Source organism: Streptomyces qinglanensis (genome assembly GCF_900111245.1).
GTDB lineage: Bacteria > Actinomycetota > Actinomycetes > Streptomycetales > Streptomycetaceae > Streptomyces > Streptomyces qinglanensis.
Window position 1 is genome coordinate 55,210 of record NZ_FOGO01000001.1, and the last position, 55,998, is coordinate 111,207.

Below are 55,998 nucleotides of genomic sequence, written 5' to 3' on the forward strand. Positions count from 1 at the left end.
GGAACGCGCCGGGCCCGACCCGGACCGGGCCGGGCCCGGCGGGGTGCGTCAGCGGCCCTCGGTGCGGCGGGCCGAGCGCCACTCCCGCACCGCGCTCTCCACGTCGAAGGGGACGAGGCGGTGCGGCGGGCCCTCCGGGGGGCGGCGGACGGCCTCGTCGATCTTCTCGTTGATCTCGGTGAGGATCCGCCGCACCTCCGCCTCCGAGCGGGCCCGCGCAGCCTGTTCCCGGGCCTCCTGGGCCTCCTTGCGGAGCGCGAGGGAGGGCGGCAGGTAGGAGAGGTTCTCGTCGCGCATCTTGCGCTCGACCCACCACTGTTCGGTGTACGGCTTGTCCAGGCCGGGCAGCGGCTTCCCGGTGCCGGGCAGGTCCGCGAACTCGCCGCGCTCCTCGGCCTCCCTGATCTGCCGGTCGGCCCAGCTCTCGAAGCTGATTCCGGGCGGCTTGCGTTCCGTCATGGCGCATCCTTCGCTTCGGGTTGGCCGTCGGTGGTCGGCTGCCGACGGTCGCCGTGGCGGGCGTCGTCCCCATTGTCCCAGCCGGAGCCGTGCGCGGACAGGCGGCTTTGCGCAACGCGCCGGCAACCGGCCGTCCCGGACGGCCCGGTGGCGGTGTACGGACCCCGCGCGGGCAGCCGCACGGCGGGGACGCGCCCGGTCCGGCGCTACCGGCGGCTGCGGGCGAGGAGGTGCAGGAAGTACGGCGTACCGATCACGGCGGTCACCAGTCCGGCACCCAGCTGGGCCGGTGCGATCACGGTGCGGCCCAGCAGGTCGGCGGAGCCCACCAGGACGGCGCCGAGCAGCACGGCCACCGGGATCACCCGGTGGTGCTGCCTGCCCACCAGGGCGCGGGCCGCGTGCGGTGCGACGAGGCCGACGAAGCCGATGGCACCGGCGGCCGCCACGGCGGAGGCGCTGAGCACCACGCTCAGGACGAGGAAGCCGAGCCGGGCCCGTCCCAGGTTCAGCCCGAGGAGGCGCGGGGTGTCCTCGTCGAGCGACACCAGGTCGAGTTCCCTGCGCCGGGCGACCGCGACGGCGACGCCGACGGCGAGCACGGCCGCGAGCGGCACCGCGTCGGCCAGGGTCCGCCCGTAGGTGGAACCCGACAGCCAGGTGAGGGCCTTGATGGCGTTGAACGGGTCGGTGAGGATGACGAGCAGGCTGATCAGCGCCGCGGTCCCGGTGGCGAAGCCGAACCCGACGAGGACCAGACGGTTCTGCCGGAAGCCGCCCCGGGCGGCGAGTCCGAAGACGAGCACGGCGGTGAGCGCGGCGCCCGCGAACGCCGCACCGGCCACGCTCCACGATCCGGCCAGGGGCACCGTCGTCACGAGGGCCACAGCGCCCAGTGCGGCGCCGCCGGAGACGCCCAGGACGTACGGCTCGGCGAGGGGGTTGCGGGTCACGGCCTGGACGAGCGTCCCGGCCAGGGCGAGCGCCGCACCGGTGAGGAGCGCGCACAGGGCCCGGGGCACCCGGGTGTCCAGTACGAAGGACACGGTGCGGCCCGCCCTGCCCTGGACCCAGTTGAACACGTCGCCCAGCAGCAGCTTGGCGTCCCCCAGCAGGACGGCGGCGACGGCCACCGCGACGAGCACGGCCACCAGGACGGCCACGGTGGTGAGGAAGACGGTTCGGCTCCGGAGGCGCAGCCGGTCCTGCGCTGCCGCTCCGGCGGTGTCCCGCACCCGGGTGGCCATCACGATCAGGAAGACGGCGCCGACGAGGCTGGTGACGACGCCGGTCGGCACCGCGACCGCGACGTCCGCGGGCACGAGGGCGCGCAGCAGCACGTCCGAACCGAGTACCAGCGCCGCTCCGGCCAGCCCCGCCGCGGGGATGCGGGCCCGCGCCCGGGCGAAGGCGCGGTACCGGCGGGCGAGGGGGCGGACGAGAGCGGGGGCGCACAGCCCGACGAAGCCGATCGGCCCCGCGAGGGTGACGGCCGCGGCGGACAGCAGCGTCGCGAGGACCACGCCCGTGACGCGGGTGGCGCGGACGGGGACGCCGAGGCCGCGGGCCGCGTCGTCCCCGAGGGCCAGGGCGTCGACCCGGCGCGCGGCCAGCAGCAGCCCGAGGAGGGCGAACAGGCCGATGGGCGCCAACTGCAGCACGCCGTCGAACCCGTGCTGCGCGATGCTGCCCTGCTTCCACTGGTAGAGGCCGTGGGTCTCCTCGGGGTGGAGCAGCAGCAGCGCCTGGGTGACGGCGGTGAGGCCGAGGGTCAGGGCACTCCCGGCGAGCACGAGCCGCACGGTGCCCGCGCCCAGGCCGGACAGTCCGAGCACGACGGCCGCCGCCGCGAGGCCCCCGGCGAACGCGATCCCGGAGGAGGCGAGCAGCGGCAGCGAGACTCCGGTGACGGCGGCCAGCCCGAGCGCCAGATAGGAGCCCGCGTTCACGGCGAGGGTGTCGGGGGAGCTGAGCACGTTGCGGCTGACCGCCTGCAGGGCGGCACCCGCCGCGCCCAGGACGGTGCCGACGAGCAGCCCCGCAGTCGCCCTCGGCAGCCGGGAGGCGATCACGACGGACGCGTCGGAGGGGTCGGCCCGGCCGGTGAGCGCCTTCCAGACCTCGGGGGCACCGGCCGCGGCGGTGCCCTGCGTGATGTCGACGAGCGCGAGGCCCGCCACGAGCAGCAGCAGAGCGGCCGCCACCGCGGCCGCGCCCTTCCGGGCCGGGTCCTGCCGGATCCCGGCCTCGCGGGGCGCGGCGGGCGGAGGGGGACCGGAGGGGGTCGCGGTGACGGCCATGCCGCTACTCCGCCAGGGCCTCGACGACCGCGTCGATGTACTGGTTCATCGACTCGGGACCGCCGAACATCCAGATGCCGTCGGGCAGCCGGTGGACGTTGCCCTTCTTGACGAACGGCAGCGACTTCCACACGGAGTCGTCGGCGAGGGCGCCGGTGAACGGCGTGCTGCTCTTGTCGCCGTCGTTGCCGATGTAGGCGAAGTGGACGTCGTCGTCGAGCTTGGTGAGGCCCTCGACGTCGGTGCTGCCGAGGCCGTACGCCTTGTCGCCCTTGACCTTCCAGTCGTTCTTCAGGCCGAGCTTCTCGTTCACGGCTCCGGTGAGCGAGCCGCTGGTGAAGGGCCTGACCGAGACCTGGTTGGCGTTGACGTAGCCGTCGGCGAAAGCGTACCGGGCGCCCGCCATACCGGCGTCGGCCAGGGCCTTCCTGCCGTCGGCGAGGTGCGCGTCGAAGTCCTTCTCGAGCTTCTCGGCCCGCTTCATGGTGCCGGTGGCCTCGGCGACCAGGTCGAGGTTCTCCTTCATGTGCCCGATCGGATCGGAGGCGTCGGCCGACTGCACCTCCAGCACCGGGGCGATCCTGCGCAGTTGCTTCACCGCCTTCGGCGGCAGGTCGGTGCTGGCGATGACGAGGTCCGGCTTGAGGGCTGCGACGGTGTCCATGCTGGGCTCGCCGCGGGTGCCGATGTCCCGGGGCTTGTTCTTCAGCGGAACCGCGGTGTCCCAGGTCCGGTAGCCCTCGACGTCGGCGACACCGACCGGGTCGACGCCGAGCGACACCAGGAGTTCGACCTCGTGCCACTCGGTTCCCACGACCTTCTTCGCGGGCGCGTCGAGCTCGACCTTCTTGCCGGAGGCGTCGGTGAGGGTGACGGGGTCGCTCTTCTTCCCGGCGTCGTCGGCCGTTGGCTCGGTGGTGCCGCAGGCGGTCAGGGTGAGGGCCGCGGCGACGGCCGCGGCGCCCAGAAGGAGGTGTCTCATGCGGTGCGGAGCCTCTCGTTTCGCGCGTGGTGCCGGCCGATCGCGCGGGTGCGCAGCCGGCCGGTGCGGGGATCGGTGTCGACCTCGATGCGGATGCCGTAGGTGTCGGTGAGCCGCTGGGGCGTCAGCACGTCCTCGGGGAGGCCGTCGGCGACGATCCGCCCCGCGTCCAGCAGGACGATCCGGTCGGCGACGGCGGCGGCCTGGTCGAGGTCGTGCAGGACGGCGCCGACGGCCACGCCGTGGTCGTCGGCCAGGTCCCGGACGAGGTCGAGGAGTTCGACCTGGTAGCGCAGGTCGAGGTAGGTGGTCGGCTCGTCGAGGAGCAGCAGGCCGGTGTCCTGGGCGAGGCAGCTCGCGAGCCACACCCGCTGGAGCTGGCCTCCGGAGAGGTGCTCGGCGCCCCGTTCGGACAGGTCCGCGAGGCCCGTGAGGGCCAGCGCGCGGTCCACGGCGGCCCGGCCGTCCGGATCTGCCTTGCCCCAGCGGCCGCGGTACGGATAGCGGCCGAACTCGACGACATCCCGCACGGTCAGTCCGCTGGGTGTCGGCCGTCCCTGGGTCAGCAGCGTGACGCGGCGGGAGAACTCCCGCGGGGTCAGGGCCAGTCCGTCGGTCTCGCCGTCGAGGGTGAGCGCCGCGCTCCGGGGCCGCTGCAGCCGGGCGAGGGTGCGCAGCAGCGTCGACTTCCCGCTGCCGTTCGGGCCCACCAGGACCGTCACCACGCCGGGGCGCAGCGTCAACGAGGCGTCATGGACGACGTCGACGCCGTCGTAGGCCACGGTGACGCCCGTGGCGGACAGCTCATGCCCGCGGGGGCGGCGCACCGTCGGGTTCTCTTCACCGGCATTCACCCGGCAAAGGTTAGCCTAACCTTATCCATCCTTCGGGGTGGGGTGCACACCACGCGCAAGACGACCACGCGCCATCCCCTGACCGGCCGGGGACCGGGCCCCGGGACCGGACACGGGGTGCCCCGGCGGGGACCGTCCGGCCGGACCGGACGCCGCAGCGGCCGGCTACTCCCCCGCTCCTCGGTCACCACCGATGCCGCCCCCGGCGCCGCGGGGATCGCCCCGCTCCGCTGCCGCACCGGGCGCCGGGCCCACCACACCGCGGACCACGCCCAGTTCGACGGCGTCCTGCGGGCGCAGCCGCAACTCCTCGGCGGTCCGCTGCACCTGGTCGGGGCCGCGTTTGAGAATGGCGGCGGCCGACTCCGGGGCGATGACCGAGAAGTAGCTGTCGGGCGTGGCCCACAGGCTGCCCGGCGCGGCCAGCACGAGGGCACCGCCCGAGCCGCCCTCGCCGATCAGGAGGGAGGTGAGGGGGACGGTGGCCTCGGCGACGGCGGAGAACACCTCGGCGATGGCGGGGCCCGCACCGGCACGCTCGTCCTCCGGCCCGTTGGCGGCGCCGGGGGTGTCGATCAGCGTCAGGACCGGGAGGCGCAACCGGTCGGCCAGCCTGATGAGCCGCGCCGCGGTGCGGTACCCGGCCGGACGGGTGGGGGTTCCGCACTGCGCCGCGTAGGCGACTGTGCGGCCCGCGTGCCGCCCGAATCCGCACCGCACGCCCGGATCGGTGCCGCCGCAGCGGTCACCGCTGATCTCCTCGCGGCCGGTGAGGCAGGCATCCAGATAGGCGGCGGCGCGGGGGCGGTCCGCCGCACGGGCGCGCGCGACGGCTTCGGCGCCGCCGGCGGGCAGCCGCCCGCCGGACGGTCCGGGCAGGGCGCCGGGCACCGGGACGGGCTCGGGCCGCTCCCGGCCGCCGGAGGCCGGGGTGAGCAGGGTGAGCCAGCGGGCGAGCGCCTCCGGGAGTTCCGCCTCGGGCACGATCCGGTCGAGGTGCCCGGCCGCGTGCTGGGCCTCCGCGGTGTACGCGGCGGGTTCGGCCCCGCCGGGCCGCACCCGTGAGCCCGCGAACGCGGCCTGCGCCCCGGGCAGCGCGAGCACCACGTCGGCGCCCGCGGCCAGGGTGGCCCAGCCGCCGCCGGTGGTCGGATCGCGGACGACCGCGAGCTGCGGCAGCCCCGCCGCGCGGGTCAGCGCGCTCTGCCGGGCCACCCGCTGGAGCTGGACGAGGGCCCGCATCCCCTCCTGCATCCGGCTGCCGCCGGTGGCGACCAGCGTGACGAGGGGCAGCCGCAGCTCCCGCGCCCGGGTGTGGGCGGCCTCGATCCGGTCACCCGTGCGCTCCCCCAGGGAGCCGCCGAGGTAGCCGAACTCGAAGCAGAGCAGTACGGCGTCGCTCCCGCCGATCCGCCCGGTGCCGCACACCACCGACTCGTGCTCCCCGGTGCGCTCGTGCGCCCGCGCGCGCATCGCGTCGTACCCGGGCCAGCCCAGCGGGCCGTCGGCCGGGGACGGGCCGGGCCCGGCGCCCCCGGGGTGGCACTCACGGAAGCCGGTCGCCAGCCGGGCGAGCAGCGTACGCGCACTGGTCCTGGGTCCGGTGGGGCTCATGGGTCCAGGCTGGAGTACGCACGCCTGTCTGTCAGCGGGGCCTGCCGCACCGCCGGTCCGGTCCCGCGGCCCGCACCCGGGGGCCCGCGCCCCGGGCGCGCCCGCATCCCGCACCCCGGCGGCCCGCACGTCCCCCGGATCAGCGCACCACGCGCCCCCGCAGCACCACGTGACTCGGGGCTTGCAGTACGCGGACGTCGGCGCGCGGATCCGCGTCGTAGAGGACGAAGTCGGCGGGCGCGCCCTCGGTGAGACCGGGGCGGCCCAGCCAGTCCCGGGCGGCCCAGGTGCTCGCGGCGAGCGCGTCCAGCACCGGTATACCCGCCGTCACCAGCTCGGCGATCTCCTGGCCGACCAGCCCGTGCGCCAGCGAACCGCCCGCGTCGGTGCCGGTGAAGACGGGGACACCCGCGTCCCAGGCGGCCCGCACGGTGTCGTAGCGGCGGGCGTGCAGGGAGCGCATATGGGCGGCCCAACGGGGGAACTTCGCCTCGCCGCCCGCGGCGAGGGCCGGGAAGGTGGCGATGTTGACCAAGGTGGGCACGATGGCGACGCCGCGCTCGGCGAAGAGCGGGATGGTCTCCTCGGTCAGCCCGGTGGCGTGCTCGATGCAGTCGATCCCGGCCTCCACCAGGTCGCGCAGCGAGTCCTCGGCGAAGCAGTGCGCGGTGACCCGGGCACCCTCCTCGTGCGCGGCCGCGATGGCCTCCTCGACGGCCCAGCGCGGCCAGCAGGAGCTCAGATCGCCCTCGTCCCGGTCGATCCAGTCGCCGACGAGCTTGACCCAGCCGTCGCCGCGCCGCGCCTCGCGGCGGACGTACGCCGCCAGGTCGCCGGGTTCGATCTCGTGCGCGTAGTTGCGGATGTAGCGGCGGGTACGGGCGATGTGGCGGCCGGCGCGGATGATGCGGGGCAGCTCGTCACGGTCGTCGATCCAGCGGGTGTCGGAGGGCGATCCGGCGTCGCGCAGCAGCAGCGCGCCCGCCTCCCGGTCGGTGAGCGCCTGCTTCTCGCTGGTCGAGTCGTCCACCGGGCCGTGCGCGTCCAGCCCGACGTGGCAGTGCGCGTCCACCAGCCCCGGGAGCACCCAGCCGGTCAGCACGTCGGGCCCGGTGCCGCCGGACGCGGCGGGCCGCCGGTAGGTGACGTGCCCGTCCACCACCCACAGCTCGTCCCGTACGTCCTCGGGCCCGACCAGCACCCGCCCCTTGATATGCAGACTCGCGCGCTCGCTCATGCCCGCACTGTACGAGTGCGGGGCGCCGCGGCGTCCAGAGCGCCCGCGGTGGGGCGGTCCGGCGGGAGACGCCGGTGTGAACACCGGCGGATCCGAAAGCGAAGAATGCGGGCGACGGATCCGCCGAAAAGGCAGACACGTCGTAGGCTCCAGCTTTACGATGCAATCCGGGTCACATTTCCGATGCAGGGGCCCTTATTCTTCTGCCCGCTTTCCGCAAGCTCAAACGCTAAGATTTTGTTACCTGTGACTCGCTAATCCGGGGCCGGTACCGACGACGTTATAGCACTGTGACGTACTCCACAGGTCGACTGCTATACACGGACACATCCGCCTAAATTGGGGCCGATCCCGGCGGGTCTGCGCGCCCGCACGCCCGTGCGCGATAACACATGGACCCCCTTCCGCGTAACCCCTCTCCCCCGTGCAGTTTCAGATTCTGCTGGGTAAATTGAATTCACATGACCGCCGCACAAGCAGACCATGCAGGTGCCCACAGAGACTTTCTCGAAATGCCGGAGGGACTGAAGCTCGACACACCCCGTGTGGACGACGGAGCCGCGATCTGGCGCATCGCCCGCGACTCGAAGACCCTCGACCTGAACTCCTCGTACAGCTACCTGCTGTGGTGCCGCGACTTCGCCGCCACCTCGGTGGTCGCCCGCGACGGCGCGGGCGAGCCGGTCGGTTTCATCACCGGCTACGTGCGCCCCCAGCAGCCGCGCACCCTCCTCGTCTGGCAGGTCGCCGTCGACGAGGCCGCCCGCGGTCGCGGACTCGCCGCCGCGATGCTGGACGGGCTGACGCTCCGCGTCGCCGAGGAGCTCGGCATCGACACCGTCGAGACCACGGTCACCCCGGACAACACCCCCTCCAACCGGCTGTTCACCTCCTACGCACAGCGCCACTCGGCCGCGGTCGCCAAGGACGTGCTGTTCGACGCCGCTCTCTTCCCGGAGGACGGCCACCTGCCGGAAGTGCTGTACCGGATCGGTCCGGTCGTGTTTCCCGGCGCATCGAAGCGCTGACGTATACGGCCGCACCCCGGCGGGTAGGCACCGTCGCCGACCGCCCATAACCAGACTTTCTTCGCACACGACTCACTCCCTGGAGCAAGCTGTGACCATCACCCCGCCCGACCTCAGCGTCTTCGAAACCGTGGAGTCGGAGGTGCGCAGCTACTGCCGCGGCTGGCCGACCGTCTTCGACCGCGCGCAGGGCGCACACATGTACGACGAGGACGGCCACACCTACCTGGACTTCTTCGCCGGAGCGGGCACCCTCAACTACGGCCACAACAACCCGGTCCTCAAACGGGCGCTGCTGGACTACCTCGAGCGCGACGGCGTGGTGCACGGACTGGACATGTCCACCAGCGCCAAGCGCGCGTTCCTGGAGACCTTCCAGGAGCTGATCCTCAAGCCGCGCGGCATGGACCACAAGGTGATGTTCCCGGGCCCGACCGGCACCAACGCCGTGGAGGCGGCGCTGAAGCTGGCCCGCAAGGTCAAGGGCCGCGAGTCGATCGTCTCCTTCACCAACGCCTTCCACGGCATGTCGCTGGGCTCGCTCGCGGTCACCGGCAACGCCTTCAAGCGCGCGGGCGCCGGCATCCCGCTGGTGCACGGCACCCCGATGCCGTTCGACGACTACCTCAACGGCACCACCGAGGACTTCGTCTGGTTCGAGCGGCTGCTGGAGGACCAGGGTTCCGGTCTGAACAAGCCCGCCGCCGTGATCGTCGAGTCGGTGCAGGGCGAGGGCGGCATCAACGTCGCCCGCGCGGAGTGGCTGCGGGCCCTGTCCGAGCTGTGCGAGCGGCACGACATGCTGCTGATCCTCGACGACATCCAGATGGGCTGCGGCCGCACCGGTGCCTTCTTCTCCTTCGAGGAGGCGGGCATCAAGCCGGACATCATCACCCTGTCGAAGTCCATCGGCGGCTACGGGATGCCGCTGGCGCTCACCCTGTTCAAGCCGGAGCTGGACATCTGGGAGCCGGGCGAGCACAACGGCACCTTCCGCGGCAACAACCCGGCCTTCGTGACCGCGACCGCCGCCCTGCAGACCTACTGGGCGGACGGCCAGATGGAGAAGCAGACGCTCTCCCGCGGCGAGCAGGTCGAGGCGCAGTTGAAGGCCATCGCCGAGGAGCACCCCGAGGAGGTGGCCGACTACCGCGGCCGCGGCCTGGTGTGGGGCCTGGAGTTCCACAACAAGAGCCGCGCCAACGCGGTGGCCAAGCGGGCCTTCGACCTGGGGCTGCTCATCGAGACCTCGGGGCCGCAGAGCGAGGTCGTCAAACTCCTGCCGTCGCTGACCATCAGCCCTGACGAACTGGACGAAGGGCTGCGTATCCTGGCCCGGGCTGTCCGCGAGACCGCCTGACCGAGATGACTCGGCCCGTCCCGGCTGCCACAGCCGGGACGGGCCTCTTCCGTAATGCACACAGAGAAAGGCACCAGCGCACCGTGATCGTTCGCTCCTTCAAGGACATCGAGAACACCGACCGGCACGTCAAGGCGGCGTCGGGCACCTGGGAGAGCAAGCGCATCGTGCTCGCCAAGGAGAGGGTGGGCTTCTCCCTGCACGAGACCGTCCTCTACGCGGGAACCGAGACCTCCATGTGGTACGCCAACCACATCGAGGCCGTGCTCTGCGTCGAGGGTGAGGCGGAACTGACCAACGACGAGACCGGCGAGAAGCACCTGATCACTCCCGGCACGATGTACCTGCTCGACGGGCACGAGAAGCACACGATGCGTCCGAAGACCGACTTCCGCTGCGTGTGCGTCTTCAACCCGCCGGTCACCGGTCGGGAGGACCACGACGAGAACGGCGTCTACCCGCTGCTCACCGAGCCCGACGAGGGCTGACCCCGGGGCAGAGCGGCGACGCGCCGCAGTACGGGAGTGCCGAGACTCCCCCGTGCTGACACGCTGAGGCACAGCCCCGCCGTGATGGGGGACCGTTCGCCGGTCCACTTCGGCCGTCCCGGCCGTTTCGCCATGTGAACAGGGCCGTACGAGAGGAGAGGAAGGCACATCCATGACCACCGCACCCGAGCGCACCGCCGACCTGTACCCGACTCGCGGAACCACCGAGGTGGCCATCCCGCGGATGGACCCCGTCGTGTGGTCCGAACCGGGTACTCCGGGGCCGATCGAGGCCACGGAACTGGCGGGCTTCGAGCGGGACGGGTTCCTCGCCGTCGATCAACTCGTCGGGCCTGACGAGGTCGACGTGCTGCGCGGGGAACTGGAACGGCTCACCTCGGATCCGGACATGCGCGCCGACGAACGCTCCATCGTGGAGCCGAGGTCGAACGAGGTCCGGACCGTGTTCGAGGTGCACAAGATCAGCGAGGTTTTCGCCCGACTGGTGCGGGACCCGCGAGTCGTGGGCAGGGCACGGCAGATCCTGGGCTCGGACGTCTACGTCCACCAGTCCCGGATCAACGTCAAGCCGGGCTTCGGCGCCACGGGATTCTACTGGCACTCCGACTTCGAGACCTGGCACGCGGAGGACGGCATGCCGCACATGCGGGCCGTCTCGGTCTCGATCGCGCTGACGGAGAACTACGAAACCAACGGCGGCCTGATGATCATGCCGGGGTCGCACAAGACCTTCCTCGGCTGCTCGGGCGAGACGCCGAAGGACAACTACAAGAAGTCGCTGCAGATGCAGGACGCGGGAACGCCGTCCGACGAGTCCCTGACCAAGTTCGCCGAGGCGCACAGCATCAAGCTGTTCACGGGCAAGCCCGGCTCGGCGACCTGGTTCGACTGCAACTGCATGCACGGCAGCGGTGACAACATCACTCCGCACCCGCGGAGCAATGTGTTCATCGTCTTCAACAGCGTCGAGAACGAGGCAGTGGAGCCGTTCGCCGCACCCGTCCGCCGCCCCGAGTTCATCGGGGCGCGGGACTTCACTCCGGTGAAGTGACGCGGCCGGTGCGGCCGGTGCCCTGATGGTGCGGGGGCGGGACCTGCGGGTCCCGCCCCCGCACCATGCGGGTACGGGTGCCCGGCCGCGGCGCCGGGCCGTAGGACCGGCCGGGACGTTCGGGCACCGGCCCCCGGGTCAGCCGGCCAGCAGGCCGAGCAGCCGGTCCACATCCGTCTCGGTGTTGTGCAAGTGGAAACTGGCGCGCAGATTGCCGTCCCGGGCCGCGACCGCCACCCCGGCAGCGGCCAGCTTCTCGACGGCGTGCCCGAGGCCGGGTACCGCCACGATCGCCGAGTCCCCCGGCACCGGTTCGTACCCGCCGGGCAGTTCGGCGACCCCCGCGCGGAACCGGGCGGCGAGCGCCCGGTCGTGCGCGCCGATCGCCTCCGGGCCGCCCAGCTCCTCGACGAGGGCGAGCGAGGGCACCGCGCCGAGATACGGCAGGAAGGCGATCGACTCCGTGTACGCCCGGGCGTCCGGAGCCAGCCGCGCGATCGGGCCGTAGCAGTCGTCCCACGGCGAGGCACCCGCCACCCAGCCCGCGTGCAGCGGCAGCAGCGCCCCTTCCTCCTGCGCCCGCGATGAGACGACCAGGAACGACGCACCCCGCGGGCACAGCAGCCACTTGTAGGCGTTGCACACCACGTAGTCGTAGGCGTCGGCCTCGACGGGCAGCCAGCCCGCGGCCTGCGTGGCGTCCAGCAGCACCCGTGCGCCGTGCGCGCGGGCGGCGGCCCGGACGGCGGGCAGGTCGGCGATCCGGCCGTCCGCCGACTGCACCGCGCTGAGGGCCACCAGCGCGGTGGAGGCGTCCACCGCCTCGGGCAGGTCCGCCAGGGGCACGGTGCGCAGCGTCACATCGTCCCGCACCGTGAAGGGATTGACGACGGAGCTGAAGTCGCCCGCCGGCGCGAGCACTTCCGCACCGGCGGGGAGCGAGGCGGCGACCAGTCCGGTGTGGGTGGAGACCGCGCTGCCGGCCGCGACACGGTCCGGCGTCGTCCCGGCGATCCGCGCGAAGGCGGCCCGCGCCGCGTCGGCTGCGGCGTAGTAGGCGGCATGGTCGATCCGCCCGGCCGCCATGTCGGCAGTGGCCGCCGTGAGCGCGGCTGCGGTACGCGTGGGGAGCAGGCCCTGGGACGCGGTGTTGCAGTAGGTGACCTCGGGCTGGAACTCGGCGGCGAGCACACGTTGGTCCATCCGCCCAGTGTCCCGGGCCCGGTGGCCGGGGTCCACCGGTTACCCGGCGGCGGGCCCGCGCACGGCCCCGTCCGCCGCCCGCTGCTCCCGTACGCCGTCGATCCGGCGGGGCAGTCCCAGCGGATTGGCGTCGCGCAGCTCGGGCGGGAGCAGCGCCTCGGGCGTGTCCTGGAAGACGACCGGCCGCAGCCAGCGCTCCAGCGCGGTGGCCCCCACCGAGGTCGAGGTCGAGGTGGTGGCGGGGTACGGCCCTCCGTGGTGCTGCGCGGGGGCGACGGCGACACCGGTGGGCCACCCGTTCACCAGCACGCGCCCGGCCAGCGCGGTGAGCCGCGCGACCAGCCGGCCGGCACCGCCGCCGCCGGCGGCCTCGTCGGCGCCGAGGTGCACGGTCGCGGTGAGGCTCCCCTCGATCCGCCCGAGCACGGCCTCGGCCTCGGCCTCGGCCGTGTACCGGACGGCGACGGTCACCGGGCCGAAGCACTCCTCGAACAGCAGCTCGTGCTCCGCGCCCAGGTCGGCGGCGGCGACGGTGAACAGTCCGGGCCGCACCGTCCGCTCGTCCTCGCCGGTCCCGGCGGCGACCGGGGTGCCGACGGAGGCGAGGCGGGCCCGTCCGGCGGCGCCCGCCAGGAACGCGTCCCGCATCCGGTCGTCGAGCAGATGGCCCGGCGCGGTGGCGCGCAGCGTACCGGAGAGCGCCGCCAGCAGCCGGTCGCCGTCGGCGCCTTCGGGAACCAGCACCAGGCCGGGCTTGACGCAGAACTGGCCGGTGCCCAGGGTCATGGAGCCGCCGAGTCCCTCGCCGATCTGCTCGGCGCGCTCGGCGGCCGCTGCGGGGGTGACCACGACGGGGTTGAGCGAGCCGAGTTCGCCGTGGAACGGGATCGGGCGGGGCCGGGCGGCAGCCGCGTCGAAGAGGGCACGGCCGCCCTTGACCGAGCCGGTGAACCCGGCGGCCGACACCCGCGGGTGCCGCACCAGTTCGACGCCTGCCTCGAACCCGTGCACGACGGAGACGACGTCCTCGGGGAGTTGCGTGTCGGCTGCGGCGGCGCGCAGTGCCGCCGCGCACAGCTCGGAGGTGGCCGGGTGGTCGGGATGCGCCTTGACCACGACGGGGCAGCCGGCGGCGAGGGCGCTGGCGGTGTCACCGCCGGGGACGGAGAAGGCCAGCGGAAAGTTGGAGGCGGCGTAGACCGCGACGACGCCGATCGGCAGCTTGTAGCGGCGCAGGTCGGGGCGGGGCGGGGTGCGTGCGGGGTCGGCGTGGTCGATGATGACGTCGAGGTGTCCGCCGTCCTCGACCTCGTCGGCGAAGGCGCGCAACTGCCCGGTGGTCCGGCCCAGTTCACCGGTCAGCCGGGGCGGGCCCAAGGCGCTCTCGGCGTCCGCGGCGGCGACGATCCGCTCACCGTCGGCCTCCAGGCGCTGCGCCGCGGCCCGCAGGAAGGCCGCCCGGGCGACCCGGTCGGCCAGCGCCGGGAGCGCCCGGTGCGCGGCTGCCACGGCCGCGTCCACGTCGGCCGCCGTGGCCTCGTCGGCGACCCGTTCGCGCTGCTTTCCGGTACGGGGGTCGACGCTCCACACTGGTGCTGCTGCCACCGGGGTCCTCCTGGTCGGACGGATCGGCTCCCCCACAGGCTCCCGGCAGGTGTCCGGGCCCCGCAGAGCGCGTTCGGTATGCTGAACGACATCCCTGTGGATGAATTCCTTCCGGACTGTAGAGCTGCGCGAACAGAGGGGTCAAGGTCGATGCCGGGTACCGAGGCGGGGGGATCGCAGGTCAAGTCGGCCGTACGGACGGTGGAACTGCTGGAGTTCTTCGCGGAGCGGCCGGGGATGCACACCCTCGCCGCCGTCCAGACCGCGGTCGGCTATCCCAAGTCGAGCCTCTACATGCTGCTGCGCACCCTGGCCGACCTCGGCTGGGTCGAGACGGACGCCACCGGCACCCGGTACGGCATCGGAGTGCGGGCGCTGCTGGTGGGCACGTCGTACATCGACGGAGACGAGGCGGTGGCCGCGGCCAAGCCCGCGCTCGACCACCTCCTGGCCGACACCACCGAGACCGTCCACCTGGCCCGGCTGGACGGCACCGACGTCGTCCACCTCGCCGTCCGGCAGTCCCCGCACCACCTGCGCCCGGTCGCCCGCGTCGGCCGCCGGCTGCCCGCGCACTCGACCGCGCTGGGCAAGGCACTGCTGGCCACGCACTCGGACGAGCAGGTACGCGCCATCCTCCCGGAGACGCTGGAGCAGCTCACCGAGCACACCCGCACCGACCGCGCACAGCTCCTGGAGGAGCTGCGGCTGGTGCGCGAACAGGGGTACGCGCTGGACCGCGAGGAGAACACGCTGGGACTGCGCTGCTACGGCCTCGCCGTCCCCTGCCGCACCCCGGCCCGGGACGCCATCAGTTGCTCGGTCCCGGTGGCCCGGCTGACGCCCGAGCACGAACAGACCGTCAAGCACGCGCTGTTCGACGCCCGCGACCGGCTGATGTACGCCACCCGCACCCTCTGACGGGCCGACGGCCCGCCGGGCGGCTCACCGGTCCCGCGGTCTCCCCCTGTGCGGCGAGCCGGCTCCGCCGCGCGGGGGAGCCGGTTCGCCGCCCGGACGGATGCCCGGCCGCCGCCGTACCCGGAATCGTGACGGCCATGACGCACGCCAGACCTGTCCTCGCCACCGTCGCGGTGGCCGCCTGCCTGCCGTATCTGACGCTGAAGCTGAACTGGCTGTCGGGCGGCCTCACCGGCATCCCGGAAGGCAGCCCGCTGCACGACAGCGGCACCGCCATGTGGCTCCTCAACGCGCTGACCGCCGCCATGGACGGCACCGTCGTCCTGCTGGTGCTCGCGCTCACCCGGCCCTGGGGACGGCGGCTCCCCGCCCCCGTGCTGACCCTGCCCCTGTGGACCGCCTGCGGGCTGCTGGGCCCGATCGTGGTGGCCTTCCCGGTCAAGGCGCTGTCCGGACTGCTGGGCGGCGGCACCGGCGGCGGTGACACCGACGGGGCCGACGCACTGCTGGAGAGCTGGGTGTGGACGGTCGTCTACTCCGGCTTCGTGGTCCAGGCGCTCGCCCTGGGCGGGCTGTTCGCCGTCTACGTGCGCGACCGCTGGGGAACGCTGCTGCGCTCCCCGCTGCACCGGCACGTGCGCGAGGGACGGTCCGGCGGTGCACGGGCCGCATCCGGGTTCGCGGCGGCGGTGGCGGTGTCACTGCCCGTCCTGGTGGCACACGCGGCGCGGCTGGCCGACGAGCACGCCGACAACCGCGTCACCGACGCGACGTTCCTGCTCTATACGGTGACGGCACTCGCAGCGGTGGCAAGACTGCTGCGGGCGGGCGGCGCGGAGCGCCCCGGCGGGGCCCGGCTGTGGCCGACCCTGGCCGCGGCCTGGCTCGGCTCCGGGGTACTGGCCTGCTGGGGCGGCTGGTTGCTGCTGGGCGACCTCTCGGGCGCCGGCCGGGCACTGGGGCAGCAGACGAGCGGCGCTGCCCTGCTCACCTATGCTTGCCAGGCACTCGCCGGGCTGCTCCTCGCGGCCCTGGCGGCCCGGCAGGTACACCACCGCGCGCACCCGCCGGCAGCCGGTGCCGCGGCCGGTGCGGCGGTGCGGGGCTGAAGCCGGTACGGACGGCGGGGGGAGCGGGGATGGCCGGACCGCCGGAGGGCCGGGTGCGGGTCCTGGCACTGCGCTGGGTGCATCTGCTGCAGGGCGGCGCGCTGCTGATGCCGTTCTTCCTGCTGGTGAACGTGGGCATCGGCGTCGTACGGCCCGGCTCGGCCCGCCTCCTGAACGGCGCGCTCGGCCCGCAGTTCCTGGCCTTCGGGCTCTGCCTGCCGCTGGTGGCGGCGGCCGGGCTGCTCCCCGTCGTACGGGCGCTGGAGTCCGCGGCGGCGCGCACCCTGTGCGGGCTGCCGGGCGGCGCGCTCGCCCAGGGCCCGGCCGACTCGTGGGCGGCGCGGCGCCGCTGTGCGGGCTGGTTCACGCTGCACGTCGGCCTCGGCGGCCTGCTGAGCGGGGCTTCGCTGGCCGTCCCGCCGATGGCCCTGGTGCTGCTCGCCCATCCCCTCGTCCCGGCCCTGCACAGCGACCGGTGGGCCTGGCCGTGGGCGCACGCGGGCAGCGCGCTGTGGACGGCTCCGGTCGCCGGTCTCGCACTGCTCGCCGCTCTGGCGGCGACCGTGCACGGCGCCGGGGCGCTGCTGGCGCGCTGTGCTCCGCCGCTGCTGGGGCCGACGCCCGCCGACCGGCTGGCCGCCGCCGAACGGCGCGCGGCCGATCTGGCCGCCCGCAACCGGCTGGCCCGCGATCTGCACGACTCGGTCGGGCACGCGCTGAGCGCGGTCGCGCTCCAGGCGGCCGCGGCGCGCCGGGTGCTGGACAGCGACCCGCAGTTCGTCCGGACCGCGCTGGCCGCGATCGAGGAGACCGGCCGGAGCACGGTGGCGGAACTGGACGGCATGCTCGGCGTACTGCGGGACGGGGAGAGCCGCCCGGCGCCGGGGCCCGGACTGGCCACGGGCCTGGAGTCCGTGATCGCCCGCTCCCGCGCCACCGGCACCCGGATCGACCTGCGGGTGGACGCGTCGCTCGGCCCGCTGGCCGGGCTGGACGCCCAGGTGTCCGCCGAGTCCTTCCGGGTGGTGCAGGAGGGGCTGAGCAACGCGCTGCGGCACGCGCCGGGCGCCGCGGTGTCCGTCCGGCTGGAGCGGCAGCGCGCCCCGGAGGGCGAGATGCTGGCGGTGACGGTCGAGAACGCGGCGCGCACGGTGCCGGGACCGCGCCCCGCGGGCGGGCGGGGCCTGGCCGGGATCTCCGAACGCGCCGCGCTGCTGGGCGGCACCGCGTGGGCGGAGGACGCGGGCGGCGTGTGGCGGCTGGCGGCCCGCCTGCCCCTGGCCGCCGAGGCAGGGGCAGGGGCAGGGGCAGGGGCAGGGCACCAGCGGAAGGACGGCCCGGGGAACGGTACGGAACGGGAGAGTGCCCCATGACATCGGCGGCATCGGCACCGCTGCGGGTCCTGCTCGCGGACGACGAGCACATGGTGCGGACGGCGCTGCGGGCGATTCTGGCCGCCGAGCCGGGGATCGAGCCGGTGGGCGAGGCCACGGACGGCGACGAGGCCGTCTCCGCGGTGCGCGCGCTGCGCCCCGACGTGGTGCTGATGGATGTGCGGATGCCGCGGGTCGACGGGATCCGCGCCACCGAGCAGCTTGTGCGGTCCCTGGGCGTGGAGGCGCCGCGGATCCTGGTCCTGACCACCTTCGAGAACGACAGCTACGTGTACGACGCGCTGCGCGCCGGGGCGCACGGCTTCCTCCTCAAGCGGACGACCGCCGAGGACCTGGTGGCCGGGATCCGGCTGGTGGCGCGCGGCGAGTCGCTGCTCTTCCCGGCCGCCGTCCGCGCACTGGCCGCCCGCCACGCCGACCGGGGCCGCACGGCGGCGCTCACCGCGCGACTGACGGCGCGCGAGGCCGCGGTGCTCGGGCTGATGGCCCGGGGGCTGACCAACGCGGAGATCGCCGTGCGGCTCGCGGTCGGCACCGCCACCGTCAAGACGCACGTGGCCGGGGTGCTGGCCAAGCTCGGGGCACGGGACCGCACCCACGCGGTCGTCCTGGCCTACGAACACGGTGTGGTCACTCCGGGGCGGGGAGAGGCCCCGGACGGAGAGGCGGGAATGTCCTGAGAAGTCTCCGGGCCTACGAGGACCCGGAATCGCACCGGGGTGATGAGCGAACGCACCGCCGGGCGGCTCAAGTCGGCGATGGGGCACGGTGATGGAGAAGGGCACCGGCACCCACGCCAGGACCGACGGGGTCACGGTGGGCGGCAAGACCGCACGGCCCAGCACGCGGGTCGACAACAGCGGGACGCCGTACGCCTGGTTCACGTCCTTCGGCGAGACGGGCTCCGGCAGGAAGGTCGCGGTGGCCGTGCGGGTGGAGGACTCGGACGCGGCCCGCGCCGAGGCCGGCGGCAGCGGGCCGGCGGCCCCCGTCGCCCGGAAGATGAGGGAGGCGGCGCTGCGGTGACCCGATCCGCGCGGCGGGCCCGGCGGCGGGGCGGGCCGGCGGCGAGGCGGCGCCTTGACGGGCGGTGCGGCCCTTCATAGCGTCGCCTTCCCCCTGGCGGCCCGCCCGGTGCGCCGCCTCGGCGCACCGGGGCCGAAGTTCCGCCGGACGACGACCGGATGGAGACCGCACATGCCCGAGAGTCCCGCGGCAGGGTCCGCGCCCCGCACCGTACTGCTGACCGGCGCCGCCGGGGGCGTCGGCACCCGGATGCGCGAGCTGCTGCCGGGCTACGGCTGGACCCTGCGGCTGCTGGACATGCACCCGGTCCCGGACGCACCGGACGCCCACGTACTGGACCTGGGCACCGCGGACACCGACGCGCTGCGCACCGCGGTCCGGGGCGTGGCGGCGATCGTGCACCTGGCGGGGATCTCCCTGGAGTCCACGTTCGAGAAGATCCTCGCCGCCAACATCCGGGGCACGTACGCGCTCTACGAGGCCGCCCGTGCCGAGGGCGTGCGCCGCGTCGTCTTCGCCTCCTCCAACCACGCGGTCGGCTTCACCCCCGTCCCCGCGGACGGCGCGGGGCTGATCCCGCCGGACACCCCGCACCGCCCCGACACCTTCTACGGCCTCTCCAAGTCCTTCGGCGAGGACCTGGCGCAGCTCTACCGGGACCGGCACGGCATCGAGACCGTCTCGGTGCGCATCGGCTCCTGCCAACCGGCACCGACCTCCGTGCGGGGGCTGTCGACCTGGCTCAGCTTCGGCGACTGCGCCCGGCTCTTCCACGCCGCTCTGACCGCGCCGGACGTCGGCCACACGGTCGTCTACGGCTCCTCCGCCAACACCCGGCTGTGGTGGGACCTCGCCCCGGCCCGCGCCCTGGGCTACGCGCCGCGCGACGACTCGGAGCCCTACGCGGCGGAACTCATCGCCCAGCACGGCGAGTTGGACACCGGAAACCCCGAGCAGGCACATCTGGGGGGCGAGTTCTGCACGCATCCGCCGAGGTGGCCGCACTGAGCGGGTCCGCGCGAACGGCCGCACGGGGCGCACGCGGCGTCCGGCGGGGCAGGCATGATGGATCCGCAACCGACCAGCCACGGGGAGGCCCCTGAGATGCTCGCCACACCGCTCACCCAGCTCGCCGACGCACAGGACGCGGGTTCGGACCTGCTCTCCGACCTCACGCACTCGGGCGTGCTGAGCTGGATCGTCCTGGGCCTGGTCGCGGGCACGGTCGCCAAGATCCTGCTGCCCGGCCGCGATCCGGGCGGTCTCGTGGGCACCGTGCTCATCGGTGTCGCCGGGGCGTTCATCGGGGGCTGGCTCTCCGCCACCTTCCTGGACCGTCCGATAGCCAACAACGTGGTGGATCCCAGCCTCTGGATCGCCGCCGTCGCCGGGGCGCTCGTCCTGCTGATCGTCTACCGGCTGCTGTTCGGACACTCCCGCGACCGCCACTGACCGCCACTGACGGCGCAGACGCCGCGGACGCCGCAGCCGCCGAGGGCCCGGGCGCGGGTCGGCACCGGGGCCCGCACGGGGGCACGGACCCGGGCACGGACCGTCCCGGAGCAGATGCCCTTCGGGCTCCGCCGGTCCGGGTGGTTCGGAAGCGGAAGCGGGTGGGTGGTAGAAACGCGGAGGTATACATCCCTCGCGTGAAAGGAGACGCCATGTCGTCCAAGCGTCGGCGCAAGAAGAAGGCCCGCCGCGGCAACGCGGCCAACCACGGCCGCCGTCCGCAGTCCTGAGGTCGGCTCCCCGCGTGCCGCACGGGCACGCGGGGAGCCCGCCCGGTGGTCCGCCCTCTGCCGAGGGCCGCGCGCGGCCCCGTATCCTCCCGGCGGCCGGTCTCGTTAGGAGGCCGTGAGCACTCGAACCTCCGCCCGGTATCTCGTCCGTACCGCTGTGGCCGCGGCCGCACTGGCGGTACCCCTGCTGACCTCACAGGCGGCACCCGCCGCCGACACCACGAGCACCCCCGCCGGCTCCGCGCCCGGCAGCCCGCACACCGGGCCCGGCTCCGACGGCGGCACCCAGGGCGTCTTCCTGTCCGTCTCCGGCTCCGGCGACACCTGGATCCGGGGCGTCATGCTGCGCTGCGAGCCGACGCCGCACGGACACCACCCGAGGGCCGCGGAGACCTGTGCGGCGCTCGACGCGGCGCACGGCGATCTCGACGCGCTGCCCGCCGGCAGCGGCCGTTGCACCATGCAGTACGACCCGGTGACCGTCACCGCCCGCGGCAGCCACCGGGGGCAGGCCGTGAACTGGAAGAAGACGTTCTCGAACGCCTGCGTGATGCATCAGGCGACGGGTCCCGTCTTCGACTTCTGACCCGGCCCCGGCCCCGCAGCGGACTGCCGGAGGATCGCACTCCGCCGCGCCGCCGCGCTCCCGGCCCCGTGCTCCCGGCCGGGTGGCGCGGCGGTGCGACGGGACCTACAGGGCGGCGGCGCCGGGCTTCACCATGCCGCGTACCGTGCGCGAGTCGACGTACTCGCCCAGCGCCGTCATCTCCCATTCGCCGGAGAACTGGCGGATGAACTTCGCCATCAGGACACCCGTCCGCGGCTCGGACTGGGTCAGGTCGAACCGGACCAGCTCCCCGCCACCGCCGTCGAGCAGGCGGCAGTACGCCTTGGCGACGTCCGTGAACTTCTGGCCCGAGAAGGAGTTGACGGTGAAGACCAGGCCCGTCACCTGGGGTGGGATGTCGCCGAGGTGGACAGTGATCACCTCGTCGTCCCCCTCGCCCTCGCCCGTGAGGTTGTCGCCGGAGTGCTGGATGACGCCGCCCAGAATGGCCAGCTTGCCGAAGTAACAGGCGTCGACCTTCTTGCGGTTGGCGTCGTAGGCGATGACCGAGGCGTCGAGATCGATCTCCTTCGCTCGCCTCCCGGCACGGAAGACGGGCTCCCAGCCGAGCCCCATCCGGACCGAGGTGAGCAGCGGGCGGCCCCCCTTGACCAGCGACACCGTCTGGTTCTTCTGCAGGCTCACCCGCCCCTTGTCCAGGTTGACCTTCCCCGTCCCGGCAGGAGCGGCCGGGGCGGCGGGGGCCGGGGGTGCCGCGGGCGCGGCGGGAGCGGCGACCGGCGGGGCGGGGGGTGCCGCCGGGGCGGCCGCGGGCGGGGCGGCGGGCTCCTCCACCTGGACGCCGAAGTCCGAGGCGATTCCGCCCAGGCCGTCGGCGTACCCCTGGCCGACGGCACGCACCTTCCAGGCGCCGTTCCTCCGGTAGACCTCCACCACCAGCAGCGCCGTCTCGGCACCGAGCTTGGGCGGGGTGAAGGTGGCCAGTACCGCGCCGGTACCGGCGTCCCGGACCGTGGCGGTGGGTTCGGTGCCCGCGAAGGTGGCCCCGGGGGCGTCCAGGCTCGCGAGGACGGTGACCTTGTCGATCCCGGCGGGCACCGCGCCGGTCTCGACGGTGATGGTGTCGGTGGCGCCCCCGGTGTGGGTCACGCCGGGAGCGGCCGGCTGGTTGTAGAAGACGAAGTCGTCGTCCGAGCGGACCTTGCCCTCCGGGCTCAGCAGCAGTGCCGAGACGTCGAGCTTGCTGGGTGCGGTTACCTCCACCGCGACGCGCTGCGCGGCCAGCGGAAGGTTGGAGCCGGGAGTCATTGCCGTCATGCCGGGGTAACGACCGGCCGGGCTTTGCGGTTCCTTTGCCGTGGCGGAGGTGCCCCCGGCCCGGGAGCCGCTCCGCACGCGCCGCGCGCGGGGGCCGCCCCGGCCCCGGTCGGCGGCGGTGGTGGTGCAAAACAGCAGGAAGCAGCGGGACGCAGCAGAAAGCCGCAGGACACAGCAGGAAACAGCGCCCGGCGTCGACGAGCGGCCCCTCACCCCGTCCGGCCGGAGAGTACAGTGGTGTAAACAGACCTGTTTACCGCAGTGCGGGCAAGGCCCGGCACGACGGGCTGTCGACGAAGGGAGCTGCGAGCGGTGGGAAAGGGGACAGCGGAATCGACGACGGCGCAGTCGGCGGCCCCGGAGGAGCTGACGCCCGGCGCCCGGCGGATTCTGGACGCGGCGAGCGCCCTCTTCTACGCACGCGGCATCACGGCCGTCGGTGTCGACCTGATCGCCAAGGAGGCCGGCACCACCAAGAAGACGCTCTACGACCGGTTCGGCGGCAAGGACGCGCTGATCGCCGCGTATCTGCGCGAGCGGGACCGGCGCTGGCGCTCCTGGCTGACCTCGTGGGTGGCGGGGCACGCCGCGGACACCGGGGCCCCCGCGCAGTTGCTGGCCACCTTCGACGCGCTCGCGGAGTGGACGCAGCAGCACAATCCGCGCGGCTGCGGATTCGTCAACGCCGCGGCGGAGCTGCCCGACCCCGCGCATCCGGGGCGCCGTGTGATCACCGAGCAGAAGCACTGGATGCACGGCTATCTCCGCGAGCTCGCGGTCGCGGCCGGTGCGCGGGAGCCGGAGCGGCTGGCCGACCGGCTGCTCGTACTGCACGAGGGTGCCATGGTCATGCGCGGCCTGGCACTCGTGGACGACCCCGTCGGCACCGCACGCGCCCTGGCCGAACTGGCCCTCCGGGACGCACTCCCGGGGCCCGGCACCGACGCGGCGGCCGACGGGCCGGCCCAGCGCTGAGGCCGTGCGGGAGCCCCGCACGGGGCCCGCACGGCCCCGCGGGCCGTCCCGGCGGACGGGTCTCCCACCGGGACGGCGCGCAGTCGCCGCGCGACCGGCCTGTGCAGTGCCGCCGCGCTCCGAGGTGCATCGCGGCGGCTGCAGGCGCAGCCTGGGAGCATGAGTGCGTTCGTCGTCGTCCATCCGCCCGCATCCGGCGGGGGTCGCCGTGTCAGTGTGCACGGCGAGACGCTGGGCACCGCCTACGGCCTCACCGACCTGATCGAGTACCTTGCCCGCGCCGGGCTGGACATCGCCACCGTCGATCTGTACGACGAGTCGGTCATCGAGTGGCAGGGCGGCAACCACCTCGTCTGGGGGCGGGCGGCGGAATGAGGTCGCGCCCCGCAGGGCGGGCGGGGGCGAACGGGGAGGGGAATCGGGATGCGAGGAGCACGGGGAACGCAGAGGCAGGGCGACCGGAACGGGGACGCGCCCGGCGGTGCCCGGTTCCCGTGGTGGTGGCTGGCGCCCGGAGTGCTGGTGCTGGCGGGACTCCTGGTGTGGGGGATCGCGGTCTACCCCCGGCTTCCCCCACAGGTGCCGCAGCACTTCGGCAGCGACGGAGTGGACCGGTACGCGGAAAAATCCGTGGGCACCGTCTTCCTGCCCGTCCTCGTGCACGCAGGCGTGCTGGCGCTGCTGGCCGGGACGGCGTCCGCCACCCTGCGGATCACCCCGGTCCGCGACCTGCCGCCGGGACGGCAGACGTCGAGCCTGGTCAACCGGCCGCAGACGGCACGGGGTGCACTGCGCCTGGCCCGGGCCCAGCTCTTCCTCGGCTGCTGCCTCGGGATGACCATCGCCGTGGCCTGCAGCCTGATGTGGGCCGTCGAGCCCCCTGCCGAGGGCGAGCCGCGGACCGGGGCGCTGCTCCTCGCCCTGCTGCCGTCGGCGCTCGGCACCGCCGCCGTTCTGGCCGCGGCCTTCCGGGACCGGCGGCAGGGGTCCGGCCGGGCCGCGGAGCCCGGCACGGAGTGACGCCTATCCGGGACCGGCAGCCCCCTCCGCCGTCCGCACCTGCAGGGCCCGGAGGTCGCGGCTGGTGGAGATCAGCTCCTTGGCCTCCTGCTCCGTGCTGACCATCGGCTGCGAGCCGTGCAGCGGCACGCCCGCGGTCTCCGGCATGAAGCGCACTGCGAGCAGGCCGACGAGCCCGCTGACCATCAGACAGCAGCCGGGCACCAGGTTGTTGCCCGTCGCGCTGACCAGTCCCTCGGTGACCAGCGGGGTGGTTCCGCCGAAGGCCGCCACCGAGAAGTTGAAGCCGATCCCCATGGCGGCGTAGCGCACACTCGTGGGGAAGAGCGCGGGCAGCGTGGCGGCCGACGGCGCGGCGAACCCGGCCAGCAGCGTGGCCAGGACGAGCACGCCGAGCGCGGGCAGCAGCCAGCCGTCCGCGCGCAGCAGCAGGAAGGCGGGGACGGCCAGCACGATCTGGCCGACGGCGGCCCAGCGGTAGACCGGGCGCCGCCCGATCCGGTCGCTCAGCCGGCCGACGAAGGTGATGAGCACCACCACCCACACCATGCCGACCAGCACCAGCACATCGGAGGTGGTCCGGTCCCGGCCCAGCGTCTCGGTCTGGTAGGTCGGCAGATAGCCGGTCACCATGTAGTTGGTGACGTTGTAGAGCAGCACCAGTCCGATGCAGACCAGCAGCGGCTCCCAGTACCGGCGCAGGATGGTGCGGAACTCGTGCTTCTGCTCGCGCTCGGCGACCGCCTGGTCGTGCTCGTCCAACTGCTGCTGGAAGGCGGGGGACTCCTCCAGTTTCAGCCGCATGTACAGGCCGATCAGCCCCAGCGGTCCGGCGATCAGGAACGGGATGCGCCAGCCCCAGGCGAGCATCTGGCTGTCGGTCAGCGCGACGTTGAGCACGGTGACCAGGACCGAGCCGAGGGCGTAGCCGATGAAGGTGCCGAAGTCGAGCCAACTGCCGAGGAATCCGCGCCTGCGGTCGGGCGAGAACTCCGCGATGAAGGTGGTGGCGCCGCCGTACTCGCCGCCGGTGGAGAAGCCCTGCAGCATCCGCGCGAGGAGCAGCAGGATCGGGGCCGCGATACCGATCGTGGCGTAGCTGGGGATGAAGCCGATCAGGAAGGTGCCGAAGGCCATCAGGATCATGGTCGCGGCGAGCACCTTCTGCCGGCCCAGCTTGTCGCCGAGCGGCCCGAAGAAGAGGCCGCCCAGCGGACGGACGACGAAGGCCGCGGCGAACGTCGCGAACGACGCCAGGAGTTGCGCCGCGTCGGAGGCTCCCGGATAGAAGACCTTGCCGATGGTGGCGGCCAGATAGCTGTAGACGCCGAAGTCGAACCACTCCATGCAGTTGCCGAGCGCGGAGGCGCTGACCGCCCGTTTGAGCATGGGCTCCTGGACGACCTGCACGTCGTCCTTGGTGAACGGGCGGCCCGCGCGGCGCAGCCTGGAGGCCAGTTCGTCACGCACCTGTCGGGGCAGCGCGGCCACCGCCTGCGGTACCTGCCTGGTCGCCGCCGTGCCCCCGGAGCGCCGATTGGGGCTCTCTGTCACGTCGTTGCTCACACCCTTTGTTCCGGATAGCCGAAAAGGCCCGATCTGCTCGATCGTACGGAACTGCGGGAGCGGATCCCGGGAGCGGGTTGCCGGACTCGCCGCACCTCACACGCCGTCCGCGGTGCGGACCGCCCGCTGCACCGCCCGGCGTCGCCCACGGCCGGCAGACCCGGCGGCGGCGTGGAGCGCCCAGCGCGGTGCAGGACAGGACAAGGCAGGGCGGGGCACAGCAGGACAGGACAGGTGGTGTGGACGGGGACGGGGGCGGACGGACCGCCGTCCCGCGGGTGCGGGAGCGGACCCCGCCCGGGCGGGGTCCGCGGGCGGTCAGCGGGAGCGGGCCTTGAACGCGGCCTTGCGGGCGTCCTTGGCGATCCGCTTGTCCGGGTGCACCCGCCCCATCGTCTCCAGCACGTCCCCGGTCGCGGGGTGCTCGACCCGCCACGCCTTGTCGAAGAAGCCGGTGTGCTGGTCGACCAGGTCCCGTACCAGGTCACGCAGTTCGTCCGGTTCACCGGCGGTCGCGACCTGGGCGGCGATGGTGTCGATGGTCAGCCAGAAGACCATCTCCTCGTCGGGCTGCGGCACGTCCCGGGCACCGCGCTCGGCGAGCCAGACCCGGGCGAGCCCGCCCAACTGCCGGTCCTCCAGCACCTCGCGCAGCGCGGGCTCGGCCTCGGGTCCGGCGAGCGAGAGCGCCTGCTGGCAGGCGAGCCGCCGGACGGGCGCTGCCTCGTCGCCACCGCGTGCCGCGGCGAGCAGCTCCCGCGCGGCCGCCGGTGTGGCGTCGCCGCCGGTCGGCCCGGCGGCGTTCCGGGCCGCGAACCAGCCCTGGATCTCGCTGTGCGCGTTCTCCTCCGTGTAGACCGGCAGCGCGGCCAGCAGCGCGTCCGCTCCGGCGTGCGCGAGGTCGCCGACCGCGGGGACGTCCAGCCCGGCCTCGCGCATCCTCTCGCGCACCCCGTACAGGCCGAGCGGGGTGAGCCGCACCATGCCGTAGCGGGAGACGTCCTCCTCGTCCGGATCGGCGCCCGACTCCGCCGCGTCGTAGGGCTCTTCGCCCTCGTCCTCGCGGGTGAGGGCCTCGTCCACCGGCTGGTGGACGACCAGCCCGGTCGGCTCCAGCATCCGGAACTGCTCGTCCAGCCGCATCATCGTGCTGGAGACCTCTTCGAGCACGTCGTCGGTGGGTTCGTCCATGCCCTCGGGCACGGTCATCGAGGCGGCCAGCACGGGGAGCGGCACCATCGACCCGGCCGCGACGGCGGGGTCGGTGGCCGTGAGCAGGTAGAGGTTGCCCAGGGCGCTGTCGAGGGCCTCGGACTCCTCCTCCGGGTTCCAGTCCAGCGCGTCGAGGTCGATGGCGTTCGGGTCGATCTCACCGTCCTCGCCGACGGCGCCCTCGATACCGTCCAGCAGTTCCTCGAAGCTGGGCGTCGCGGCGTCCGCGAGCACCGTCTCCAGGCCGCTGCGCCACAGCCCGAGGATCTCCTCGGGAGCGGGCGCGGGAGCGCCCTGGGCGCCGGTCAGGCCGCCCAGCTCCGGCTCCGGCGCGGCCACGCCCACCGGGTCGTCGCTGCCGACCCCGTCGGGGGCCTCGGCGCCCGCTCCGGGGCCTCCGGGCTTCGCGCTCTCCTCCGAGTCTTCCGAGTCCTCGGAGTCCTCGGAGTCCTCGAATTCCTCGACCGCGAGCAGCCCGGTGTCCACGGCGAAGTTCCACGCGTCGGCGGCGAGTGCCGGGGCCTCCTCGTCCCCCGACAGGCCCAGATGTGCGGCGGCCTGCTTGAGCTGCTCGGCCAGCAGTTCACCCCCGGCACCCACCGGAATGCCCGCGCCCGCGGGTCCGCCGGCGCGCGCCCAGCGGGTGAGTTCCACTGCGCGCGCCAGGAGCGGTGCGGCCAGTGCGTCCCGCGCCAGTTCGGCATCGGAGGGCAGCCGTACGGGCGGCAGGGTGGGACGGTCGTCACCGGTCATGTGCGGGTTCATCTCCTACAGGTCCTACGGGTTGCCGGACGGTGCGGGGACCCAGCGTAGACGGGTTCTGTCCCCGGGTGCCCGAATCGTGCAGCGAGCACGTAACAAGGGCGGACCCGGTCCTGGCCGGGCTCGCCCCGTCCGGCTGTCGCCGGTCCCGGCTGAGCCCGGTCCGTTGCCGACCGTGTGCGGTCGCCGGTGGCACATCGGCTCCCGGTGCCTGGGGCCTCGCTCGTGAACGGGCGAGGGTTCCTGACCGGCGGTCCGGTGCGGGATCCTGCTCGTGCTGCACACCGGGAGCCGAGGGGAGCACCTGCCCCCAGGAGCCCCGCTCCGGCTCGGGGACGGCCTGCCGGCGGCGGCCGGACCCGCTGCTCGGCCGCGGCTGCGGCAGGTACCGGTGCCGGGTCCGGGTCCGGGCACGGGCACGGGGCATCGGGCCGGTGATCACCGGCCGAGGCTCCCCCGGCCCGCGGAGGAGGCGGCCTCGGAAGACCGGCCTCGGAGGAAGCAGCCCCGGAGGGGTCCTGCGGCATCAGCTCCGCGACTCGTCGCGCCTCCTCGACCAGCCTCCTCGACGAGCCTCTCGACGATCTTCGACTCGGGTACGGTCCCGGCGGCCTCGCACCGGACGAAGATCTGCCCCCTGCCGCTGCCGGCGGCGATGGCGTTCGTGCACGGTCTCCTCGCGCCCCTGCACCGGCGCCCCGTGCGTGTCCAGCGCCCGCTCGGCGACGCCGACGGCGCGCCGTGCCCCCGCGCAGAAGCCGCGCGGCCGGCCAGCGACGCTCCCTTCGCTCACGTCGCGTCACCCCCGGCCGGTGCGGGGACGGCGGAGACCGCCCGGCGCGGGGTGCGCGCATCCAGCCTCAGGCGCAGTCGGCGCGGGTGGTAGACGGTGGCCAGCGGGACCGGGCGGATGTCCATGCCGGGCTCACAGGTGACCCGCCAGCGGCCCAGGATGGTGGCCAGTCCCAGAGCGGCCTCGGTGCGTGCGTAGAGGTCGCCGATGCACTTGCGGGCGCCGGTGCCGAACGGCACGTAGGCGTGCCGGGAGGCGGGCGCGACACGGTCCGGGAGCCAGCGGTCGGGGTCGAATGTCGTGGGGTTCTCGAAGGCGTCCTCGTACTGGGAGACCGCGGCGGGACTGAAGACGACGGTGGAGCCGGTGGGCAGCCGGCGGCCGGCGAGTTCGGTCGGGGAGGCGGTGAGCCGGGTGAACAGCCAGGCGGGCGGATGCAGTCGCAGCGTCTCGGAGATGATCCGGTCGGTCAGCGAGAGCTTCGGCAGGTCGTCCCACTGCGGGGCGCGCCCGTCGAGGACGGTGTCCATCTCCTCGTACAGCGCGGCCTCGATCTCCGGGTGCTGGGAGAGCAGGTAGAAGACCCAGGTCAGGGTACCGGCGACGGTCTCGGTTCCGGCTGCCATCACGGTGATGACCTGGTCGTGGATCTCCCGGTCCGCGAGCCGGCCGCCGTCGTCGTCGCGGGAGGCGATCAGGGCGGCGAGCAGGTCGTCCCGCTCGGTGTCGGAGCTGCGGTAGTCGTCGATGAGCCGCTGGGTGGTCGCGTGCAGGAAGTCCAGGTTGCTCTTGTAGCGCCGGTTGGACGGCAGGGGCATGCTGCGGACCGAGGCGGGCAGGAACATCTGCCGGAACAGGCCGTTGAGCACGACGTCGAAGGAACGTTCCACCTTCGCCGCCAGCTCGGGGCTGACGGGCGTGGAGTACAGCGTGCGGCCGACCGTGCGCAGGGCCATGCCGTACATCTCCTGGAAGGCGTCGACGACCATGCCGTCCTGCCAACGCGACGCCGTGGCCTCGATCTCTGCGTGCATGGCCTCGGAATACCGCTTGAGCTGGCCGCGCGTGAAGGCGGACTGCATCAGCCGGCGCTGCCGTCGGTGATCGGCGAACGGGCACGTGACCAGGCCGTTTCCGGCGATGTCGCGGGCGCGGTCGTAGAAGACGCCGCCCTTGTCGAAGATGCGGTCGTTGGTCAGGACGTGCCGCAGCAGGTCGGGGTGGGTGGGCACGTAGGCCGTCGTGGGGCCGATCCTGATCTGGACCAGGTCGCCGTGGGCCGAGAGCGACGTCATGAAGTGCACAGGGTGGCGCATCATCTGGAGGGCGTGTCCCACCACGGGGAGGGCCCCGGGCGCCGTTCCCGCTGAAAAGGTGCTCTCCTCGGTCATCCGATTCTCAACTTCCCGTGTGTGCCGGTTGATGCCGGTTGATGCCGGTTGGTCGTCCGCCCGTCCGGGGCGGTGAGCGGCCGTCCGCCGCGGGGGCCGGGCGAGGGCGCGCGCTGCAGGGGCGCTACCGGGCGGTGCTGCCGAGTTCCTCCAGATAGCCCCGGGAGCCGGCGGCGTGTGCGAACTCGGCGTCATAGCGGCCCGAGGAGCGGTGCCAGTCGTAGGATCCGCGGATCACCGGGCGTATCGCGTCCGTGCGGTAGCGCTCCAGCGCCTCGCGCTCGCCCGGGTCGAGCTGGTAGATCTCCCCCAGCCGCGGCAGGCAGGATTCGAGCAGCAGGAACTGCTCCAGCCGGGCGTGCACCTCGTCCTGGAGGTGGGCGATGCTGCGGCTCCTGGACCAGCCGTGCTCCCGGTGCAGTATCAGGACGAGGTTGTTCTGCTCGCCGCGGGCCTCCTCCTTCTCCAGCGAGGCGATGTCGTTGAGCATCAGGTTGACGTCGACGGCGACCTGGAGCATCGCGGACAGCAGCGTGCTGTCGAAGACCCGGTGCGGCACCTCGAAGCGGCCGGCGCGTTCGGCCAGGTCCACCGTCGGCTGCACACCTATGGTGTGCCGCCGCATGCCCAGGTACTGGGCGGCCGAGTCGCACGGCCGGTTCCAGAACCGGCTCGCCGCCTCGTCGATGTACCCGTCCAGGTAGTTGCGCCAGTGCCGGGCGCTGCGTGCGCACCAGGCCGGGGTCATGCCCTCGCAGGTGCGCCGCCAGACGTCGGCGAACCCGTGGGCGATCGGCGGCGCAGCCTCCGGCAGCGGTCCGTCCAGCGCGGCCGCCACCGCCTCGGTGAGCTGCCTGGCCTCCTCGGGATCCTCGCCGCGAGGACCGTCGAAGAGGTCGTCGAACAGGAAGAACCACGACATCAGATCGACGCCCAGGTCGAGGTCGGGGCCGGCGGCGTGCGGATAGAAGCGGGAGGCCAGATCGGCGTAGCTGCCGCGCAGATGGCGTTCGGCCGCCATGTCGGACTTGATCAGACCGAGCGAGCGCGGCCACGCCAACTGCTCGGCCTCGGCCCGCGCGTGGTCGGGGCTCTGCCGGCCCGGCAGGGGTATCCGGATGTCGATGTCCTGCGGCATGAGGGGTTCCTTCGGGTGGGATGGCGGGCACCGCGGTGCCCCGTGAGGGGTTGGGGGGCGGAGGAGTCGCCCTGGTCCGGGCTCACACGTCCCGGTCGACGACGAAACGCCCGAGCGCGAGGAGTTCCCCGCGCGCACCGGCCTCCAGGTCGACGCCGAGCAGCGCGTCCTCGGCCAGCTTCATCCGCCGGGCGGCCTCGGCCAGGGCCCAGTCGCGGCCTCCGGCCCCGTCGATCAGTTCGGCCGCGCGCCGCAGTTCCTCCTCGCCGGGTTCGCCGGGCGCGGACAGCCAGGTGGCCAGCTCGACGCCGTGCGTGCCGCCCTGCTGGAGCGCGTGACTGACCGGGAGGGACTTCTTGCGGGCGCGCAGATCGGAGTACACCGGCTTGCCGGTGACCGCCGGATCGCCCCAGATGCCGAGGACGTCGTCGGTGAGCTGGAAGGCGCGGCCCATCTCGTCGCCGTAGCGGGCCAGCGCGTCCACTGTCGCCGCCGGTGCTCCGGCCAGGACGGCGCCGATCGCGGAGCTCGCCGACAGCAGCGCGCCGGTCTTGTCGGCGGCCATGTCGAGGCACTCGTCGACCGTGACGTACGGACGCCGCTCGAAGGACAGGTCCTGGACCTGGCCCCGGATGAGGTGGCGGGTGGTGCGGGCCAGCAGCCGGGCGGCGGAGGCGGCCGCCGGAGTCCCGGCGTCCAGCAGCACCTCCTGCGCGAGCGTCAGCAGCGCATCGCCGGTCAGGATCGCGCTGGAGGAGCCCCACAGCTTCCACACGGTGCGCTTGTGGCGGCGCTCCTCGTCGCCGTCCATCAGGTCGTCGTGCACCAGGGAGAAGTTGTGCACGAGCTCCACGGCGACGGCGCCGGGCAGCGCGGTCTCCGGGGAGGCGCCGACCGCCTCGGCGGACAGCAGCGCGAGCGCCGGCCGGACGGCCTTGCCGGCGTCGGCGCGCGTCGGCGCCCCACCGGCGGTGATCCATCCGAAATGATAGGCCGCCTGGTGCCGTGAGCGGTGGTCCAGCCGGTCGACGGCGGCGCGCAGCGCCGGAGTGATGGCGGCCCGGCTGTGGCCGAGACACGCGGGAGCAGTGCTCATACGGCGACCTCCGCATGCCAGGGATCGGCCGGGTCGTCGAAGATGCTGACGACCTGACGCATGAGGCGCCGTTCGGCCGGGTCGAAGGGCTGCTTGGCGTGGACGGTGCCGAGCTGGTCCCACATGACGATGTCCCCGGGCTGCCAGGTGTGGGCGTAGGTGTACTCGGGCCTGCCCGCGTGCGAGAGCAGTTCGTCGAGCAGCTTGCGGCTCTCGTCGGGGGCGAGGTCCAGGATCCGCTTGGTGTTCAGGGTGCTGACGTAGACCGACCGGCGGCCGGTGCGCGGATTGCGGGCGATCAGCGGGTGGACCGTGGAGGTGCCGTCCTCGGGCTGGATCAGTCCGCTGCTCCCGCCGAGGGACACCTCGCCCTGCAGCTCTTCCTCGATGGTCTCCTCGTACCCGGTGCGCAGGCCGTGCCGGACCCGGTAGGAGTGCAGGCGCCGGCGCTCTTCGGGCGGCAGCGTCTCGTAGAGGGCGTACATGTCGGTGAAGAGGGTCTGTCCGCCGCCGGAGGGCGGCACTTCCAGGGCCTCCAGGAAGCCGACCTGGGAGACGCGGGGGCGGAAGGAGTAGTCGGTGTGCCAGTCCATCCACGCGGCGTCCCCGACCCCGATCTTCCGGCCGTTCTCCGTCAGATTGGAGACGATCAGGATCTCGTTGTGGTCGGGATGGGCACCGCTGGTCAGGCCGGTCTTCGGGATGTGACCGAAGCGCCGTCCGAAGGCCAGGAACTCCTCGTAGGAGGGTGTTTCGTGGCCGCGGAAGACGAGTACGAGATGCGCGTCGAGTGCCGCCCAGATCTCCTCGGACTGGGACCTGTCCATGTCGCCGGTGACATGGGAGCCGTGCACGACGGCGCCGAGAGCGGCGCCGGGAATCGGCGTGACGTCCATGGGCGTTGCCGCCTTTCGGAAAACGGTGGGGTGGTCAGCGCAGATCGAGACCGGCGAGGTCACCCGCCTCGCGCCAGCGCCGGAGGATGTCCACGAACTCCACGGAGCCGCCGCCGTAACTGGAGTTGAGCAGCGGCAGCCCGCCCGGATCGCCTTCGTTGTTGTACAGACCGGGTGTGCAGTTCTCCAGGAAGTCGAGGTCGTTGCTGGCGAGCCGGAGGATCTCCTCGACCCATTCCTTCTCGCCGGTCCCGGACGCCTCCACCACCCGGTGTCCGCGCTCCTCGACGCACTTGACGATGTGTGCGAGGTGCCGGGCCTGCTCGCCCAGCATGTAGGCGATGTTGACGTGCCGGCCGGCCTGGATCTTGGACAGGATGAAGCAGTTGGGGAAGCCGTTCACCTGCAACCCGTGCAGGGTGTGCGCGCCGTTCGCCCACTTCTCCGACAGCCTCAGGCCGTCGCGGCCGACGATGTCGTAGCCGGCCCGGTCCGTGTACGGGACGGCGACCTCGTGCTCGTATCCGGTGGCGAAGACCAGGCAGTCGAGCGGGTACTCCCGGCCGTTGGCGACCACCCCGCCCGGAGTGAGCCGCTCCACGCCCTGCCCCTGGGTGTCGACCAGGGTCACGTTGGGCCGGTTGAAGGTCTGCAGGTAACTGTCGTGGAAGCAGGGCCGCTTGCAGTACACGCGGTAGTACGGCTTGAGGGCGGCGGCGGTGGCCGGGTCGTCGACGAAGCTGTCGATGCGGGCGCGCAGTTCCTCCATCTTGCGGAAGTCCGCCTGTTCGGCGGCGAGCGCCCGCTCCTTCGGGTCGCCCCCGGTGTCGCCGGTGGGCAGGATCGCGGCGGCCAGCTCGGCCGTGGTCTGGGTCCAGCGGTCCTGGACCAGGTCCTCGTCCTGCGGGATGCCGGAGGTCAGCGCGTGGAAGTTCTCCATGCGGCGCTGCTGCCAGCCCGGTTCGAGGCTGTCGACCCAGTCCGGCGGGGTGGGGCGGTTGCCGCGGACGTCGACCGCGGCCGGGGTCCGCTGGAAGACGACGAGCTGTTCGGCCCACTCGGCGAGGTGCGGGGCGATCTGGACGGTCGTGGAGCCGGTGCCGATGACGCCGACGGTCTTGTCCGTCAGCCCGGTCAGGCCGCCGGTGCTGTCGCCGCCGGTGTAGTCGAAGTCCCAGCGGCTGGTGTGGAAGGAGTGCCCGGCGAACGTCTCCAGACCCGGCAGCCCGGGGAGTTTCGGGCGGTGCATCAGGCCGATCGACATGGCCACGTACCGGGCCCGGACGACATCCCCGCGGTCGGTGCTGACCAGCCATGTACCGGCTGCCTCGTCCCAGCGCAGCTCGGTGACGGCGGTCTGGAAGAGGGCGTCGCGGTAGAGATCGTACGTGCGGGCGATCTGCTGGAGGTGCGCGAAGATCTCGGGGCCGGTGGAGTACTTCTCGGTGGGTACCGTCCCGATCTCTTCGAGTATCGGCATGTAGATGTAACTCTCGACGTCGCACCGGACCCCGGGGAAGCGGTTCCAGTACCAGGTGCCGCCGACATCGCCCGCCTCGTCGATCAGCCGGATGCGCTCCAGGCCGGTCTCCTTGCGTAGCTGCGCACCGATTAGCAGGCCGCCGATACCGGCGCCGACGACGGCGACGTCCACCTCGTCGGTGAGCGGCTCGCGTGCCTTCCGCTCGGTGAAGGGGTCGCGCGCATAGCGGCTGAAGTCACCGCGCGCGAACTGGTAGGTGCGACCGACGCTGCGCTTGTCGCGTTCCTGACGGTACTTCGCCCTCACCGCTTCCAGGTCGATGGCCGGTGTCTCGTCGCTACGGTCGTCGCTGTCGGCGCGGGCCACAGCTCCTCCTCGGGGGACGGGGACGGAAGGGAAACATGACGCCATACATCGTCGAACTGGTCACGCAGCCGCAGCGCGGCGTCGGCGTTGCTGAACAGGTAGAACCGGTCGGAGCCGAGGGCTTCCCACACGAGGCCCGCGACGTCCTCGGCGCTCACCGACGTGTCACCGCCGGCACCGCGCGGGGCCGCCAGGCCCTGCACCATGGGGGTGTCGACCCGGCCGGGGCACAGCACCGACACCAGAATCCCGGTGCCGCGCAGATCGGCCCGCAGACTGCGGGCGACCGCGAGGTCGGCATGCTTGGAGGCGGCGTAGGCCGCGCTGCCGGCACCGACGACGAAGGCGGACATCGAGGCCGTGTGGATCAGATGGGCGGGGCGGCCGTGCTCCAGGAGCCGGGGCACGAAGGCGCGGGCCATCAGGACGTGCGCCCAGTGGTTGGCCTCGAAGACCTGCCGCATCTGCTCCAGCGGCACCTCCCACAGGGGCTGCCCTATGGGGCCGAGCACCCCGGCGTTGTTGCACACCACATCGACGCCGCCGAGCCGGTCGAACGCCGTGTCCGCGAGCCGGTCGACGGCTTCCGGGTCGGTCAGGTCGGCGGTCACCGCCGTGACCTGGGCGCCCTGTGCGGCGAGTTCGGACGCCCGGCGGTGGAGTGCGTCGTCGATGTCCGCCATGACCACGCCGACGCCCGCGCGGGCGAAGCGGGCACTGAGGGCGAGGCCGATGCCGCTGGCGGCGCCGGTCACCACGGCTGTCCTGGTCTGCAGGTCCACTGGGCTCTCTCCGCTTCTGCGCGCGGGTGCGCCGAAGGACAGCGCGCCGTTGCCCACGAGAAGGTCCGGTTCTGATGGCGCCGTTCGAGAAGGAGGATGTCAGCGGGGGTCGGGGAGCTTCAGGCTGATCACGAGGACGGCCGCCGCGAAGCACGTCAACAGGGCGAGAACGAGCACCGCCGCCGTCGCTGTCGACAGCGGACCGTCCAGGGAGACGTAGAGGGTGCCGCCGACGGTCGTGCCCAGCGCGGTCGCCATCTGCTGGCTGGTCACCAGCACACCGCTGCCCATGCCGGCCTGCGCGGGGGGTACGTCGGCGAGGATCATCCGGAACAGGGTGGGACCGATCAGCGCCGCACCGGCGCCGAAGAGGGCGATCCCCAGGAGCACGAGTGTCAGGGAGGGATGCGGCCAGCCCAGCCCGATCACCAGCGCCAGCAGCACCAGACCCGCGCCCTGGACGAGGGCGCCCAGGGCGACGATCCGGCCGCCCAGGGCCGCGACGATCTTCGGGGTGAACTGCGCCACCACGAAGAACGCCACGGCGAACGGCGCCAGCCCCCCGCCGGAGGCCAGCCCGTGGAGGCCGAAGTGGCCCTGCGCGATCAGCGCGTAGACGAACAGGAAGGCGCCGAAGCCGGCCTGGAACGGCACCACGGCCGCCAGCCCGCGGCGGGTGCCCGGACGGGACAGCACCGACGGGGACAGCAGCGGTGTGCCGCCCCGCGCCTCCAGTCCGCGTTCGACCCGCACCAGCGCCGAAAGCCCCGCCGCGGCGACCACGAGCAGCCCCCACAGCCACAGCGGCCAGCCGAGGTCGGGGCCCGCCACGACCACAGCCAGGAGACAGACCATGGTCGCACCGAACAGCACGGTGCCCAGCGGGTCGAAACCGGGCTTGGTCTCGGCCCTGGTCGCGGGGACCCGCCGGATCGCCAGCAGCGCGGCCACCCCGACCGGCACATTGATCAGGAAGACCGACCGCCAGCCGACCCCGGCCACGTCCAGCGAGACCAGCAGCCCGCCCAGCATCTGCCCGACGACCATGCCGAGGGCCGCGGTCACGCCGTACATGGCGATCGCGCGGGCGCGCGCCCGGCCCTGACTGACCGCCTGGATCGTGGCCAGCACCTGCGGTACGAGCATGGCCGCTGCGGCCCCCTGCAGCAGGCGGGCGGTGACGAGGAACTCGATGGTCGGGGCGAGTCCGCACAGCGCCGAGGTGACGGTGAACGCCGCCAGCCCGTACGCGTACAGTTCCCGCCTGCCGAAGGCGTCGCCCAGCCGCCCGCCCAGCACCAGGCCGAGGGCGTAGGTGAGGCCGTAGCCGGACACCACCAGCTCCAGCGCCGCCGGGCCGCCGTGGAGGTCCTCGCCGATCGGGGCCAGCGCCACATTGACGATGGAGGCGTCCACGATGGACAGGGCGTATCCGATGAGGACCACCACGAGGGCGATGCCGCTGAGCCCCGCGCCGGCCGGTTCCGGGCCGGCTGCGGACGCGGGCGTCGCGTCGGGCTCCTTCGGCGGGGAGAGTCCCTCGCGATTCGTCATGTGCTGCCTGCCCAGGGGTGCGTGGGGAACGGTCGGGGAAGGTGAAGAAGACGGGGAAGACGGGGAAGGTGGGGAACCGTCGTCACTCGACGGCGGTGGGAGTACCGGTGATCTTGGACATGATTCCCTTGGAGGCGTCCTTCGCGGACTCCGGCCAGGGCGTCATCGCGTTGAACCCGCGGTGCGAGGAGGCGGGCTGGATGCGGGTGTCCATCGACATCCGCATGCGGGCCGGGTTCGCCGAGACGTTCGGGATGGACTTGTGGCACATGAAGGCGTGGAAGAGGAGCACGTCACCCGGCTCCATGGGGGAGAACAGCAGCTCCCCGTCCCCGCCGAACTCCTCCGTCGGGATACCGCGCACGGGGTGGCCGAACCGGCGGAAGTTCTCGGTGACGACGTGCTCGCGCGCGCCCTTCTTGTGGCTGCCGTCGGCGAGGGCGACGCCGCCGGTGTCCCGGCTCGTCGGGAGCAGCGGTATCCAGGCGGTGCGGAAGTCCTTGTTCGGGCCTATGTAGAAGCCGTCCTGGTGCAGCGGCGTCAGGAAGCTCGGCTCCTCGGAACCCGCGGCGGAGGGGTAGTAGCGGATCGTCGTGGACTTGAAGACGAAGACGGGCTCCCCGAAGACCTTCTCCCAGACCTTGACGGTCGAGGGGTGGTTCCACAGGTCGTCGTACTTGACGTAGTCGTGCATCGCCACCTCGTCGACCGCCTCGAAGGAGTCGATGGTGAGGGTGTCGAGCGTGGTGCCGGAGGCGGCATGGCCGAGTGCGATCAGGCCGTCGAGCATCTGCTCGGCGGCGGTCCGCACGAGTTCAGGGTCCAGAGCGCCGCGCAGGCAGACGTAGCCGTGCTCGTCGTAGAACCGGTCGAGGGCCTGACGGTCGTCGAGAAGGGGTGTGCAGTCGGCATAGTCACGAAAAGTGTCCGTCATGGTTCCTTGTCCTCGTGATGCTGGGGAAGGAGCAGTGAACTTCCGTACGGGCCCGGCGTCTTCGACGGCGCCGGGTGAGGCGGAGGTGACGAGAGGCGACCGCCGGAACGGCCGGTGCTGACCTCCAGGGACCGAGGGGCCGGCCCGGCCGCGGCGATGCACCCGTGGGCGGGAGTGGGTCTCTGCCGGACCGCCGCGGGCACGCGGCCGCGGACGCCTGCGCGCGCCTCACGGGGCGGCCCGGTGGCATCGGAGCGGCGCTGTCCGTGCGGCCGGTGAGACGCCGTACCGGTGCCGGAGCCGCCCACGGCCCGGTCCGTGCGGCCCGGAACCCGGGACGGTGGGCGGCCGTGCGTTCGCTCGGGCGCTGCCGGTCAGAAGGTAACGGGGATTTCATCGAACCCGCCGGTGATCCGGTGCTCCTGCCAGCGCAGCTCCTCCTCGGGTACCGCGAGCCGCAGACCGGGCAGTCTGCGGAACAACCGCTCGAACACCGCGGTCAGTTCGATCCGGGCCAGCACGCGGCCGATGCAGTGCCGGGTGCCGTGCCCGAAGGACAGATGCGATTTGGGTCTGTCCCGGGTGATGTCCATCAGGTCGGGATCGGGGTACGCGTGCCCGTCGATGTTGGCCGCACCGATGGCCAGCAGCACTGCCTCCCCGGTCCGGATCACCGTGTCGCCGACGGTGATGTCGCTGTGCGCGTAGCGGGGTATGAGCGCGTTGGACCCCTTGCCGCCGACGGCCAGGCGGAGAATCTCCTCGACCGCCGCGGGGGCGAGTTCGGGCTTCTCGGCCAGCAGGGCACGCTGCTCCGGATTGCGCAGCATCAGCAGAGTGCCCAGGTCGATACGGACGATGGTCGTCTCGTAGCCGAACAACAGTACGGCGTTGCCCAATTGGGCGATGTACTCGTCGGACAGTGAGCCGTCCTTGGCCGCGATCAGCTCGGACAGGATGTCGTCGCCCGGCTCGGTGCGCTTCCGCGCCACCAGTTCCGTCGTGTAGTCGACGACCTGTTGGAAGGTGTGCGCCGAGTGCCGGCCGTCGTCGCTCTGGTCGAAGGTGCCCCTGGCCCACTGGCCGAACCGCTCCCGGTCGGCCAACGGCACTCCGAGCAGATCGCAGACCACCATGGTCGGCAGCGGAAACGACAGCGCGCGGTGCAGGTCGGCAGGCGGGGGGCCGGCGGCCAGCTCGTCGAGCAGCTCGTCCACGTGCTGCTCGATGCGGGACTTCATCATGCGCATCCGGCGCGTGGAGAACCGGGGGACGAGCAGCTCACGCATCTGCGGATGGTCGGCGGCCTCGGTCTCGTAGTCGTCCCCGGCCATCAGCGCCATCATGGTGCTCCGGGCCGTGGTCTTGGCCTGCCGCGCCGGATAGGGATTGCTGAGACCGAGCCGGCGGTCGGCGAGCAGCGCCCTGACCTCGTCGTAGCGGGTGACCAGCCAGGCGTCCTCGCCGGCCGCCTGCACCGGGGTGATCGGCCCCTCGTGCTGCAGTGCGCGCATCCGGGGCGCGACACCGAGCACGGAGGGATTGTCGAACGGTAGTCTCGGCAGTTCCTCCATGTCCCCCGTCCTCATGAGTCAGGCATGGCTTCGTCGGACATCCGGACACGCCGACGGCATCGGTGACGTCGGGTGCACCGCACGCCGGTCGAGGGCGCGCGGAGATGTCGGCCGCCGGGTCGGCGGACGATCATTGCTGACGTGCGGGTGGCTCAGGCGCCGGGTCGGCCGGTGACTACAGAGACGCTCCGACGAGCAGTGCCAGGTCGATGAGACGGTTCGAGTAGCCCCACTCGTTGTCGTACCAGCCGACGACCTTGACCTGCGGGCCGGACACCCGGGTGAGTCCGGCATCGAACACGCAGGAGGCCGGGTCGCCCACGATGTCGCTGCTGACCAACGGCGCGTCCACGTAGGACAGCACGCCCTTGTACGGTCCGGAGGCGGCCGCCGCGTACGCCTCCTTCACCTCGTCCACCGTGGTACCGCGGCGGGTGGTGACCGTGAGGTCGGTGACCGAGCCGGTCGGCACGGGCACCCGCAGTGCGAAGGCGTCCATCCGGCCGCCGAGTTCCGGCAGGACGAGGCCGATGGCCTTGGCGGCGCCGCTGGAGGTGGGCACGATGTTCATGGCCGCGGCACGGGCCCGGCGCAGGTCCTTGTGCGGAGCGTCCTGGAGGTTCTGGTCCTGGGTGTAGGCGTGGGCCGTGGTCATCATGCCGCTGTCGATGCCGACGGCGTCGTGCAGCACCTTGGCCAGCACGCCGAGACAGTTGGTGGTGCAGGAGGCGTTGGAGATGATGGTGTGGCGCTCGGGGTCGTAGTCGCCGTCGTTGACGCCCAGGACCACCGTGATGTCCTCGTCCTTGCCCGGTGCGGCGATGAGGACCTTCTTCGCGCCGGCTTCAACGTGTGAACGCGCCTTCGCGGCGTCGGTGAAGATGCCGGTGGACTCGATCACGATGTCCACTCCGAGGTCGCCCCAGGGGAGGTTGCCGGGTTCGCGCTCGGCGAGCACCTTGACCGTCCGGTCCCCCACGCGGATGGCGCCCGGTTCGGCGGTGACCTCTTCGGGGAAGCGGCCCAGGATCGAGTCGTAAGCGAGCAGGTGGGCCATCGTGGGCACGTCACCGAGGTCGTTGACAGCGACGATCTCCAGCTCGGAGCCCCGCGCAGCCGCCGCACGGAAGACGTTGCGACCGATGCGTCCGAAGCCGTTGATGCCGATTCGCACAGTCATGAGCGTGTTCCTCACCTAGCGCTCTAGAAGTCTTTGACGCGCCGTTGCGCCGAGGTGCACTGCGGGCCGTGTCCCGGACGAGGCTCCGGCACGCGATCAAGCACGAGCTTATATAAGTTTGCGATACATTTCCAGGGTGACCGACGCTCAGCGTGCGACTCCTGCAACCGACTTGGCGGCAGGTGACCTCAACCGGGCGTTCGGGAACGTCGACCGCTGACCCGCCTCACGGACCTCGGCACCGCTCGCTTCGGCGGTTCCGGGGAGACGCTTCCGGGGAGAACACCGAACGCTCCCGCAGGCCGGACATCAGCACCGGCACCAGCACCAGCCGACGCCCGCGGCGAGAAGACCAGGAGCACGTACTCGGCGTGGACCGCGGAACCGATGCTCCCCGGCCCGGCACACGGCACCGAGAGGTGACCAAGTTGTCACCACCTTGACAACTGGCGTCCGCCCGCCATGCTTTACGCGCGTAGAGAATGCTTGCCCACCGCTGTCCGCGCTCCCCCACGCCCCCGGAGGCCCCTGGTGCCGTTCCGCTCTAGGTCCGTACCGCCCCGCTCCCAGTCCGTGCGGCCCCGCTCACCGATCCGGCGGCTCCGGGCCGCACCGGCGGCCGTCGCCGCCGCCTGCTGCGGGCTGCTCGTCCTGCCCTCGTCCGCCGGGGCCGCCGACGCGCCCGGCACCGACTCCGCGCACGCTCCGCGCATCCACGACATCCAGGGCCGCACCCGGCTCTCCCCGTTCGCGGGCCGGGAGGTCACCGGTGTACCCGGCATCGTCACCGGTGTCCGCGACTTCGGTGCGGCCCGCGGCTTCTGGCTGCAGGACCCGCACCCCGACCACGACCGGGCCACCAGCGAGGGGATCTACGTCTACACCGGAGGAAAGAGCCCCGGAGTCGAGGCCGGCGACGCACTGCGGGTCTCCGGGAAGGTGCAGGAGTACTACCCGGGCGGCAAGGAGGCGGGCAACCAGTCGGTCACCGAACTGAGCGGTGCCACCTGGCGGACCACCGGCCACCGCTCGCGCGGGAGGCTGCCGAGGGCCGTCCGGCTCACCGCCCGCTCGGTACCGGAGGCGTACGCGCCGGACGCGGACGGCAGCAGCATCGAGAACCGGCCGCTGCGGCCGGGCCGTTATGCGCTGGACCGCTACGAGTCGCTGGAGGGCATGCGCGTCTCCGTGCGCGACGTGCGGGTCACCGGGCCCACCAGCCGCTACCACGACCTGTGGGTGACCACCGATCCGGACCAGCACCCGACTCCGCGCGGCGGCACCCTCTACGGCTCCTACCGGGACCGCAACGGCGCCCGGCTGAAGGTCTCCTCGCTGCTCCCCCTCGACACGCACCCCTTCCCGGAAGCCGACGTCGGCGACGCGCTGCGCGGCACCACCGAAGGCCCGCTGGACTACGAGCAGTACGGCGGCTACACGCTGCGCGCCACCGCACTGGGCGAGCACCGGGACAACGGCCTGGAGCGCGAGCGGACCCGCGAACAGCGCCGGAACGAACTGGCGGTGGCGACGTACAACGTCGAGAACCTCTCCCCCGCGTCCGAGCCCGCCAAGTTCGAGCGGCTGGCCGAGGGGCTGGTCACCAACCTCTCCTCGCCCGACATCGTCACCGTCGAGGAGGTGCAGGACGACTCGGGGCCGCGGGACGACGGCACGGTCGGCGCGGACCGGACGCTCGCGAAGCTCACCGAGGCCGTCCGCGAGGCGGGCGGGCCCTCCTACGCGTGGCGGCAGATCGACCCGGAGGACAAGGCGGACGGCGGCCAGCCCGGCGGCAACATCCGCGTGGCCTTCCTCTACAACCCGGCACGGGTCTCCTTCACCGACCGGCCCGGCGGCGACGCCACGACTCCGGTGCGGGTCCGGGAACAGGACGGCGAGCCCGCGCTGTCCGCCTCACCGGGCCGGATCGCACCGCGGGACGCCGCCTGGGAGGACAGCCGCAAGCCGCTGGCGGGCGAGTTCCGCTTCCGGGGCCGCACGGTCTTCGTGATCGCCAACCACTTCAGCTCCAAGGGCGGCGACCAGCCGATGGAGGGCCGCTTCCAGCCGCCCGCCCGGCACTCCGAGCAGCAGCGCGTCGCCCAGGCCGAGGTGGTCAACGGCTTCGTGCGCACGCTGCGGGACGTCGACCCGAAGGCCGTGGTCGTGGCGGGCGGGGACTTCAACGACTTCCCCTTCTCCCCCGCCCTGCGCACGCTGCGCTCGGGCCACGCACTGACCAGCCCGCTCGACCGGCTGCCCCGCGACGAGCGCTACGGCTACGTCTACAACGGCAACTCCCAGGCCCTGGACCACCTGCTGACCAGTCCGGGTGCCGGGCGGCCCGAGTACGACATCGTCCACCTCAACGCGGAGTTCGCCGACCAGATCAGCGACCACGATCCGGCGGTGGTCCGGATCACGCGCCACTGACCGGCGGAGTTCGGAAGCCCCGCTCCGGGCCGGCTGCGGCGGCGGGCCCTCGGCGCGGCCCCGGGCCGCCGCTCACCGGCGAAACGGTCAGGCCCGCCGGGGCGGCTTGCCGCCTCCGGGCCCGTGCGGCGGCGGGACGACAGGCTGTCCGCCGTAGGGGGGTGCCCCGGCCCGGCCGTGGGGCGGGGCACCCGGTGCGCCGTAGGGCGGTACCGGAGGGGTGCCGTACGGGGAGCCGGGCGCTCCGGGCGCCGGGCCCGGCCGACCGGCCGGACCGTGCGGCAGCGGCCCCCCGGCGCCCGGCGCCGCGCCCGGGGCACCGGGGGCGGGCCGGGTTCCGGTGAGGTCCCGCACCAGCAGGGTCGCGCCCGCGACAGCACCCGGCATCAGCGGGACGGCGAGCAGCGGCACCAGGAAGGCCAGCGCCAGCGGCACTCCGAAACCCAGCGCGAGGGCCTTGCGCCGGCGCAGCATCGCCAGCCGCTCCCGCACCGGGACGCCCCGGCGCTGCAGCCCGACGGAGGCGAGCTCCAGGGTGAGGAAGAAGCCCGCGACACAGAAGCCGAGGGCCGGGACGACGCTCTGCCCGAGCACCGGGACGAAGCCGAGGAAGAAGAGCGGGACCGTGAACAGCAGCGTCCGGAAGAGCACATAGGCGCTGTCGCACAGCGAGGTCCACAGCTCCCGCCACAGGGGCTGGTCGACGACCTGCTCGGGCAGCCCGCCCTCGCTCTCCTCGACCCGCTCGGAGAGCTTCTCGTAGAACGGCTCGCCGATCAGCAGGGTGACCGCCGCGAAGGTCACCACGGCCAGCATCAGCACGGCGCACCACAGCATGACCGCGAAGACACCGCGGGTCAGGGCGCGGCCCGTGGTGTCCCAGTCGTCGGCGAAGGGCGTGGCCCACGCGGCGAGGTCGTCGGCGTAGAAGCCGAGCGCGACGAGGGCCGCCGCGTAGAGGACGAACGTGATCAGCGCGGGCAGCAGCCCGAACCCGAACCACCGCCCGTGGCTGAGCACCCACCGCTGTCCCCGCCCCAAGTACCGCAGCCCGGCCCCAAGATCACGCATGCCCGCAAGCCTACGGCCTACGGGCCCGGGGGCGGGACGGGCGCCGGCGCCGCTCTCCCGATCGGTTGCGCAGTTGTGACGCCGGGCCGCCGCGCGCCCGCTCCCCCACCGGTGACGTGGCGGTGCGGGCGCGCGGGCGGTCGCTCAGTTGTGGCTGTGCAGCGCCTCGTTCAGGCCGCCCCACGAGCCGCTGCGCTGCAGGGCCTCGACGGCGCCGGTGACCGAGTTGCGGCGGAAGAGCAGGTTGTTGGCGCCGGACAGCTCCAGCGCCTTGACGATCTTCCCGTCCGGGAGGGTGACGCGGGTACCGGCCGTGACGTAGAGGCCCGCTTCGACCACCGAGTCGTCGCCGAGCGAGATCCCGATGCCCGCCTCGGCGCCGATCAGGCAGCGCTCGCCGATGGAGACGACCTGCTTGCCGCCGCCGGAGAGAGTGCCCATGATCGAGGCGCCGCCGCCCAGGTCGGTGCCGTCACCGAGGACGACGCCCGCGCTGATCCGGCCCTCGACCATGGAGGTGCCCAGGGTGCCGGCGTTGAAGTTGCAGAAGCCCTCGTGCATGACGGTGGTGCCCTCGGCGAGGTGCGCGCCCAGCCGGACCCGGTCGGCGTCGCCGATCCGGACGCCCTTGGGGACCACGTAGTCGGTCATCCGCGGGAACTTGTCCACGCTGGTCACCGCCAGGTGCGCGCCCGAGGCACGGGCGGCGAGCCGGGCCCGGTCGACCTGGTCGACCGGCACCGGACCGAGGTTGGTCCAGGCGACGTTGGCCAGGTGCGCGAACTGCCCTTCGAGGCTGAGGCCGTGCGGGCGGACCAGGCGGTGGCTGAGCAGGTGCAGGCGCAGGTACACGTCGTGCGCGTCCAGCGGCTTGTCGTCCAGGGAGGAGATGACCGTGCGGACGGCGACGATCTCGACGCCGCGGCGCGGGTCCTCCCCGAGGGCCTCCGGTGCGGCGCTGCCGAGCAGCTCGGCGGCGCGCTCTGCGCTCAGCCGCTCGCTGCCCGCCGGGCCGGGCTCCGCGACGAGCTCCGGGTTGGGGAACCAGGTGTCCAGGACCGTGCCATCGGCGACGGTGGCGAGGCCGGCGGCGACGGCGCCGGTGGTGCGGGGAGTGGGTGCGTCGGTCATACCTCGAACGCTATCCGGATCCGGCGGGCGATGACGAACCGGTCCACGGGCCGGTCGGGGCTGAACGCTCGCCGTCCGCGGCCGGGCCCGGATCGCCGAGCACCCGGGCGAGCGCCGAGCGGACCTCCGTCCGGTCGAAGGGGCGGTCGGTGAGCAGGATCTGCAGCAGCAGTCCGTCGATCAGCGCCGCGAGTGCCCGGGCCGTGGCCGGGTCGGAGGTGTGCCGGCCGACCACCTCGACCCAGTCGTCGATCCAGGCCGCCGCGACCGGCTGGAGCGGCGGGCGGCGCAGGGCGGCGAGGTAGAGCTCGTACTCCAGCCGGATACGTCCGTGCGCTCCCGAGGCGTACTCCTCCAGGATCCGCACCATCGCGTCCAGCAGCGATTCCTGGCCGGACAACTCCCGGTCCCAGGTCTCGATCTCGGACTGCGGCCCGCAGGTGACCTGCTGGAGCGCCGCGACGAGCAGATCGTCCAGGCTTCCGAAGTGGTAGGTGGTGGAGCCGAGCGGTACGTCCGCTTCGGCCGCGACCGAGCGGTGGCTCAGTGCCGTGATGCCCTTCAGCTCCACCAGCCGGATGGCGGCATCGATGATCCGCTGCCGCCGCTCGGGGTCGTATCGCCGTCCCATCAGTGCGCGCCTCCCAGGTTGAGCACCACGACTCCGCAGATCACCAGCAGCAGGCCGAGGATCTTCGCGGCGGTGACCGACTCGCCGATGAACACCATGCCGATCAGCGCGATCGCCGCCGTCCCCGCACCGGACCAGATGGCGTAGGCGGTCCCCACGGACATGCTCTTGAGCGTCTGCGCGAGGAGCACGAACGCCACCAGATAGCCGGCCGCCGTCAGCAGCGAGGGCACCAGTCTGCTGAAGCCCTCGCTGTACTTCATCGCGGTCGTCCCCAGTACCTCCGCGAGAATCGCCGCCGCCAGCGTCATATACGTCATACGTACGAGCGTACACAACGTTGCGTACGGCCGTACACAAGAAATTCCGGCCACGCGAACGGCCGCGCACCCCGAGGGTGCGCGGCCGTTACCCGCCGTACGCGGAACTGCTGCCGGAGCGCTCAGACGTTGAAGCCCAGCGCCCTGAGCTGCTCGCGTCCGTCGTCGGTGATCTTGTCGGGACCCCACGGGGGCATCCAGACCCAGTTGATCTTGAGTTCGTTGACGATGCCCTCGGTCGCGGACTGCGCCTGGTCCTCGATGACGTCGGTCAGCGGACAGGCCGCCGAGGTGAGCGTCATGTCGATGGTCGCGATGTTCGCGTCGTCGACGTGGATCCCGTAGATCAGGCCGAGGTTGACGACGTCGATACCCAGCTCCGGGTCGACGACGTCCATGAGCGCCTCGCGGACCTCTTCCTCGCTCGCGGGCTTGGTGGTCATCTCGGTCATGTCGTCTTCTCCTTGGCCGAGTCGGCTTCCCCCGGCTCCTGCGCGCTCGCGTCCGCCCCGCTGAACGCCTTCGATGTCGCGTCCTTCCACGCCATCCAGCTCAGCAGCGCGCACTTCACCCGCGCCGGGTACTTCGAGACCCCGGCGAACGCCACGGCGTCCTCCAGCAGGTCCTCCATGCTGTCGTCCGGCTCGAGCTGACCCTTGGACTGCATCAGCTCCAGGAACGTCTCCTGGATCCTGCGGGCCTCGGGCAGTTCCTTGCCGACCAGCAGCTCGTTCAGCACCGAGGCGCTGGCCTGGCTGATGGAACAGCCCTGCCCCTCGTACGACACGTCCTCGATGGTGTCGCCGTCGTACCGCACACGCAAGGTGATCTCGTCACCGCACGTCGGGTTGACGTGGTGCACCTCGGCATCGCCGTCGCGCAGCCCGCGCCCGTGCGGATGCTTGTAGTGGTCCAGGATGACTTCCTGGTACATCGAGTCCAGCTTCACCGACAGCCCCTAAGCGAAGAAATTCCGTACGTGTTCCAGCCCGTCCGCCAGGGCGTCCACCTCGGCGGGCGTGGAGTACAGATAGAACGACGCTCGCGTGGTGGCAGGAATTCCGTACCGCAGGCAGACCGGGCGGGCGCAGTGATGGCCCACCCGCACCGCGATGCCCTGCTCGTCCAGCACCTGGCCGACATCGTGCGGATGGATGTCACCCAGCGTGAAGGAGATCGTGGCACCGCGGTCCTCGGCCGTGGCGGGGCCGATGATCCGCAGGTCCGGGATCTCCTGGAGCTTGCGCACCGCGTACTCCGTCAGCGCCTGCTCGTGCTGGTGGATCCGGTCCATACCGATCGCGCTGAGGTAGTCGACGGCGGCACCGAGCCCGACCGCCTGCGCGATCGGCGGAGTGCCCGCCTCGAACTTGTGCGGCGCCGGAGCGTACGTCGACGAGTGCATCGTGACGGTCTCGATCATCTCCCCGCCGCCGAGGAACGGCGGCAGGTCGTTGAGCAGCTCCTGGCGCCCCCACAGCACGCCGATGCCGGTGGGGCCGCACATCTTGTGCCCGGTGAAGGCCACGAAGTCGGCCTGCAGCGCCTGCACGTCCAGCACCATGTGCGGGGCCGCCTGCGAGGCGTCCACCACGACCAGCGCACCGACCTCCTGGGCCCGCCGGACGATCTCCTCGACCGGGTTGAAGGTGCCCATGATGTTGGAGACCAGCGTGAGCGCCACCACCTTGGTGCGCTCCGTGATCAGCTCCTCGATCCCGGCCATGTCCAGCCGGCCCTCGTCGGTGAGCCCGAACCACTTCAGTTTCGCGCCGGTGCGCTGCGAGAGCAGCTGCCACGGAACGATGTTGGAGTGGTGCTCCATCTCCGTGATGACGATCTCGGTGTCCCGCTCGACACGGTAGGGCTCATCTGCCCAGCCGAGCATGTTGGCCACCAGGTTGAGCGACTCCGAGGCGTTCTTGGTGAAGATCACCTCGTCACGGCTGGGCGCGTTGATGAACGCCGCGACCTTGTCGCGCGCGCCCTCGTACAGCGCCGTGGCCTCCTCGGCCAGCACGTGCACACCGCGGTGGACGTTGGCGTTGTGCTTCTCGTAGTAGTCGGCGAGGGCGTCGAGCACCTGCGCCGGCTTCTGCGAGGTGGCGGCGTTGTCCAGGTAGACGACCTTCTGCCCGTCGTGCACCAGGCGGTCCAGGATCGGGAAGTCCTTACGGATCGCCTCGGTGTCCAGTAGACCCGGGAGCTGTGTCACGCAGTGGCACCACCCTTCACGTACTCCTCGTAGCCCTCTTCCTCCAGCTTGTCGGCCAGCTCGGCACCGCCGGACTCGGCGATCCGCCCGTTGGCGAAGACGTGCACGTGGTCGGGCTTGATGTAGCGCAGGATGCGGGTGTAGTGCGTGATCAGCAGGGTGCCCACGTCGCCGGTCTCCCGGACCCGGTTGACACCCTCGGAGACGACGCGCAGCGCATCCACGTCGAGGCCGGAGTCGGTCTCGTCCAGAATCGCGATCTTCGGCCTCAGCAGCTCGAGCTGCAGGATCTCGTGGCGCTTCTTCTCACCGCCGGAGAAACCCTCGTTGACGTTGCGCTCGGCGAACTTCGGGTCGATCGAGAGGCGCTCCATGGCCTCCTTGACCTCCTTGACCCAGGTACGCAGCTTGGGGGCCTCGCCGCGGATGGCGGTGGCGGAGGTGCGCAGGAAGTTGGAGACGGAGACACCCGGGACCTCGACCGGGTACTGCATGGCGAGGAAGACACCCGCGCGGGCGCGCTCGTCGACGGACATCTCCAGGACGTCCTCGCCGTCGAGCTTCACCGAGCCGCTGGTGACGGTGTACTTCGGGTGCCCCGCCAGCGAGTAGGCCAGCGTGGACTTGCCGGAGCCGTTCGGCCCCATGATCGCGTGCGTCTCGCCCTGCTTCACGGTCAGGTCGACACCGCGCAGGATCTCGTTGGGGCCGCCCTCGGTTTCGACGGAGACGTGCAGGTCGTTGATCTCAAGCGTTGCCATGGGGACTTCAGGACTCCTGTGTGACGGAGACGAGCACAGCCGCATCGGGGCCGTCTCCTTCGATCTTGACGGGGTACACGGGGACGGGGCGGGTGGCGGGCAGCCCGGAGGGCTTGCCGGTGCGCAGGTCGAAGCGGGAGCCGTGCAGCCAGCACTCGATGGTGCAGTCCTCCACGTCACCCTCCGAGAGCGACACATTGGCATGCGAGCAGATGTCGTTGACGGCGAACACCTCACCCTCGGTGCGCACGAGGGAGACCGGGACTCCGTCCAGCTCCACCCGCAGCGGGGTGTCCTCCTCCAGGTCGCCCAGCGAGGCGGCCCTGACGAAGCTCTCGCTCATGAGACCGACGCCTCCAGCTCCGCCTCGATCCGGGCGATGAGGCGCTCCTCCACGTCCGGAATGCCGACCTGCTGGACGAGCTCGGCGAAGAAGCCGCGCACCACCAGCCGGCGCGCCTCGCGCTCCGGGATGCCGCGCGCCATCAGGTAGAAGAGCTGCTCGTCCTCGAAACGGCCGGTCGCCGAGGCGTGCCCGGCGCCGACGATCTCGCCGGTCTCGATCTCCAGGTTGGGCACCGAGTCGACCCGGGAGCCGTCCGTGAGCACCAGGTTGCGGTTCAGCTCGTAGGTGTCGGTGCCGGTGGCCGCCGCCTGGATGAGCACGTCACCGATCCACACCGCGTGCGCGTCCTCGCCCTGGAGCGCGCCCTTGTAGGCGACGTTGCTGCGGCAGTTGGGGGTGTCGTGGTCGACGAGCAGCCGGTGCTCCTGGTGCTGCCCGGCGTCGGTGAAGTACAGGCCGTACAGCTCGGCCTCGGCTCCCGGGCCGCCGTAGCTGACCCGGGGGTTGAGCCGCACCAGGTCGCCGCCGAAGGTGACCACGACCGACTTGAAGGTCGCGTCCCGGCCCACCAGCGCGTTGTGCTGCGAGCAGTGCACGGCGGTGTCGTCCCAGTCCTGCACGGAGACGACGGTCACCTTGGCGCCGTCGCCGAGCACGAACTCGACATTGGCCGAGCGCACCGCGTCACCCGTGTGGTCGATGACGATGACGGCCTCGGCGAAGGCGCCGACGTCGAAGACGGTGTGGCCGTAGGTCACGCCGCCCTCGCCGTGCAGGGAGACCCGCACCGGCTCGGTCAGCACCGCGTCCTTGGGCACCGAGATGACACTGGCCTTCTCGAACGCGGAGAACGCCTGCGCCGCCACCCGGTCCACCGGCTTGCCGGCGCGGCCGACGCGCGCGTCGTCCCGCGACACCTTCTCGACGGTGACCCCGTCGGGCGCGGACACCTCGGTCTTGACCGAGCCGGTCGCCTGCGCCGTACCGTCGTGCAGGCCCTTGAGCCGGTCCAGAGGAGTGAAGCGCCACTCCTCCTCGCGGCCGTGCGGCACCGGGAAGTCCGCCACGTCGAAGGACGGCGGAGCGCTCATCCTGGTGGCGGTGGTGGACTCTGCGGCCACCGCGATGGATCCCGTGGTGTTGGAACCGACGGGGATGTTCTGGGCCTCAGCCATGGCTGTCGTGTTGCTCGCTTTCTGCCTCTTTGTGTGCGCCCGCCTCCGGGGGCTCGGACCCGGCGCCGGCGTTCGATCGTGCTCGCTCCCTCGTCACCCGGGACCCGCGCGCGTTCTCCCTCTCGGCACCGGCGCCCCTTTCGGCTCGCTCACCTGGTCGGAGAAGGGGTCACGGATGACTCGGAACGGGGGTGGGCGGCGTCAGCCGACCGCCCCTTCCATCTGCAGCTCGATCAGCCGGTTCAGCTCCAGCGCGTACTCCATGGGCAGCTCCTTGGCGATCGGCTCGACGAAGCCGCGCACGATCATCGCCATGGCCTCGTCCTCGGACAGACCGCGGCTCATCAGGTAGAAGAGCTGGTCGTCGCTGACCTTGGAGACGGTCGCCTCGTGGCCCATCGTCACGTCGTCCTCGCGGACGTCGACGTAGGGGTAGGTGTCGGAGCGCGAGACGGTGTCCACCAGCAGCGCGTCGCACAGCACGTTGGACTTGGAGCCCTCGGCGCCCTCACCGATCTCGATGAGACCCCGGTAGGAGGTCCGGCCGCCGCTGCGGGCCACCGACTTCGAGACGATGTTCGAGGAGGTGCGGGGGGCCATGTGGACCATCTTGGCGCCCGCGTCCTGGTGCTGGCCCTCGCCCGCGAAGGCGACGGAGAGCGTCTCGCCCTTGGCGTGCTCACCCATGAGGTAGACCGCCGGGTACTTCATCGTCACCTTGGAGCCGAGGTTGCCGTCCACCCACTCCATGGTCGCGCCCTCGTAGGCCACGGCGCGCTTGGTGACCAGGTTGTAGACGTTGTTCGACCAGTTCTGGATCGTCGTGTAGCGGCAGCGGCCGCCCTTCTTGACGATGATCTCGACGACGGCCGAGTGCAGCGAGTCCGAGTCGTAGATCGGCGCCGTGCAGCCCTCGACGTAGTGCACGTAGGCGTCCTCGTCGACGATGATCAGCGTCCGCTCGAACTGGCCCATGTTCTCGGTGTTGATCCGGAAGTATGCCTGGAGCGGGATGTCGACGTGCACGCCCGGCGGCACGTAGATGAAGGAGCCGCCCGACCACACCGCCGTGTTCAGCGCGGCGAACTTGTTGTCACCGGCCGGGATGACGGTGCCGAAGTGCTCCTGGAACAGCTCGGGGTGCTCACGCAGCGCGGTGTCCGTGTCCAGGAACAGGACGCCCTGCTTCTCCAGGTCCTCGCGGATCTGGTGGTAGACGACCTCCGACTCGTACTGCGCGGCGACACCGGCGACCAGGCGCTGCTTCTCCGCCTCCGGGATGCCGAGCTTGTCGTAGGTGTTCTTGATGTCCTCGGGCAGGTCCTCCCAGGACTGCGCCTGCTTCTCGGTGGACCGCACGAAGTACTTGATGTTGTCGAAGTCGATGCCCGACAGGTCCGAGCCCCAGTTGGGCATCGGCTTCTTCTCGAAGAGCTTGTGCCCCTTGAGGCGCAGCTTGAGCATCCAGTCGGGCTCGTTCTTCTTCTCCGAGATGTCGCGGACGACATCCTGGGAGAGGCCGCGCTTCGCGGCTGCACCCGCGGCGTCGGAGTCGGACCAGCCGTACTCGTACTTGCCCAGCCCCTCGAGCTCAGGGTGAGCAGTCTCCGTAGGAGCGGTCATGCGGGGTTCCTCCCGGCGTCGTTCGCGTTGGTGGCGTTGCTGGTCTTCGGTGGTCGTGCGGGGTTCCTGGCTGCCGGGGGCTGGGCCGCGGCGGTCTCGGGGTGCGGATGTGTCCTGGGGATGAACGTCGTGCACACTCCGTCGCCGTGCGCGATGGTCGCCAGCCGCTGGACGTGCGTACCCAGCAGCCGGGAGAAGACCTCCGTCTCCGCCTCGCACAGCTGGGGGAACTGCTCGGCCGTGTGCGCCACCGGGCAGTGGTGCTGGCAGAGCTGCTCGCCGGCCTGCGCGGGCGCGTCACGCGCGGTGGCAGCGTACCCGTCCGCGGTCAGCGCCTGCGCCAGGGCCCGCACCCGGTCCTCGGGCGCGACCCGCTCCAGGGCCTCCTGGTACTTCTCCGCCTGCGCCTCCACCCGGGCGCGCGCGAAGGCCGCGACCGCGGCCTCCCCGACCTCGCCGTCGCCGGCGGTCCGGGCGATCCAGCGCAGGGCGTCGGCGGCGAGCTCGTCGTACGCCTGGTCGAAGGCGTCCCGTCCGCAGTCGGTCAGGGCGAAGACCTTGGCGGGCCGGCCCCGGCCGCGCGAGCCGTAGACCCGCTTGTCGCGGGGCTCCACGACGCCCTCGGCCACGAGCGCGTCCAGATGACGGCGGACGGCCGCCTGGGTCAGCTCCAGCCGCAGCGCCAGCTCGGCCGCGGTGGAGGGGCCGTGATCCAGGACGGAGCGCGCGACCTTGTTCCTCGTGCCGTGCTGTTCATCCTGCGCCGAGGGACCCGTCGCGGCTCCGCCGGTGGCCGGTGCGGCCATCGGTCGGTGCTCCCGAGCCTGGTCCCTCTTTTTCACAACGTCATTGTTGCTTAATTCCGCCGACCCGGGCAAGCGACAGCTCTGACCAGCCCCGATGGAGTGCATCACGTAAGGCTGACCTAACCGGCGGGCCGGCGTCCGCCGCAGCCCGCCGCAGGAGCGCCGCAGCCCGCTCCCTAGACTGCCTGCATGCGAAGTTCAGCGGCTGTGGAGGTCGCCGGGCTGGTGAAGCGGTACGGCAGCAGGACCGCCGTCGACGGACTCGATCTGACCGTCGCGCGGGGCACCGTCACCGCGTTCCTCGGCCCCAACGGAGCGGGTAAGACCACCACCGTCGAGACCTGCGAGGGCTACCGCCGGCCGGATTCCGGCACCGTGCGGGTCCTCGGCCTCGACCCGGTCGCCCAGAGCGCCGAGCTGCGGCCCCGGATCGGGGTGATGCTCCAGAGCGGCGGGATCTACCCCACGGCCAGAGCCGAGGAGACGCTCCGCCATATGGCGGCACTGCACGCGCACCCGCTGGAGGTGCCCGCACTGATCGAACGCCTCGGCCTGGGCGGCTGCGGCCGCACCCCCTACCGCAGGCTCTCCGGCGGCCAGCAGCAGCGGCTCGGGCTGGCGCTGGCCCTGGTGGGCCGCCCCGAGCTGGTCTTCCTGGACGAGCCGACCGCCGGGCTCGACCCGCAGGCCCGGCACGCCACCTGGGACCTGGTGCGCGAGCTGCGCGCCGACGGTGTGACGGTGCTGCTGACCACCCACGCCATGGACGAGGCCGAGGAGCTGTCCGACGACGTCGCGATCGTCGACGGCGGCAGGGTCATCGCCCAGGGCTCCCCCGAGGAGCTGTGCCGGGGCGGCGCGGAGAACACCCTGCGCTTCACCGGCCGCCCGGGGCTCGACCTGAAGTCGCTGCTCAAGGCCCTGCCCCCGCAGACCGGCGCGGCCGAGCTCAGCCCCGGCAGCTACCGGCTCACCGGCACGGTCGACCCGCAGCTCCTGGCCACCGTGACGTCCTGGTGCGCGCAGAACGGCGTGCTGCCCGACCGGATCTCGGTGGAGCGCAGAACGCTGGAGGACGTCTTCCTGGAACTGACGGGGAAGGAATTGCGCTCGTGACCGGAACCGGTACCGGTACCACCGGCGGCAGGTACGCACCCGCGCCGGGAGCCGCGCCGCTGCCGCGCATGGTGCGGGCGCAGGCGTGGCTGGAGACCCGTACGCAACTGCGCAACGGCGAGCAACTGCTGCTGACCGTCGTCATCCCGACGCTGCTGCTGGTGCTCTTCAGCGCCGTCGACATCGTCGACACCGGCCGCGGCTCCCGGGTCGACTTCCTGGCGCCCGGCATCCTGGCGCTGGCGGTGCTCTCCACCGCCTTCACCGGGCAGGCCATCGCCACCGGCTTCGAGCGCCGCTACGGCGTCCTCAAGCGGCTGGGTGCCTCGCCGCTGCCCCGGTGGGGGCTGATGACCGCGAAGACCTGCTCGGTGCTGGTGATCGAGGCCCTGCAGGTGCTGCTGCTGAGCGCGGTGGCCCTCGTGCTGGGCTGGTCGCCGCACGGCAACCCCGCCGCTGTGCTGCTCCTCCTGCTGCTGGGCACGGCGGCCTTCTCCGGGCTCGGACTGCTGATGGCCGGCACCCTGCGGGCGGAGGCGACGCTGGCGGCGGCCAATCTGGTGTTCATCCTGCTGCTGGTCGGCGGCGGGGTCGTCGTCCCGCTGGAGAGGTTCCCGGACGGCGCGCAGAGCGTGCTGCAGCTACTGCCCATCTCCGCCCTCTCCGACGGGCTGCGCGAGGTGCTCCGGCACGGGACCGGGATGCCCTGGGGCGATCTGGGCGTGCTGGCGGTCTGGGCGGTGCTGGGCCTCGGCGCCGCCGCCCGGTTCTTCAAGTGGGAGTGACGCCCTCCGGGCGCCCCTCGTGAATGCGCGCACAAGCGGCCCTCTACCATGGCTTCGTGCCGAAACTGCTCGAACTCGTACGTAACCCCGTCGCGTACATCGCCGCGCGCTGGACCCCCTCGCCCCGCACCGTGGAGCGGGCGGCCCTGGCCGCGCTGCTGATGAGCATCGTCATCGTGGTGACCGGCGGCGCGGTGCGGCTGACCGGCTCCGGCCTGGGCTGCGACACCTGGCCCAAGTGCAGCGACGACAGCCTCACCGCCACCTCCGCCATGGGGGTGCACGGGGCCATCGAGTTCGGCAACCGCATGATGACCTGGGTGGTCTGCGCCGCGGTCGGCTGGACCATCATCGCCGCACGGGCGGCGAAACCCGCCCGCAGAGGGCTGAGCCGGCTCGCCTGGGCGCAGTTCTGGGTCGTGGCGGGCAACGGGGTGCTGGGCGGCATCACGGTCTGGGTGAAGCTGAACCCCTTCGTCGTGGCCGGGCACTTCCTGGCCGCGACCGCGCTGCTGACCGTCACCACCCTCACCTGGCTGCGCGCGCGGGAGGGCGACGCGCCGCCCCGGCCGCTGGTGGGC

The 55,998-nt window shown here is 72.5% G+C and carries 53 protein-coding genes and 1 pseudogene (1 of these 54 only partly in view); 20 read left to right on the forward strand and 34 right to left on the reverse strand.

Annotation, left to right across the window (positions count from 1 at the left end; all coding sequences use genetic code 11):
• Nucleotides 1-48 precede the first annotated feature (48 nt).
• From BMX65_RS00275 to BMX65_RS00300, 6 genes are all read right to left on the reverse strand, one after another.
• Entirely contained in the window at nucleotides 49-459 is a 411-nt protein-coding gene (locus BMX65_RS00275) for a DnaJ family domain-containing protein (RefSeq protein WP_019358296.1), read from the reverse strand.
• A 206-nt stretch (nucleotides 460-665) separates the two neighbouring features.
• Nucleotides 666-2,759, reverse strand: coding sequence for an iron ABC transporter permease (locus tag BMX65_RS00280; RefSeq protein ID WP_074998070.1), 2,094 nt, complete (start codon nucleotides 2,757-2,759; stop codon nucleotides 666-668).
• A 4-nt stretch (nucleotides 2,760-2,763) separates the two neighbouring features.
• Nucleotides 2,764-3,741 carry an ABC transporter substrate-binding protein gene (locus tag BMX65_RS00285; protein WP_074998071.1) on the reverse strand — a complete coding sequence of 326 codons (978 nt, stop codon included), beginning with the start codon at nucleotides 3,739-3,741 and terminating at the stop codon, nucleotides 2,764-2,766.
• Entirely contained in the window at nucleotides 3,738-4,595 is an 858-nt protein-coding gene (locus BMX65_RS00290; protein ID WP_074998072.1) for an ABC transporter ATP-binding protein, read from the reverse strand. The genes BMX65_RS00285 and BMX65_RS00290 overlap by 4 nt, the downstream gene beginning before the upstream one ends.
• 165 nt (nucleotides 4,596-4,760) lie before the next feature.
• Complete coding sequence (locus tag BMX65_RS00295) at nucleotides 4,761-6,209, reverse strand: carboxyl transferase domain-containing protein (RefSeq protein WP_074998073.1); 1,449 nt, start codon at nucleotides 6,207-6,209, stop codon at nucleotides 4,761-4,763.
• Between the two features lie 139 nt (nucleotides 6,210-6,348).
• A complete protein-coding gene (locus BMX65_RS00300; protein ID WP_074998074.1) occupies nucleotides 6,349-7,446 on the reverse strand; it encodes an amidohydrolase family protein in 1,098 nt (365 codons plus the stop codon).
• 512 nt (nucleotides 7,447-7,958) lie between these two features.
• Between BMX65_RS00300 and ectA the strand changes: the two genes are divergently transcribed.
• The 4 genes from ectA to thpD all read left to right on the forward strand — a co-directional run bounded on the left by ectA (nucleotide 7,959) and on the right by thpD (nucleotide 11,394).
• Nucleotides 7,959-8,474 (forward strand): diaminobutyrate acetyltransferase, encoded by a 516-nt coding sequence (gene ectA / locus BMX65_RS00305; protein ID WP_027759477.1) that lies wholly within the window; start codon nucleotides 7,959-7,961, stop codon nucleotides 8,472-8,474.
• A gap of 91 nt (nucleotides 8,475-8,565) precedes the next feature.
• Nucleotides 8,566-9,834: a diaminobutyrate--2-oxoglutarate transaminase gene (gene ectB, locus BMX65_RS00310; protein ID WP_074998075.1), complete on the forward strand. Its 1,269-nt coding sequence runs from the start codon at nucleotides 8,566-8,568 to the stop codon at nucleotides 9,832-9,834.
• An 83-nt stretch (nucleotides 9,835-9,917) separates the two neighbouring features.
• Nucleotides 9,918-10,322, forward strand: a complete 405-nt coding sequence (locus BMX65_RS00315; RefSeq protein WP_074998076.1) for an ectoine synthase — start codon at nucleotides 9,918-9,920, stop codon at nucleotides 10,320-10,322.
• A gap of 172 nt (nucleotides 10,323-10,494) precedes the next feature.
• Entirely contained in the window at nucleotides 10,495-11,394 is a 900-nt protein-coding gene (gene thpD, locus BMX65_RS00320; RefSeq protein ID WP_074998077.1) for an ectoine hydroxylase, read from the forward strand.
• 138 nt (nucleotides 11,395-11,532) lie between these two features.
• Here the strand turns inward: thpD and BMX65_RS00325 are convergent, their stop codons facing one another.
• Both BMX65_RS00325 and BMX65_RS00330 read right to left on the reverse strand, forming a co-directional pair.
• Nucleotides 11,533-12,597, reverse strand: a complete 1,065-nt coding sequence (locus BMX65_RS00325; protein WP_074998078.1) for an aminotransferase class V-fold PLP-dependent enzyme — start codon at nucleotides 12,595-12,597, stop codon at nucleotides 11,533-11,535.
• A gap of 39 nt (nucleotides 12,598-12,636) precedes the next feature.
• The gene (locus tag BMX65_RS00330; protein WP_074998079.1) at nucleotides 12,637-14,202 is read right to left on the reverse strand and encodes an aldehyde dehydrogenase (NADP(+)); all 1,566 of its coding nucleotides are present in this window, start codon (nucleotides 14,200-14,202) and stop codon (nucleotides 12,637-12,639) included.
• Between the two features lie 150 nt (nucleotides 14,203-14,352).
• Here BMX65_RS00330 and BMX65_RS00335 point away from each other — a divergent pair, with 150 nt between their 5' ends.
• The 9 genes from BMX65_RS00335 to BMX65_RS33220 all read left to right on the forward strand — a co-directional run bounded on the left by BMX65_RS00335 (nucleotide 14,353) and on the right by BMX65_RS33220 (nucleotide 20,980).
• Nucleotides 14,353-15,123, forward strand: coding sequence for an IclR family transcriptional regulator (locus BMX65_RS00335; protein WP_074998080.1), 771 nt, complete (start codon nucleotides 14,353-14,355; stop codon nucleotides 15,121-15,123).
• Nucleotides 15,124-15,260: 137 nt separating this feature from the next.
• Entirely contained in the window at nucleotides 15,261-16,232 is a 972-nt protein-coding gene (locus tag BMX65_RS00340; protein ID WP_074998081.1) for a hypothetical protein, read from the forward strand.
• 29 nt (nucleotides 16,233-16,261) lie between these two features.
• Nucleotides 16,262-17,605, forward strand: coding sequence for a sensor histidine kinase (locus tag BMX65_RS00345; RefSeq protein WP_074998082.1), 1,344 nt, complete (start codon nucleotides 16,262-16,264; stop codon nucleotides 17,603-17,605).
• Nucleotides 17,602-18,306 carry a response regulator transcription factor gene (locus BMX65_RS00350; protein WP_074998083.1) on the forward strand — a complete coding sequence of 235 codons (705 nt, stop codon included), beginning with the start codon at nucleotides 17,602-17,604 and terminating at the stop codon, nucleotides 18,304-18,306. The genes BMX65_RS00345 and BMX65_RS00350 overlap by 4 nt, the downstream gene beginning before the upstream one ends.
• Before the next feature lie 91 nt (nucleotides 18,307-18,397).
• A complete protein-coding gene (locus BMX65_RS00355) occupies nucleotides 18,398-18,652 on the forward strand; it encodes a penicillin-binding transpeptidase domain-containing protein (RefSeq protein ID WP_074998084.1) in 255 nt (84 codons plus the stop codon).
• Between the two features lie 171 nt (nucleotides 18,653-18,823).
• Entirely contained in the window at nucleotides 18,824-19,660 is an 837-nt protein-coding gene (locus BMX65_RS00360; protein ID WP_074998085.1) for an NAD-dependent epimerase/dehydratase family protein, read from the forward strand.
• 96 nt (nucleotides 19,661-19,756) lie between these two features.
• A complete protein-coding gene (locus BMX65_RS00365) occupies nucleotides 19,757-20,104 on the forward strand; it encodes a GlsB/YeaQ/YmgE family stress response membrane protein (protein ID WP_239501766.1) in 348 nt (115 codons plus the stop codon).
• Nucleotides 20,105-20,301: 197 nt separating this feature from the next.
• Complete coding sequence (locus BMX65_RS34400; protein ID WP_388544748.1) at nucleotides 20,302-20,394, forward strand: 50S ribosomal protein L37; 93 nt, start codon at nucleotides 20,302-20,304, stop codon at nucleotides 20,392-20,394.
• A 115-nt stretch (nucleotides 20,395-20,509) separates the two neighbouring features.
• Nucleotides 20,510-20,980, forward strand: a complete 471-nt coding sequence (locus BMX65_RS33220; protein ID WP_074998086.1) for an SSI family serine proteinase inhibitor — start codon at nucleotides 20,510-20,512, stop codon at nucleotides 20,978-20,980.
• Nucleotides 20,981-21,085: 105 nt separating this feature from the next.
• On the opposite strand, the gene BMX65_RS00375 is transcribed toward BMX65_RS33220, so the two are convergent.
• On the reverse strand, nucleotides 21,086-22,279 hold the full coding sequence (locus BMX65_RS00375; protein ID WP_143081791.1) for a TerD family protein: 1,194 nt from the start codon (nucleotides 22,277-22,279) through the stop codon (nucleotides 21,086-21,088).
• A gap of 312 nt (nucleotides 22,280-22,591) precedes the next feature.
• Here BMX65_RS00375 and BMX65_RS00380 point away from each other — a divergent pair, with 312 nt between their 5' ends.
• The 3 genes from BMX65_RS00380 (at nucleotide 22,592) to BMX65_RS00390 (ending at nucleotide 24,274) form a co-directional block, all read left to right on the forward strand.
• Nucleotides 22,592-23,254, forward strand: a complete 663-nt coding sequence (locus BMX65_RS00380; RefSeq protein ID WP_074998087.1) for a TetR/AcrR family transcriptional regulator — start codon at nucleotides 22,592-22,594, stop codon at nucleotides 23,252-23,254.
• Nucleotides 23,255-23,413: 159 nt separating this feature from the next.
• Nucleotides 23,414-23,629 (forward strand): hypothetical protein, encoded by a 216-nt coding sequence (locus BMX65_RS00385; RefSeq protein ID WP_074998088.1) that lies wholly within the window; start codon nucleotides 23,414-23,416, stop codon nucleotides 23,627-23,629.
• 48 nt (nucleotides 23,630-23,677) lie between these two features.
• Complete coding sequence (locus BMX65_RS00390) at nucleotides 23,678-24,274, forward strand: DUF1648 domain-containing protein (protein ID WP_079171621.1); 597 nt, start codon at nucleotides 23,678-23,680, stop codon at nucleotides 24,272-24,274.
• 3 nt (nucleotides 24,275-24,277) lie between these two features.
• Here BMX65_RS00390 and BMX65_RS00395 read toward each other — a convergent pair whose 3' ends face one another.
• From BMX65_RS00395 to gap, 13 genes and pseudogenes are all read right to left on the reverse strand, one after another.
• Complete coding sequence (locus BMX65_RS00395) at nucleotides 24,278-25,828, reverse strand: MFS transporter (protein ID WP_239501767.1); 1,551 nt, start codon at nucleotides 25,826-25,828, stop codon at nucleotides 24,278-24,280.
• 330 nt (nucleotides 25,829-26,158) lie between these two features.
• Complete coding sequence (locus BMX65_RS00400) at nucleotides 26,159-27,805, reverse strand: hypothetical protein (protein WP_074998090.1); 1,647 nt, start codon at nucleotides 27,803-27,805, stop codon at nucleotides 26,159-26,161.
• A 447-nt stretch (nucleotides 27,806-28,252) separates the two neighbouring features.
• Nucleotides 28,253-28,468, reverse strand: a pseudogene (locus tag BMX65_RS33225) (hypothetical protein); the annotation flags it as partial.
• Nucleotides 28,469-28,603: 135 nt separating this feature from the next.
• The gene (ptlI, locus tag BMX65_RS00405; protein WP_074998091.1) at nucleotides 28,604-29,998 is read right to left on the reverse strand and encodes a pentalenene oxygenase; all 1,395 of its coding nucleotides are present in this window, start codon (nucleotides 29,996-29,998) and stop codon (nucleotides 28,604-28,606) included.
• A 124-nt stretch (nucleotides 29,999-30,122) separates the two neighbouring features.
• Nucleotides 30,123-31,136, reverse strand: coding sequence for a pentalenene synthase (ptlA, locus tag BMX65_RS00410; protein WP_074998092.1), 1,014 nt, complete (start codon nucleotides 31,134-31,136; stop codon nucleotides 30,123-30,125).
• A gap of 82 nt (nucleotides 31,137-31,218) precedes the next feature.
• A complete protein-coding gene (locus tag BMX65_RS00415) occupies nucleotides 31,219-32,232 on the reverse strand; it encodes a polyprenyl synthetase family protein (RefSeq protein ID WP_074998093.1) in 1,014 nt (337 codons plus the stop codon).
• Nucleotides 32,229-33,128 carry a neopentalenolactone/pentalenolactone F synthase gene (ptlD, locus tag BMX65_RS00420; protein ID WP_074998094.1) on the reverse strand — a complete coding sequence of 300 codons (900 nt, stop codon included), beginning with the start codon at nucleotides 33,126-33,128 and terminating at the stop codon, nucleotides 32,229-32,231. Before ptlD ends, BMX65_RS00415 begins: the two co-directional genes overlap by 4 nt.
• A gap of 34 nt (nucleotides 33,129-33,162) precedes the next feature.
• Entirely contained in the window at nucleotides 33,163-34,977 is a 1,815-nt protein-coding gene (gene ptlE, locus BMX65_RS00425) for a neopentalenolactone/pentalenolactone D synthase (protein WP_074998095.1), read from the reverse strand.
• A complete protein-coding gene (gene ptlF / locus BMX65_RS00430; RefSeq protein ID WP_239501768.1) occupies nucleotides 34,914-35,759 on the reverse strand; it encodes a 1-deoxy-11-beta-hydroxypentalenate dehydrogenase in 846 nt (281 codons plus the stop codon). Before ptlF ends, ptlE begins: the two co-directional genes overlap by 64 nt.
• A 99-nt stretch (nucleotides 35,760-35,858) precedes the next feature.
• Nucleotides 35,859-37,313, reverse strand: coding sequence for an MFS transporter (locus tag BMX65_RS00435; RefSeq protein ID WP_074998096.1), 1,455 nt, complete (start codon nucleotides 37,311-37,313; stop codon nucleotides 35,859-35,861).
• 82 nt (nucleotides 37,314-37,395) lie between these two features.
• A complete protein-coding gene (gene ptlH, locus BMX65_RS00440) occupies nucleotides 37,396-38,247 on the reverse strand; it encodes a 1-deoxypentalenic acid 11-beta-hydroxylase (protein ID WP_074998097.1) in 852 nt (283 codons plus the stop codon).
• A 374-nt stretch (nucleotides 38,248-38,621) separates the two neighbouring features.
• Complete coding sequence (penM, locus tag BMX65_RS00445) at nucleotides 38,622-39,821, reverse strand: pentalenolactone synthase (RefSeq protein ID WP_074998098.1); 1,200 nt, start codon at nucleotides 39,819-39,821, stop codon at nucleotides 38,622-38,624.
• Nucleotides 39,822-39,996: 175 nt separating this feature from the next.
• Entirely contained in the window at nucleotides 39,997-41,001 is a 1,005-nt protein-coding gene (gene gap, locus BMX65_RS00450) for a type I glyceraldehyde-3-phosphate dehydrogenase (protein ID WP_074998099.1), read from the reverse strand.
• Between the two features lie 573 nt (nucleotides 41,002-41,574).
• Between gap and BMX65_RS00455 the strand changes: the two genes are divergently transcribed.
• Nucleotides 41,575-43,437: an endonuclease/exonuclease/phosphatase family protein gene (locus BMX65_RS00455; RefSeq protein WP_420856794.1), complete on the forward strand. Its 1,863-nt coding sequence runs from the start codon at nucleotides 41,575-41,577 to the stop codon at nucleotides 43,435-43,437.
• 87 nt (nucleotides 43,438-43,524) lie between these two features.
• Here the strand turns inward: BMX65_RS00455 and BMX65_RS00460 are convergent, their stop codons facing one another.
• The 12 genes from BMX65_RS00460 to BMX65_RS00515 form a co-directional block, all read right to left on the reverse strand.
• A complete protein-coding gene (locus tag BMX65_RS00460) occupies nucleotides 43,525-44,508 on the reverse strand; it encodes an EI24 domain-containing protein (RefSeq protein ID WP_074998100.1) in 984 nt (327 codons plus the stop codon).
• A gap of 144 nt (nucleotides 44,509-44,652) precedes the next feature.
• Complete coding sequence (gene dapD, locus BMX65_RS00465) at nucleotides 44,653-45,639, reverse strand: 2,3,4,5-tetrahydropyridine-2,6-dicarboxylate N-succinyltransferase (protein ID WP_074998101.1); 987 nt, start codon at nucleotides 45,637-45,639, stop codon at nucleotides 44,653-44,655.
• Nucleotides 45,640-45,649: 10 nt separating this feature from the next.
• A complete protein-coding gene (locus BMX65_RS00470) occupies nucleotides 45,650-46,270 on the reverse strand; it encodes a TetR/AcrR family transcriptional regulator (protein ID WP_074998102.1) in 621 nt (206 codons plus the stop codon).
• Entirely contained in the window at nucleotides 46,270-46,590 is a 321-nt protein-coding gene (locus BMX65_RS00475) for a DMT family transporter (RefSeq protein ID WP_074998103.1), read from the reverse strand. The genes BMX65_RS00470 and BMX65_RS00475 overlap by 1 nt, the downstream gene beginning before the upstream one ends.
• Nucleotides 46,591-46,712: 122 nt before the next feature.
• Nucleotides 46,713-47,042 (reverse strand): metal-sulfur cluster assembly factor, encoded by a 330-nt coding sequence (locus BMX65_RS00480; RefSeq protein WP_027759495.1) that lies wholly within the window; start codon nucleotides 47,040-47,042, stop codon nucleotides 46,713-46,715.
• Nucleotides 47,039-47,539 carry a Fe-S cluster assembly sulfur transfer protein SufU gene (gene sufU, locus BMX65_RS00485; RefSeq protein WP_074998104.1) on the reverse strand — a complete coding sequence of 167 codons (501 nt, stop codon included), beginning with the start codon at nucleotides 47,537-47,539 and terminating at the stop codon, nucleotides 47,039-47,041. The genes BMX65_RS00480 and sufU overlap by 4 nt, the downstream gene beginning before the upstream one ends.
• A gap of 9 nt (nucleotides 47,540-47,548) precedes the next feature.
• Nucleotides 47,549-48,805, reverse strand: a complete 1,257-nt coding sequence (locus BMX65_RS00490; RefSeq protein WP_074998105.1) for a cysteine desulfurase — start codon at nucleotides 48,803-48,805, stop codon at nucleotides 47,549-47,551.
• Entirely contained in the window at nucleotides 48,802-49,566 is a 765-nt protein-coding gene (sufC, locus tag BMX65_RS00495) for a Fe-S cluster assembly ATPase SufC (protein WP_074998106.1), read from the reverse strand. Before sufC ends, BMX65_RS00490 begins: the two co-directional genes overlap by 4 nt.
• Before the next feature lie 7 nt (nucleotides 49,567-49,573).
• A complete protein-coding gene (locus tag BMX65_RS00500; protein WP_019358339.1) occupies nucleotides 49,574-49,909 on the reverse strand; it encodes a non-heme iron oxygenase ferredoxin subunit in 336 nt (111 codons plus the stop codon).
• Complete coding sequence (sufD, locus tag BMX65_RS00505) at nucleotides 49,906-51,087, reverse strand: Fe-S cluster assembly protein SufD (protein WP_074998107.1); 1,182 nt, start codon at nucleotides 51,085-51,087, stop codon at nucleotides 49,906-49,908. The genes BMX65_RS00500 and sufD overlap by 4 nt, the downstream gene beginning before the upstream one ends.
• Before the next feature lie 201 nt (nucleotides 51,088-51,288).
• On the reverse strand, nucleotides 51,289-52,710 hold the full coding sequence (gene sufB, locus BMX65_RS00510) for a Fe-S cluster assembly protein SufB (RefSeq protein WP_019358341.1): 1,422 nt from the start codon (nucleotides 52,708-52,710) through the stop codon (nucleotides 51,289-51,291).
• Nucleotides 52,707-53,516, reverse strand: coding sequence for a helix-turn-helix transcriptional regulator (locus tag BMX65_RS00515; protein ID WP_074998108.1), 810 nt, complete (start codon nucleotides 53,514-53,516; stop codon nucleotides 52,707-52,709). Before BMX65_RS00515 ends, sufB begins: the two co-directional genes overlap by 4 nt.
• A gap of 189 nt (nucleotides 53,517-53,705) precedes the next feature.
• Here BMX65_RS00515 and BMX65_RS00520 point away from each other — a divergent pair, with 189 nt between their 5' ends.
• The 3 genes in view from BMX65_RS00520 to BMX65_RS00530 are tightly spaced (at most 23 nt apart) and all read left to right on the forward strand, a layout consistent with a single transcriptional unit that may run on beyond the window.
• Complete coding sequence (locus BMX65_RS00520; RefSeq protein WP_074998109.1) at nucleotides 53,706-54,632, forward strand: ABC transporter ATP-binding protein; 927 nt, start codon at nucleotides 53,706-53,708, stop codon at nucleotides 54,630-54,632.
• Nucleotides 54,629-55,417 carry an ABC transporter permease gene (locus BMX65_RS00525; RefSeq protein WP_398762244.1) on the forward strand — a complete coding sequence of 263 codons (789 nt, stop codon included), beginning with the start codon at nucleotides 54,629-54,631 and terminating at the stop codon, nucleotides 55,415-55,417. Before BMX65_RS00520 ends, BMX65_RS00525 begins: the two co-directional genes overlap by 4 nt.
• A 23-nt stretch (nucleotides 55,418-55,440) precedes the next feature.
• Nucleotides 55,441-55,998, forward strand: the 5' portion of a protein-coding gene (locus BMX65_RS00530; RefSeq protein ID WP_074998110.1) for a COX15/CtaA family protein. Its footprint extends 504 nt past the window's final position; the window shows 558 of its 1,062 coding nt (coding positions 1-558); the start codon lies at nucleotides 55,441-55,443; its stop codon lies beyond the right edge, outside the window.

Excerpts from the sequence above, each read along its gene's own strand:
- BMX65_RS00275 (WP_019358296.1), bottom strand. The coding sequence starts at position 459 with ATGACGGAACGCAAGCCGCCCGGAATCAGCTTCGAGAGCTGGGCCGAC.
- BMX65_RS00280 (WP_074998070.1), bottom strand. The coding sequence starts at position 2,759 with ATGGCCGTCACCGCGACCCCCTCCGGTCCCCCTCCGCCCGCCGCGCCC.
- BMX65_RS00285 (WP_074998071.1), bottom strand. The coding sequence starts at position 3,741 with ATGAGACACCTCCTTCTGGGCGCCGCGGCCGTCGCCGCGGCCCTCACC.
- BMX65_RS00295 (WP_074998073.1), bottom strand. The coding sequence starts at position 6,209 with ATGAGCCCCACCGGACCCAGGACCAGTGCGCGTACGCTGCTCGCCCGG.
- BMX65_RS00300 (WP_074998074.1), bottom strand. The coding sequence starts at position 7,446 with ATGAGCGAGCGCGCGAGTCTGCATATCAAGGGGCGGGTGCTGGTCGGG.
- ectA (WP_027759477.1), top strand. The coding sequence starts at position 7,959 with ATGCCGGAGGGACTGAAGCTCGACACACCCCGTGTGGACGACGGAGCC.
- thpD (WP_074998077.1), top strand. The coding sequence starts at position 10,495 with ATGACCACCGCACCCGAGCGCACCGCCGACCTGTACCCGACTCGCGGA.
- BMX65_RS00325 (WP_074998078.1), bottom strand. The coding sequence starts at position 12,597 with ATGGACCAACGTGTGCTCGCCGCCGAGTTCCAGCCCGAGGTCACCTAC.
- BMX65_RS00335 (WP_074998080.1), top strand. The coding sequence starts at position 14,353 with ATGCCGGGTACCGAGGCGGGGGGATCGCAGGTCAAGTCGGCCGTACGG.
- BMX65_RS00340 (WP_074998081.1), top strand. The coding sequence starts at position 15,261 with ATGACGCACGCCAGACCTGTCCTCGCCACCGTCGCGGTGGCCGCCTGC.
- BMX65_RS00345 (WP_074998082.1), top strand. The coding sequence starts at position 16,262 with ATGGCCGGACCGCCGGAGGGCCGGGTGCGGGTCCTGGCACTGCGCTGG.
- BMX65_RS00350 (WP_074998083.1), top strand. The coding sequence starts at position 17,602 with ATGACATCGGCGGCATCGGCACCGCTGCGGGTCCTGCTCGCGGACGAC.
- BMX65_RS00355 (WP_074998084.1), top strand. The coding sequence starts at position 18,398 with ATGGAGAAGGGCACCGGCACCCACGCCAGGACCGACGGGGTCACGGTG.
- BMX65_RS00360 (WP_074998085.1), top strand. The coding sequence starts at position 18,824 with ATGCCCGAGAGTCCCGCGGCAGGGTCCGCGCCCCGCACCGTACTGCTG.
- BMX65_RS00365 (WP_239501766.1), top strand. The coding sequence starts at position 19,757 with ATGCTCGCCACACCGCTCACCCAGCTCGCCGACGCACAGGACGCGGGT.
- BMX65_RS00375 (WP_143081791.1), bottom strand. The coding sequence starts at position 22,279 with ATGACGGCAATGACTCCCGGCTCCAACCTTCCGCTGGCCGCGCAGCGC.
- BMX65_RS00385 (WP_074998088.1), top strand. The coding sequence starts at position 23,414 with ATGAGTGCGTTCGTCGTCGTCCATCCGCCCGCATCCGGCGGGGGTCGC.
- BMX65_RS00390 (WP_079171621.1), top strand. The coding sequence starts at position 23,678 with ATGCGAGGAGCACGGGGAACGCAGAGGCAGGGCGACCGGAACGGGGAC.
- BMX65_RS00400 (WP_074998090.1), bottom strand. The coding sequence starts at position 27,805 with ATGACCGGTGACGACCGTCCCACCCTGCCGCCCGTACGGCTGCCCTCC.
- ptlI (WP_074998091.1), bottom strand. The coding sequence starts at position 29,998 with ATGACCGAGGAGAGCACCTTTTCAGCGGGAACGGCGCCCGGGGCCCTC.
- ptlA (WP_074998092.1), bottom strand. The coding sequence starts at position 31,136 with ATGCCGCAGGACATCGACATCCGGATACCCCTGCCGGGCCGGCAGAGC.
- BMX65_RS00415 (WP_074998093.1), bottom strand. The coding sequence starts at position 32,232 with ATGAGCACTGCTCCCGCGTGTCTCGGCCACAGCCGGGCCGCCATCACT.
- ptlD (WP_074998094.1), bottom strand. The coding sequence starts at position 33,128 with ATGGACGTCACGCCGATTCCCGGCGCCGCTCTCGGCGCCGTCGTGCAC.
- BMX65_RS00435 (WP_074998096.1), bottom strand. The coding sequence starts at position 37,313 with ATGACGAATCGCGAGGGACTCTCCCCGCCGAAGGAGCCCGACGCGACG.
- ptlH (WP_074998097.1), bottom strand. The coding sequence starts at position 38,247 with ATGACGGACACTTTTCGTGACTATGCCGACTGCACACCCCTTCTCGAC.
- penM (WP_074998098.1), bottom strand. The coding sequence starts at position 39,821 with ATGGAGGAACTGCCGAGACTACCGTTCGACAATCCCTCCGTGCTCGGT.
- gap (WP_074998099.1), bottom strand. The coding sequence starts at position 41,001 with ATGACTGTGCGAATCGGCATCAACGGCTTCGGACGCATCGGTCGCAAC.
- BMX65_RS00460 (WP_074998100.1), bottom strand. The coding sequence starts at position 44,508 with ATGCGTGATCTTGGGGCCGGGCTGCGGTACTTGGGGCGGGGACAGCGG.
- dapD (WP_074998101.1), bottom strand. The coding sequence starts at position 45,639 with ATGACCGACGCACCCACTCCCCGCACCACCGGCGCCGTCGCCGCCGGC.
- BMX65_RS00470 (WP_074998102.1), bottom strand. The coding sequence starts at position 46,270 with ATGGGACGGCGATACGACCCCGAGCGGCGGCAGCGGATCATCGATGCC.
- BMX65_RS00475 (WP_074998103.1), bottom strand. The coding sequence starts at position 46,590 with ATGACGTATATGACGCTGGCGGCGGCGATTCTCGCGGAGGTACTGGGG.
- BMX65_RS00480 (WP_027759495.1), bottom strand. The coding sequence starts at position 47,042 with ATGACCGAGATGACCACCAAGCCCGCGAGCGAGGAAGAGGTCCGCGAG.
- sufC (WP_074998106.1), bottom strand. The coding sequence starts at position 49,566 with ATGGCAACGCTTGAGATCAACGACCTGCACGTCTCCGTCGAAACCGAG.
- BMX65_RS00500 (WP_019358339.1), bottom strand. The coding sequence starts at position 49,909 with ATGAGCGAGAGCTTCGTCAGGGCCGCCTCGCTGGGCGACCTGGAGGAG.
- sufD (WP_074998107.1), bottom strand. The coding sequence starts at position 51,087 with ATGGCTGAGGCCCAGAACATCCCCGTCGGTTCCAACACCACGGGATCC.
- sufB (WP_019358341.1), bottom strand. The coding sequence starts at position 52,710 with ATGACCGCTCCTACGGAGACTGCTCACCCTGAGCTCGAGGGGCTGGGC.
- BMX65_RS00515 (WP_074998108.1), bottom strand. The coding sequence starts at position 53,516 with ATGGCCGCACCGGCCACCGGCGGAGCCGCGACGGGTCCCTCGGCGCAG.
- BMX65_RS00520 (WP_074998109.1), top strand. The coding sequence starts at position 53,706 with ATGCGAAGTTCAGCGGCTGTGGAGGTCGCCGGGCTGGTGAAGCGGTAC.